Annotated in this window: 57 protein-coding genes and 1 tRNA gene (2 of these 58 cut by a window edge); 23 read left to right on the top strand and 35 right to left on the bottom strand. The window is 69.9% G+C overall.

From position 1 onward, the window contains the following. The 3 genes in view from P6281_RS02270 to P6281_RS02260 are tightly spaced (at most 33 nt apart) and all read left to right on the top strand, a layout consistent with a single transcriptional unit that may run on beyond the window. On the top strand, positions 1-30 hold the final stretch of the coding sequence (locus tag P6281_RS02270; protein ID WP_008263461.1) for an LLM class flavin-dependent oxidoreductase. The gene continues 1,158 nt to the left of window position 1, outside the view; 30 of the gene's 1,188 nt are visible here — the last part of the coding sequence; its start codon lies off the left edge, out of view; its stop codon occupies positions 28-30. After that, positions 30-1,043: a zinc-binding dehydrogenase gene (locus tag P6281_RS02265; RefSeq protein ID WP_009957412.1), complete on the top strand. Its 1,014-nt coding sequence runs from the start codon at positions 30-32 to the stop codon at positions 1,041-1,043. The genes P6281_RS02270 and P6281_RS02265 overlap by 1 nt, the downstream gene beginning before the upstream one ends. Before the next feature lie 33 nt (positions 1,044-1,076). Continuing rightward, positions 1,077-2,660, top strand: a complete 1,584-nt coding sequence (locus P6281_RS02260) for an HNH endonuclease signature motif containing protein (protein WP_014383742.1) — start codon at positions 1,077-1,079, stop codon at positions 2,658-2,660. A gap of 4 nt (positions 2,661-2,664) precedes the next feature. Here P6281_RS02260 and P6281_RS02255 read toward each other — a convergent pair whose 3' ends face one another. Together P6281_RS02255 and P6281_RS02250 are read right to left on the bottom strand one after the other, a co-directional pair. After that, positions 2,665-3,903, bottom strand: coding sequence for a PPE family protein (locus P6281_RS02255; RefSeq protein WP_014383741.1), 1,239 nt, complete (start codon positions 3,901-3,903; stop codon positions 2,665-2,667). An 11-nt stretch (positions 3,904-3,914) separates the two neighbouring features. Then, positions 3,915-4,214: a PE family protein gene (locus tag P6281_RS02250; RefSeq protein WP_014383740.1), complete on the bottom strand. Its 300-nt coding sequence runs from the start codon at positions 4,212-4,214 to the stop codon at positions 3,915-3,917. Between the two features lie 404 nt (positions 4,215-4,618). Between P6281_RS02250 and P6281_RS02245 the strand changes: the two genes are divergently transcribed. The 3 genes from P6281_RS02245 (at position 4,619) to P6281_RS02235 (ending at position 6,566) form a co-directional block, all read left to right on the top strand. After that, positions 4,619-5,422 (top strand): helix-turn-helix domain-containing protein, encoded by an 804-nt coding sequence (locus P6281_RS02245; protein WP_014383739.1) that lies wholly within the window; start codon positions 4,619-4,621, stop codon positions 5,420-5,422. Positions 5,423-5,524: 102 nt separating this feature from the next. Continuing rightward, positions 5,525-5,740 carry a hypothetical protein gene (locus P6281_RS02240; protein ID WP_014383738.1) on the top strand — a complete coding sequence of 72 codons (216 nt, stop codon included), beginning with the start codon at positions 5,525-5,527 and terminating at the stop codon, positions 5,738-5,740. Between the two features lie 82 nt (positions 5,741-5,822). Beyond that, positions 5,823-6,566, top strand: a complete 744-nt coding sequence (locus tag P6281_RS02235; protein ID WP_014383737.1) for an SIMPL domain-containing protein — start codon at positions 5,823-5,825, stop codon at positions 6,564-6,566. A gap of 60 nt (positions 6,567-6,626) precedes the next feature. Here the strand turns inward: P6281_RS02235 and hpt are convergent, their stop codons facing one another. The 4 genes from hpt to dacB are packed head-to-tail and all read right to left on the bottom strand — an operon-like array spanning position 6,627 to position 10,667. Continuing rightward, complete coding sequence (gene hpt / locus P6281_RS02230; protein WP_008263453.1) at positions 6,627-7,238, bottom strand: hypoxanthine phosphoribosyltransferase; 612 nt, start codon at positions 7,236-7,238, stop codon at positions 6,627-6,629. A gap of 50 nt (positions 7,239-7,288) precedes the next feature. Next, a complete protein-coding gene (gene tilS, locus P6281_RS02225) occupies positions 7,289-8,251 on the bottom strand; it encodes a tRNA lysidine(34) synthetase TilS (RefSeq protein ID WP_014378969.1) in 963 nt (320 codons plus the stop codon). Further along, positions 8,230-9,285, bottom strand: a complete 1,056-nt coding sequence (locus P6281_RS02220; protein ID WP_014383736.1) for a zinc-dependent metalloprotease — start codon at positions 9,283-9,285, stop codon at positions 8,230-8,232. The genes tilS and P6281_RS02220 overlap by 22 nt, the downstream gene beginning before the upstream one ends. Continuing rightward, positions 9,282-10,667 carry a D-alanyl-D-alanine carboxypeptidase/D-alanyl-D-alanine endopeptidase gene (gene dacB, locus P6281_RS02215; RefSeq protein ID WP_029384489.1) on the bottom strand — a complete coding sequence of 462 codons (1,386 nt, stop codon included), beginning with the start codon at positions 10,665-10,667 and terminating at the stop codon, positions 9,282-9,284. Before dacB ends, P6281_RS02220 begins: the two co-directional genes overlap by 4 nt. Positions 10,668-10,782: 115 nt before the next feature. Here dacB and P6281_RS02210 point away from each other — a divergent pair, with 115 nt between their 5' ends. Then, positions 10,783-11,271 carry an inorganic diphosphatase gene (locus tag P6281_RS02210; protein ID WP_008263447.1) on the top strand — a complete coding sequence of 163 codons (489 nt, stop codon included), beginning with the start codon at positions 10,783-10,785 and terminating at the stop codon, positions 11,269-11,271. 405 nt (positions 11,272-11,676) lie between these two features. On the opposite strand, the gene P6281_RS02205 is transcribed toward P6281_RS02210, so the two are convergent. Both P6281_RS02205 and P6281_RS02200 read right to left on the bottom strand, forming a co-directional pair. Further along, on the bottom strand, positions 11,677-12,759 hold the full coding sequence (locus P6281_RS02205; protein ID WP_438362663.1) for an IS110 family transposase: 1,083 nt from the start codon (positions 12,757-12,759) through the stop codon (positions 11,677-11,679). A gap of 209 nt (positions 12,760-12,968) precedes the next feature. Further along, a complete protein-coding gene (locus P6281_RS02200) occupies positions 12,969-14,039 on the bottom strand; it encodes a DUF475 domain-containing protein (RefSeq protein ID WP_009953618.1) in 1,071 nt (356 codons plus the stop codon). A gap of 124 nt (positions 14,040-14,163) precedes the next feature. On the opposite strand from P6281_RS02200, the gene P6281_RS02195 reads away from it, so the two are divergent. Genes P6281_RS02195 through P6281_RS02185 form a run of 3 tightly spaced genes read left to right on the top strand, consistent with a single transcriptional unit; the run spans position 14,164 to position 16,486 of the window. Beyond that, positions 14,164-15,414 (top strand): hypothetical protein, encoded by a 1,251-nt coding sequence (locus tag P6281_RS02195; protein WP_014378966.1) that lies wholly within the window; start codon positions 14,164-14,166, stop codon positions 15,412-15,414. 35 nt (positions 15,415-15,449) lie between these two features. Further along, complete coding sequence (locus tag P6281_RS02190) at positions 15,450-16,148, top strand: glycosyltransferase family 2 protein (protein WP_009953617.1); 699 nt, start codon at positions 15,450-15,452, stop codon at positions 16,146-16,148. Continuing rightward, positions 16,145-16,486: a DUF2304 domain-containing protein gene (locus tag P6281_RS02185; RefSeq protein WP_009953616.1), complete on the top strand. Its 342-nt coding sequence runs from the start codon at positions 16,145-16,147 to the stop codon at positions 16,484-16,486. Before P6281_RS02190 ends, P6281_RS02185 begins: the two co-directional genes overlap by 4 nt. On the opposite strand, the gene P6281_RS02180 is transcribed toward P6281_RS02185, so the two are convergent. Then, the gene (locus P6281_RS02180) at positions 16,483-17,427 is read right to left on the bottom strand and encodes an NAD-dependent epimerase/dehydratase family protein (RefSeq protein WP_009953615.1); all 945 of its coding nucleotides are present in this window, start codon (positions 17,425-17,427) and stop codon (positions 16,483-16,485) included. The genes P6281_RS02185 and P6281_RS02180 overlap by 4 nt on opposite strands. Here P6281_RS02180 and P6281_RS02175 point away from each other — a divergent pair. Then, a complete protein-coding gene (locus P6281_RS02175; RefSeq protein ID WP_324738600.1) occupies positions 17,393-19,210 on the top strand; it encodes a hypothetical protein in 1,818 nt (605 codons plus the stop codon). The two genes, P6281_RS02180 and P6281_RS02175, sit on opposite strands and share 35 nt — an antisense overlap. An 11-nt stretch (positions 19,211-19,221) precedes the next feature. Here the strand turns inward: P6281_RS02175 and P6281_RS02170 are convergent. Continuing rightward, positions 19,222-19,297, bottom strand: a tRNA-Thr gene (locus P6281_RS02170). A 56-nt stretch (positions 19,298-19,353) separates the two neighbouring features. After that, complete coding sequence (locus P6281_RS02165; protein ID WP_085981096.1) at positions 19,354-20,586, bottom strand: DNA polymerase III subunit delta'; 1,233 nt, start codon at positions 20,584-20,586, stop codon at positions 19,354-19,356. A gap of 98 nt (positions 20,587-20,684) precedes the next feature. On the opposite strand from P6281_RS02165, the gene P6281_RS02160 reads away from it, so the two are divergent. Next, positions 20,685-22,346, top strand: coding sequence for an adenylate/guanylate cyclase domain-containing protein (locus P6281_RS02160; protein ID WP_029385090.1), 1,662 nt, complete (start codon positions 20,685-20,687; stop codon positions 22,344-22,346). Here P6281_RS02160 and topA read toward each other — a convergent pair. The 3 genes from topA to cspA form a co-directional block, all read right to left on the bottom strand. After that, positions 22,343-25,168: a type I DNA topoisomerase gene (gene topA / locus P6281_RS02155; protein ID WP_324738599.1), complete on the bottom strand. Its 2,826-nt coding sequence runs from the start codon at positions 25,166-25,168 to the stop codon at positions 22,343-22,345. The two genes, P6281_RS02160 and topA, sit on opposite strands and share 4 nt — an antisense overlap. 203 nt (positions 25,169-25,371) lie before the next feature. Beyond that, positions 25,372-25,962 (bottom strand): hypothetical protein, encoded by a 591-nt coding sequence (locus P6281_RS02150; RefSeq protein ID WP_008263431.1) that lies wholly within the window; start codon positions 25,960-25,962, stop codon positions 25,372-25,374. A gap of 170 nt (positions 25,963-26,132) precedes the next feature. Beyond that, positions 26,133-26,336, bottom strand: a complete 204-nt coding sequence (gene cspA, locus P6281_RS02145; protein WP_007772268.1) for a cold shock protein CspA — start codon at positions 26,334-26,336, stop codon at positions 26,133-26,135. Between the two features lie 259 nt (positions 26,337-26,595). On the opposite strand from cspA, the gene P6281_RS02140 reads away from it, so the two are divergent. Next, complete coding sequence (locus tag P6281_RS02140) at positions 26,596-28,929, top strand: DEAD/DEAH box helicase (RefSeq protein WP_201409033.1); 2,334 nt, start codon at positions 26,596-26,598, stop codon at positions 28,927-28,929. A 71-nt stretch (positions 28,930-29,000) separates the two neighbouring features. After that, positions 29,001-30,026, top strand: coding sequence for a PAS domain-containing protein (locus P6281_RS02135; RefSeq protein ID WP_014941195.1), 1,026 nt, complete (start codon positions 29,001-29,003; stop codon positions 30,024-30,026). On the opposite strand, the gene P6281_RS02130 is transcribed toward P6281_RS02135, so the two are convergent. Genes P6281_RS02130 through ssd form a run of 7 tightly spaced genes read right to left on the bottom strand, consistent with a single transcriptional unit; the run spans position 30,023 to position 34,523 of the window. Then, complete coding sequence (locus tag P6281_RS02130) at positions 30,023-30,340, bottom strand: Rv3654c family TadE-like protein (RefSeq protein WP_324738598.1); 318 nt, start codon at positions 30,338-30,340, stop codon at positions 30,023-30,025. The two genes, P6281_RS02135 and P6281_RS02130, sit on opposite strands and share 4 nt — an antisense overlap. Positions 30,341-30,359: 19 nt before the next feature. Next, on the bottom strand, positions 30,360-30,647 hold the full coding sequence (locus P6281_RS02125; protein ID WP_026071053.1) for a TadE family type IV pilus minor pilin: 288 nt from the start codon (positions 30,645-30,647) through the stop codon (positions 30,360-30,362). Between the two features lie 35 nt (positions 30,648-30,682). Further along, positions 30,683-30,883, bottom strand: coding sequence for a DUF4244 domain-containing protein (locus P6281_RS02120; protein WP_008263417.1), 201 nt, complete (start codon positions 30,881-30,883; stop codon positions 30,683-30,685). 18 nt (positions 30,884-30,901) lie between these two features. After that, entirely contained in the window at positions 30,902-31,498 is a 597-nt protein-coding gene (locus tag P6281_RS02115) for a type II secretion system F family protein (RefSeq protein WP_179300125.1), read from the bottom strand. Positions 31,499-31,513: 15 nt separating this feature from the next. After that, a complete protein-coding gene (locus P6281_RS02110) occupies positions 31,514-32,314 on the bottom strand; it encodes a type II secretion system F family protein (protein ID WP_008263413.1) in 801 nt (266 codons plus the stop codon). Further along, positions 32,311-33,474, bottom strand: a complete 1,164-nt coding sequence (locus tag P6281_RS02105) for a TadA family conjugal transfer-associated ATPase (protein WP_014381704.1) — start codon at positions 33,472-33,474, stop codon at positions 32,311-32,313. The genes P6281_RS02110 and P6281_RS02105 overlap by 4 nt, the downstream gene beginning before the upstream one ends. Next, positions 33,471-34,523 (bottom strand): septum site-determining protein Ssd, encoded by a 1,053-nt coding sequence (gene ssd / locus P6281_RS02100; RefSeq protein WP_008263398.1) that lies wholly within the window; start codon positions 34,521-34,523, stop codon positions 33,471-33,473. The genes P6281_RS02105 and ssd overlap by 4 nt, the downstream gene beginning before the upstream one ends. 499 nt (positions 34,524-35,022) lie before the next feature. On the opposite strand from ssd, the gene P6281_RS02095 reads away from it, so the two are divergent. Continuing rightward, positions 35,023-35,880, top strand: coding sequence for an HAD-IB family hydrolase (locus tag P6281_RS02095; RefSeq protein WP_008263396.1), 858 nt, complete (start codon positions 35,023-35,025; stop codon positions 35,878-35,880). Positions 35,881-36,326: 446 nt separating this feature from the next. Here P6281_RS02095 and P6281_RS02090 read toward each other — a convergent pair whose 3' ends face one another. Genes P6281_RS02090 through P6281_RS02070 form a run of 5 tightly spaced genes read right to left on the bottom strand, consistent with a single transcriptional unit; the run spans position 36,327 to position 42,152 of the window. Further along, positions 36,327-37,085 carry a hypothetical protein gene (locus P6281_RS02090; protein ID WP_008263395.1) on the bottom strand — a complete coding sequence of 253 codons (759 nt, stop codon included), beginning with the start codon at positions 37,083-37,085 and terminating at the stop codon, positions 36,327-36,329. Positions 37,086-37,111: 26 nt separating this feature from the next. Beyond that, a complete protein-coding gene (locus tag P6281_RS02085) occupies positions 37,112-38,731 on the bottom strand; it encodes a dipeptide ABC transporter ATP-binding protein (RefSeq protein ID WP_014383708.1) in 1,620 nt (539 codons plus the stop codon). Further along, entirely contained in the window at positions 38,728-39,603 is an 876-nt protein-coding gene (locus P6281_RS02080; RefSeq protein WP_008263391.1) for an ABC transporter permease, read from the bottom strand. Before P6281_RS02080 ends, P6281_RS02085 begins: the two co-directional genes overlap by 4 nt. Continuing rightward, positions 39,596-40,522: an ABC transporter permease gene (locus tag P6281_RS02075; RefSeq protein ID WP_324738597.1), complete on the bottom strand. Its 927-nt coding sequence runs from the start codon at positions 40,520-40,522 to the stop codon at positions 39,596-39,598. The genes P6281_RS02080 and P6281_RS02075 overlap by 8 nt, the downstream gene beginning before the upstream one ends. Position 40,523: 1 nt before the next feature. Further along, on the bottom strand, positions 40,524-42,152 hold the full coding sequence (locus P6281_RS02070) for a peptide ABC transporter substrate-binding protein (RefSeq protein WP_179960112.1): 1,629 nt from the start codon (positions 42,150-42,152) through the stop codon (positions 40,524-40,526). A gap of 84 nt (positions 42,153-42,236) precedes the next feature. Here P6281_RS02070 and P6281_RS02065 point away from each other — a divergent pair, with 84 nt between their 5' ends. Further along, positions 42,237-43,058, top strand: coding sequence for an LppU/SCO3897 family protein (locus tag P6281_RS02065; RefSeq protein ID WP_324738596.1), 822 nt, complete (start codon positions 42,237-42,239; stop codon positions 43,056-43,058). A 5-nt stretch (positions 43,059-43,063) separates the two neighbouring features. Here the strand turns inward: P6281_RS02065 and P6281_RS02060 are convergent, their stop codons facing one another. Then, a complete protein-coding gene (locus P6281_RS02060) occupies positions 43,064-43,606 on the bottom strand; it encodes a DUF4232 domain-containing protein (RefSeq protein WP_170320642.1) in 543 nt (180 codons plus the stop codon). Between the two features lie 257 nt (positions 43,607-43,863). Here P6281_RS02060 and acs point away from each other — a divergent pair, with 257 nt between their 5' ends. Further along, a complete protein-coding gene (acs, locus tag P6281_RS02055; protein ID WP_008263376.1) occupies positions 43,864-45,819 on the top strand; it encodes an acetate--CoA ligase in 1,956 nt (651 codons plus the stop codon). A 10-nt stretch (positions 45,820-45,829) separates the two neighbouring features. On the opposite strand, the gene P6281_RS02050 is transcribed toward acs, so the two are convergent. After that, entirely contained in the window at positions 45,830-46,528 is a 699-nt protein-coding gene (locus P6281_RS02050; RefSeq protein ID WP_020188338.1) for a peptidase, read from the bottom strand. A 237-nt stretch (positions 46,529-46,765) separates the two neighbouring features. Between P6281_RS02050 and P6281_RS02045 the strand changes: the two genes are divergently transcribed. Together P6281_RS02045 and P6281_RS02040 are read left to right on the top strand one after the other, a co-directional pair. Further along, positions 46,766-47,284 (top strand): phage holin family protein, encoded by a 519-nt coding sequence (locus P6281_RS02045; protein WP_014381700.1) that lies wholly within the window; start codon positions 46,766-46,768, stop codon positions 47,282-47,284. After that, entirely contained in the window at positions 47,285-48,256 is a 972-nt protein-coding gene (locus tag P6281_RS02040; protein ID WP_008263370.1) for an alpha/beta fold hydrolase, read from the top strand. Here the strand turns inward: P6281_RS02040 and marP are convergent. From marP to nth, 4 genes are read right to left on the bottom strand one after another with little or no spacing between them, the layout of a single operon-like run. Next, complete coding sequence (gene marP, locus P6281_RS02035) at positions 48,249-49,442, bottom strand: acid resistance serine protease MarP (protein ID WP_008263368.1); 1,194 nt, start codon at positions 49,440-49,442, stop codon at positions 48,249-48,251. The genes P6281_RS02040 and marP overlap by 8 nt on opposite strands. Positions 49,443-49,453: 11 nt before the next feature. Then, complete coding sequence (locus P6281_RS02030; protein WP_008263366.1) at positions 49,454-50,272, bottom strand: NUDIX hydrolase; 819 nt, start codon at positions 50,270-50,272, stop codon at positions 49,454-49,456. Between the two features lie 29 nt (positions 50,273-50,301). Beyond that, positions 50,302-50,949 (bottom strand): TlpA family protein disulfide reductase, encoded by a 648-nt coding sequence (locus tag P6281_RS02025; protein WP_008263360.1) that lies wholly within the window; start codon positions 50,947-50,949, stop codon positions 50,302-50,304. Between the two features lie 19 nt (positions 50,950-50,968). Beyond that, entirely contained in the window at positions 50,969-51,649 is a 681-nt protein-coding gene (gene nth / locus P6281_RS02020) for an endonuclease III (protein ID WP_009954795.1), read from the bottom strand. Positions 51,650-51,837: 188 nt separating this feature from the next. Between nth and P6281_RS02015 the strand changes: the two genes are divergently transcribed. Then, on the top strand, positions 51,838-52,218 hold the full coding sequence (locus P6281_RS02015; RefSeq protein WP_008263355.1) for a hypothetical protein: 381 nt from the start codon (positions 51,838-51,840) through the stop codon (positions 52,216-52,218). Positions 52,219-52,321: 103 nt separating this feature from the next. Continuing rightward, entirely contained in the window at positions 52,322-52,996 is a 675-nt protein-coding gene (crp, locus tag P6281_RS02010) for a cAMP-activated global transcriptional regulator CRP (protein ID WP_007772229.1), read from the top strand. A gap of 169 nt (positions 52,997-53,165) precedes the next feature. Here crp and P6281_RS02005 read toward each other — a convergent pair whose 3' ends face one another. Genes P6281_RS02005 through P6281_RS01995 form a run of 3 tightly spaced genes read right to left on the bottom strand, consistent with a single transcriptional unit; the run spans position 53,166 to position 54,594 of the window. Then, a complete protein-coding gene (locus P6281_RS02005) occupies positions 53,166-53,957 on the bottom strand; it encodes an MBL fold metallo-hydrolase (protein WP_008263349.1) in 792 nt (263 codons plus the stop codon). A 5-nt stretch (positions 53,958-53,962) separates the two neighbouring features. Then, positions 53,963-54,430, bottom strand: coding sequence for a RidA family protein (locus tag P6281_RS02000; RefSeq protein WP_008263347.1), 468 nt, complete (start codon positions 54,428-54,430; stop codon positions 53,963-53,965). Positions 54,431-54,432: 2 nt separating this feature from the next. Then, a complete protein-coding gene (locus tag P6281_RS01995; protein ID WP_008263345.1) occupies positions 54,433-54,594 on the bottom strand; it encodes a DUF4177 domain-containing protein in 162 nt (53 codons plus the stop codon). A 63-nt stretch (positions 54,595-54,657) separates the two neighbouring features. On the opposite strand from P6281_RS01995, the gene P6281_RS01990 reads away from it, so the two are divergent. Beyond that, on the top strand, positions 54,658-55,677 hold the full coding sequence (locus tag P6281_RS01990) for an ArsA-related P-loop ATPase (protein WP_008263344.1): 1,020 nt from the start codon (positions 54,658-54,660) through the stop codon (positions 55,675-55,677). After that, on the top strand, positions 55,674-56,562 hold the 5' portion of the coding sequence (locus P6281_RS01985) for an ArsA family ATPase (RefSeq protein ID WP_008263342.1). It continues 242 nt past the right edge of the window; the window shows 889 of its 1,131 coding nt (coding positions 1-889); the start codon lies at positions 55,674-55,676; its stop codon lies off the right edge, out of view. The genes P6281_RS01990 and P6281_RS01985 overlap by 4 nt, the downstream gene beginning before the upstream one ends.

The following is a 56,562-nucleotide window of genomic DNA, read 5'->3' as shown; positions in this document are numbered from 1 at the left end:
GTCGACGAACAGAAAGACGCGGTGCACTGATGCGCGCCTCGGTGTTGCGCGACGGTCGCATGGTCTACCGCGACGACGTGCCCGACCCGATCCCCGAAGCCGGGCAGGTGCTCGTCGGCGTGCGGGCATGCGGAATCTGCGGCAGCGACCTGCATTTCGCCGCCCACGGCGCCCAGGTGCTGGAAATGACCGAACGGGCGGCCGGTGGCGGCGGTGGCATGCACGTCGACCTGGACCACGACATCTTCATGGGTCACGAATTCAGCGCCGAGATACTCGAAGCCGGCCCCGACACCGAGACCCATCCACCGGGCACCCTGGTCACCTCGCTGCCGGTGCTGTTGTCCGCCAAGGGCGTCGAGCCAATTGTGTACAGCAACAGCACAATCGGCGGCTACTCCGAACGGATGCTGTTGTCCGCGCCGCTACTGCTGCCCGTCCCCAATGGCCTGGACTTCAAACACGCAGCACTGACCGAACCCATGGCGGTGGGATTGCATGCCGTCAACAAGTCCAACGTCGCGCCCGGGGAGACGGCCCTGGTACTGGGCTGCGGCCCGATCGGGATCGCCATCGTCGCAGCCCTTCGGTCCAAGGGCGTCGAAACCATTGTGGCGGCGGACTTTTCGCCGAAGCGACGGGAACTCGCCACCGCGATGGGAGCTCACCAGACGCTGGATCCGGCGCAGGGCTCGCCCTTCGACAGTGTCAAGCCCGCGGTGGTGTTCGAGGCCGTCGGGGTGCCCGGCATCATCGACGACGTGCTGCTCCGCGCGCGGCCGGGCACCCGACTGGTGGTTGCCGGGGTGTGCATGCAACCCGACACAGTGCATCCCTTCTTCGCGATCGCCAAAGAGATCAACGTGCAGTTCGTGCTCGCCTACACCCCCGACGAGTTCGGCGACTCGTTGCGCGCGCTGGCCGACGGCGACATCGACGTCAGCCCGCTGATCACCGGCGAGGTGGGCTTGGATGCGGTCGGGGCGGCGTTCGACGACCTGGCCGACCCCGAGCGGCACTGCAAGGTTCTCGTCACGCCCTGAAACTTGTCAGGGGCCCCGCCTATAATCGAACGCATGTTCGAAGTACCGTCGGATCCCGCCGCTCTGGTGGCGGTGATCGAGTCCACGCATCGGGAGGAGTCGATGCTGGTGGCGCGGCGGTTGGCGGCGGTGGCGGCGCTGCTGCGGCATCGGGTGGCCACTGCCGACGGGGCCGATCGGGAGTACGCCGAGATCGACGGTTTCGAGCAGACCGCCGCCGAGGTCGCCGCGGTGATGAACCTGTCTGCGATGGGTGCCAGTTTTCTGGTGTCGCACGCCGAGGCGCTCGATACCCGCCTGCCGCGGGTGGCGGCGCTGTTGGCCGAGGGGCGAACGGATTGGCGCACGGTGCGTTTGGTCATCACCCGCACCGATCTGGTCACCGACCGGGAGGTGATCGCCCAGCTCGATGAGTCGTTGGCCGCCCGGATCGGGAATTGGCACGGTTGGTCGCGGCAGCGGATCGTCAACGCCGTCGATGCCGCGGTGCGGGTCGCCGATCCCGACGCCGCCCGGGAGCGTCGGGTGGCCGCCGAGGAGGACCGTTACGTCGCCATCAGCGCCGCGGACAACGGGATGGCCGAGATCCGCGGTTCGGTGGCCGCCGCCGCCGCGACGGCCTTTGATCGCCGGCTGTCCCAACTCGCCAAGCAGGTGTGCCCGGCCGATCCACGGACGATGGATCAGCGCCGCGCCGACGCACTGTCGGCGCTGGCCGAGGGCCGCCGGTTGGGCTGTGCGTGTGGGCAAGCCGACTGCCCCACCCGGGCCGGCGAGCACGCTCGCGAAGGTGAGCCGACCGGGGCGCGGGTGGTCGTCAGCGTGATGGCCGGCGAACAGACCGTCTACGCCGTCGGCGCCGGGCCCGGCTATCTGGAGGGCTATGGGGTCATCGATGCCGAGCAGGTGCGCCGGTTGGCGGCCGCCGCGTCGGTGCTGGTGGCCAACCCGGTGACCAGTCCGGTCGAGGCCTTGCGCTATCAACCGCCGGCGGGGCTGGAACGGTTCGTGCGCTGCCGTGATCTGACCTGCCGCTTTCCCGGATGCTCCCGCCCGGCGATGATCTGCGATATCGACCACACCATTCCGTTCAACCATCAAGATCCGCGGGCGGGTGGGCGCACCGTCGCGGAGAACCTGAAATGCCTGTGCCGCCAGCATCATCGGCTCAAAACCTTCGGGGGCTGGCGCGACAAACAGTTGGCCGATGGAACCGTGGTCTGGACTTCGCCGACCGGCAACATCTACCGGACCTCGCCGGCGGGTGCGGATCTGTTTCCGGCGGGGCGCGCCCCGGCCTGCGCCGCCCCCGAGCCGAGGCGACGCAGCCGATCACGGCAGCGCAGCGCGCGGATCACCCAGGCGCGCACCCACAATCGCGAGCAGCGCCCGATCAACGCGGCCCGCCGCCGGCTCGAACAGGATCGCAAAGACGAGATCGCGGCCCGCAAGTTCCGAAACCACATGCGCGACATGCTGTTCCTGTTCAAGGGAACACCGAGCACCAGCCCCTACTGCACCTGGGTCAACGACCCCCGAGAACCGGAAGAACTGCCCCCGGACTGGGAACCCGACCAACCCACCCTGCAGCCCCTACCCGACGAACCACCCTTCTGACGCGTCACCCACCCGCGGGGGGCTGCGCGATGACCGTGGGCTTGAAACCGTATCGGGGAGTGACGAAGTGGGCCGCGACGCCGCGCCCCGCCCCAGCGGCGGGCACCATCGGCACCCCGCCCACCGCGTTCGTGGCACGTTCGACGGCTCCCGCGGCGGTGGCACCATTGAGCGCCACGGCGATCGGCGGTGCCGGGGCCGCACTCGCCCAGGCGGCGGGCACCGCCAATCCGCCGATCGATGCCGCCTTGCCGACGGCCCCGCCGATCGCGCCGATCGAGCCCAGGCCCGCACCCGAAACGGCGGGAAGGGCCGCTTCCGCGGCCTTGGCGACGCCCTCGGCGGCGGACTTCGCGGCGGGCATGAAGCCCTGCGCGAGACTTTGGATGTCCTTGAACGCCGTGGTGAACAACCGCGTCGGCGAAATCAACCGGATGAATGCGTCGAAAGGCGTGCTGGCATCGAGGGTTTGCGACCCGGTCAGGCCCTCCAACAGATCCCCCAACGGGCCCCCCACGACAATGCCGTCGCCCTCGGGGTTCATGCCGATCCCGCCGAACGACAGTGTGGGATTGGCCGGCGACGGGGACGTGTTGGTCGGCCCGGCCAGCGCCGACAGGGTCTGGGGCACCGCGTCGAGCCCCTGCGCGCTGTCGCTCCCGCTCGTACCGGCGGCCCGGGCCACCGCGGCGGCCTGACCGGCGACGCCGGCCGGATCCGTGGTGGGCGCCGCCGGTTCGAACGCGGGCAAGGTCGCGGCCGCCGCCGACGCGCCGGCATATTCGTACATCGCGGCGGCGTCCTGGGCCCACATCTCGCCGTATTGCGCCTCGGTGGCCGCGATCGCCGGGGTGTTCTGCCCGAGGAAGTTCGTCGCCAGCAACTCCATCAGCAACGCCCGGTTCGCCGCGATCACCGGCGGCGGCACCGTTTCGGCGAATGCCGCCTCGTAAGCACCCGCCGCCGCCACCGCTTGGTTCGCCGCCTGTTCGGCCTGTCCGGCCGTGGCGCTCAGCCACGCCACTTGCGGCACGGCCGCGGTGAGCATGGACGTCGCGGCCGGCCCCTGCCACGGGCCGCCCTCGATGCCCGCGATCACCGACCCGTAGGACGAAGCCGCGGAATGCAGGCCGGCGGCCAGGCCGCCCCACGCCGCGCCGGCGAGCAGCAACGGCCCCGAACCCGGCCCCGAATAGATCAGCGCGGAATTGATCTCCGGCGGCAACTGCGCAAAATCCAGCATCGTGTCCTCGCCTAACCGACCGCGGCGGCGTTGGCGAGTTCCGTGGCGGCATACGAACCGGCGCTGATGCCAAGCGTCGTCGCCAACTGCTCGCGAACCGCCGCCGCCTGCGCACTGATCTCCTGGAAGAGCTGTCCATGCCGGGAGAACCGGGCGGCCGTCAGGATCGACACCGCATCGGCGGCGGCGGGCGCCACCGCCGTCGTCGCCACGGCGAGCGCCGAATTGTTTTCCTGCACTGCGGCATTGATGCCGTGCAGCTCACGCGAAGCCGCATCGAGAATTTCCGGCCTTGCCATCAGAAAAGACATGGTGAGTCCTCAAAACCCTTTCAATTAACCAGCTTTCAGCGACGATCACCGGCGCCGAGTCCGACGCTCGTCACGTTAGGCCGGTGACCTCGGGTGATGACAGCCTGCGGCCGGCTATTTCATAACCGGTTGGACAACTATTCATTTAGCTGGACGCGTCCGCTGCGACTCTTTGGGTTCGGCATGAATATCGCGGTAATCCAATATGATTGGAGTCATATATGTTCGTATATGAGCGCACCGCAGCGCCGATTTTGCTTTGCTAGGGGTACCGGTGAGCCCGCGCCGGACGACCCCCCTCCCGACAGGATCCGCCCGCTGGCTATGCTGCCCACGCAGGTATCCGCAGCTTGACGGGACGGAACACCGATGCTGGCGCGCGACGCATTCACCGGCTGACTGCCTTGGCCGCCAATGGTTCCGCTCTGGCGCAGTTCTTGCGCGCGCGCCGCAGCCTGGTCCGGCCCAGCGAGGTCGGCCTGCCTGAGGGCGAACGCCGCAGGGTCGCCGGCCTGCGCCGGGAGGAAGTCGCGGTGCTCGCCGGCATCAGCACCGACTACTACCTCCGCCTCGAGCAGGGCCGCGAAACCAACCCCTCCGATCAGGTGCTCACTTCGATCGCCCGGGCGCTGCGACTGGACGACGACGCCGTGGTGTACATGCGAAACCTCATGCGCCATGGATCGGCCGAGCGCATTGCGCCACTGCAGCAATTGAATCCGGGCCTCCGTGATCTGCTCGACGGTTTTCCACGGGCGGCCGCGATCGTCGTCGACCCCGGCATGACGGTCGTCGTCGCGAACCGGGCGGCGGCGGCGTTGTCACCGCACTTGCGGGTCGGGTCCAACGCCGTGCGGGAACTGTTTCTCGATCCGCGCTCGCCGCAGTTGTACCGCGACTGGAAGTTGCTGACCGCGTGGGCGGTCCGGCTGCTCCGCGCGACGTACGGCCAGCGTCCCGATCCGGCCCTGATCAACCTGGTCGACGAGTTGATCGAGCACAGCCCGCGGTTTCGCCAGCAGTGGGCCCGCCACGATGTCAGGCACGAAGTCGCCGGAGGGTTGGGCATCAACCACCCGGAGGTCGGCGCGCTGCGGCTCAACTACCAGCAAATGGTGCTGCCGGGGACCGGTCACGTGCTGGTGGCTTACTGGGCCGAATCCGGCTCGCCATCGGAGGCCGCCATGCTGCGCCTGGGCGCCGACTGAGCCTGGGTGTGGCACTACCAGGAACAACGCGTCCTGGATGCAAGCGCTCGGCCGCCGCAACATTTGACGCATGAGCCATACTTCCCGTCCGGCTGTCCTGACATGACGCAAGCAACACCCGAAACGCATCCCGGCGCAATGGAACTGGTCGCGGTGCTGGCCGGGTTCATGGCGGGTCCGGTGGCAACACCCGCCCTGATATGGCTCAGCCTGGCCCTGGAGCTGCCCCTGGTGGTGGTCATCGTCCTGCTCGTCGCCATGGTGCTGGTGTCAAACTGGCTCTCGCACATCATTATTCGCATCCACGAGCCGGGCTGAGCCGGGAACCGGGCCACGGCACCGACCACTTGACCGGAAATCCACAACACGGACGGCGGGGCCAGGGGCTAGGGTGCCAGGCATGCCGGTCGCAACCAACGCCTCGAACCTTGTCCGCCGATCGATCGCGGTGGCCGCGGCCGGCCTGACCGTCGCGGCGGCGTCGGCATGCGACGAGCCCAGCCCGTCGCACCCGGGCGCCAACCCGCGCCAGGTAACGGTTTTGGGAACCGGGCAGGTGCAAGGCGTCCCGGACACGCTGACCGCCGACGTCGGTATCGAATTCACCGCCCCCGACGTCACCACCGCGATGAACCAGACCAACGACCGTCAGCAGGCGGTCATCAACGCGCTGCTCGGCGCCGGCGTGGACCACAAGGACATCAGCACCACCGAGGTCACCCTGGCGCCGCAGTACAACAATCCCGGCCCCAGCGGCACGGCCGACATCAGCGGATACCGCGCCACCAACGCCGTCGCCGTCAAGATCCACCCACCCGACGCCGCGTCGCGGTTGCTGGCCCTCGTCGTCGGCACGGGGGGCGACGCCACCCGGATCAGGTCGGTCCGCTATTCAATCGCCGACGATTCGCAGCTGGTCAAGGACGCCCGCACGCGGGCGTTCAACGACGCCAAGGGCCGCGCCGAGCAGTACGCCCAGCTGTCCGGGCTCCGGCTGGGCCGGGTGCTGTCCATCTCGGAGGCCACCGGCAACCCCCCGCCGGTCGGGACGCCGACGCCGCGGGCCATGCCGTCGATGGTCCCGCTCGAGCCCGGCCAGCAGACCGTGAACTTCTCGGTCACCGCCGTGTGGGAGCTGGACTGAGCCGGCCGGATGGCGGCGACCTGCCGCGCCCGGCTTCGCCGCGCTTGCGATCGCCGCGAGCTACTGCTGGTAGACCCTGGGGTCCAGGGTGCCGATGTAGGACAGGTCGCGGTAGCGCTCGTCGTAATCGAGGCCGTAGCCGACGACGAAGTCGTTCGGGATGTCGAAGCCCACGTAGGCGATGTCGACGTGGGCTCCCTTCGCGTCCGGCTTGCGCAGCAGCGTGCACACCTTCAGCGACCGCGGATGCCGCGTTTTGAGGTTGCGCAGCAGCCACGACAGGGTCAGGCCCGAGTCCACGACGTCCTCGACGATCAGGACATCGCGGCCTTGGATGTCGCGGTCCAGGTCCTTGAGGATGCGCACCACACCCGACGAGGACGTCGATGATCCGTACGAGCTGACGGCCATGAATTCGAACTGCGTCGGCACCGGGATCGCGCGGGCCAGGTCGGTGACGAAGATCACGGCGCCCTTGAGCACGGTGATCAACAGCAGGTCCTGGCCGGTCTCGCTCGCGGCGTCGCGGTAGTGCTCCCCGATTTCGCGGCCGAGTTCGGCGATTCGCGCCTGAATCTGCTCCGCCGTCAGCAGGACAGACTTGATATCCCCGGGGTAGAGCTCCGCGGGCTGGGCGGGGGTGATCGCCGAGGAGATCTGGGCCACGCCCACAGAGTGCCACGCCGGCGGGCGGATAACCAACGGCGGCCCCGATATTGCGGTCAGCCGACCGGTTCGCGCCACAGCGTCAAAACGCCGTCGCGGCGGCCCGCGAACAACCGCTCGTCGGGCACGGACGACCCCACCGCCACGCCGCCCTGGCCGCGCCACGCGGTGATCAGGGTGTCGACCCCCCGAATCTGCTTGTCGGTCAGCCCCGTTGCGCCGCCCGCCAGCAGCCAGGCCCGGATCACGCGCCGCCGCACGGGCGCGTCCAGCGTCGCCAGCGCCGAGACCCGTAGCCCATCGCCCGCCTTGGCGCCGGGCAGCGCCCGGGCGGCGAGCGTGTCGATCAACTCGCCGTCCTCCCGCAGCGCGGTCGCGGTGCGGGCCAGCGCCTCGGCGACGCCCCCGCCGAGCACGTCTTCGAGCAGCGGCAACACCTCGGCACGCAACCGGGTCCGGGTGAAGCGGGGGTCGCTGTTGTGCGGATCGCGCCATGCGGTCAGGCCCAGCTCCCGGCACGCGTCGTGCGTCACCGCACGCCGGACCCCCAACAACGGCCGGCACCACGGCGGATCGTAGGGGCGCATCCCGGCGATCGAGCGCACGCCGGACCCCCGGCCCAGCCCGAGCAGCACCGTCTCGGCCTGGTCGTCGAGCGTGTGGCCGAGCAGCACCGGGCCGTCGTGGTAGGCGGCCAGCGCGGCGTAGCGGGCCGCGCGGGCCGCGGCTTCGGGACCACCCTCCGTGCCGACCTGCACCCGAATCACTTGCGCCGCAACACATCCCAGTGCGACGGCCTGCGCCCGGGCGGCTTCGGCGACGTCGGCCGAGCCGGGTTGCAGGCCGTGGTCCACCACCACCGCGGTGGTGGGCCGCAGCTGGGCCGCCACCGCGGTCAGCGCCAACGAATCCGGGCCACCGGACAGGGCCACGCACCATTGGTCGACGGCGGCGAGGTGCGTCTTGACGAACGCCTCGACCGCCGCGCGCAGCCGGCCTACAGCACCCTGTCGATCCATCGCTGGGGCTCTTCGATCTCGATGGGCAGCGGCAGCGTTTCGGGCCCCGCCCAGATGGCGTTGAATCGCGCCATGCCCACCTGGCCCACGACGTGGTCGACGAACGCCTTGCCGCGCGTGTATTGGCTGAGCTTGGCGTCGAGTCCCAGCAGTGCGCGCAGCAAGCGCTGCAGGGGCGGTTGCTTGCGGTGGCGGCGCTCGTCGAAGCGGCGGCGGATGGTGGCCACCGACGGCACGGCGATCGGCCCGACGGCATCCATGACGTGGTCGGCGTGGCCCTCCAGCAGCGTGCCCAGCACGAGCAGCTGATCCAGGGCGTGGCGCTGGGGCTCGGACTGCACCGCCCGCACCAGACCGAGGATGCCCGCCGAGTTGGCGTCGGAGTTCTGATTGCCGCGATTGCGGGCGTAGTCGGCGAGCCGGCTCACCACCTCCCCGAGGTCGTCACCGGCGTCGCGGGTCAGCAGGCCCAGCGCCTGCGACATGTAGTCGGGCAGCCACGGGTTGGCGGTGAACTGCACGCGATGGGTGACCTCGTGCAGGCACACCCACAGCCGGAAATCGGACGGCTCGATCCGAAGCTGCCGCTCGACGGCGATGACGTTCGGGTACACCAGCAGCAGGCAGCCGGCCCTGGCCCCGTTATCGGTGGCGAAGGGGTCGTATTGGCCGAGGATCCCCGACGAGACGTAGGCCAGGACGGCGCCGGTCTGCGCGCCGGTGACCCGGCCCGTGAGAAACCCGCGCGGCTTCTCCGCGCCGTTCATCATCACCCGCATCGACTCGGCCGCGGCGGCGACCCATTCCGGGCGGTCGACGATGCGCGCGGCGGGCACGGCACCATCCGCGACCAGGCCGGTGACGTCACGGACCAGGGGTTCGGCCTTGGCGGCCGCGTCCACCAGTTCGTCCATCACCTGGCGCCGGGTGTAGTCGCTGGACGGTGGCCCGGGCCGGGCCAGCCGCCGGCCGACCGTGGCCGCGAATTGCCAGTCGACGGCGGTGCCCAGCGTCAGTTCCGACGCCGGCGTCATGAGCACCCGCAGAACCAGAGCCGGGTCGCCAGCGCGTCCATCACGTTGCGGCCGTTGGGGCCCGCGTCGTTGGAGATGAACGCGAAGGTGAGCACCCGGCCGCTGCGGTCGGTGAGCACCCCGGCCAGCGCGTTGATGTTCGTCAGCGAGCCTGTCTTGGCCCGCAGCCAGCCGGCGGGGCCCTGGCTGGTCGAGGCGTCGAGGAACCGGTCGCCCAGCGTCCCGCTGCCGGCGGCGATCGGAAGCAGGTCCAGCAGCGCCCGCAGCGACGGCTGGTCGGGCCCGGCGGCGGCCTGCAGCACCCCGTCGAGCGTCTTCGCCGTGAGCCGGTCGTCGACCGAAAGCCCGCTGGAGTCCAGCAGCGCCGCGCCCGCGGTGTCGACGTGGGCGGTGCTCAACCGGTTGGTCACCGCGTCGGCCGCGCCGGCGAAGCTGCGCGGCCGGTTGATCGCGGCCGCCACCTCACGGGCGATGCATTCGGCCAGCACGTTGTCGGAGTGGTCCATCATCTCCGAGAGTCGCTGGACCAACGGCGCCGACTGCACGACGGCCAGCTGCCGCGCCCCGGACGGCGCCGTCGCGATCGTCACCGCGGCGGGATCGAGGTTCAGCGCCTTGGCCAGCTCGCGGCCGGCGTCCAGCGCCGGCGTCCGGGACCGCCGGGAGTTGACCGTGGTCGGCTGGATGCGCCCGGCGTCGATCATCACCGACTCGATCGGCGCGATGTCGCCGTTGTCGACGTCGGCGGGATCCCAGCCCTGCGCCATCGTCGGGCCGCTGAACGCCGAGGTGTCCACCTGCACCGCGGTCGGGGTCACCCCGCTGCGCCGGATCTGTTCGACGAGGTCGCTGATGCGGGCCGCGCCGCGGTACCAGGTGTCCTGCCCGGGCGGCGCCGCCGAGAGCACCGGATCGCCGGCGCCCACCAGCACGACGGGGCCCTGGGCGTTCTGGCTGCCCGCGACCACCCGGGTGCTGATCCGGGCCTGGCGGTCCAACGTCAGCAGGGCGGCGGCGGCCGTCAGCACCTTGTTGGTCGACGCCGGCACCAGCGGCATGTCGTCGGCCACCTGCCACAGCTCTTTTCCGGTGAGGGCGTCGGTGATCCGGCCGCCGAGCCTGCCCAGGTTGGGATCGCCCGCCACCGGTGCCAGCGCGGCGCCCACGCCGGGCCCGCTGGGTAACTCGGCGGTGTCGCTCACCGGGACCATGCCGGGCTTGACCGTGGGCGCGTGCGGAGGCGGGATCGGGGCGCGCGCGCTGCCCGCGCCGTGCCCGGTCGTGGTGAAAAACGTCGCCGCCACCACCACGGCAGCAACGAACGCCAGCACGCCCAACCCGATCAACACTGGGGTGGATTTTTGCCAGCGAGTACGGGCCATCACTCTCCTGACTGTCTGAACCCATTCTGCCGAATCGGCGCCGATGGGCTCGACTAGGGTGTAGCAGAGCAAAATTGGCCTGCCCATGCAGACACCCAGACAAGGAGCCGACGCGGTGGAATTCGACGTGACCATCGAGATCCTCAAGGGCCAGCGGAACAAATACGAAATCGACCACGAGACCGGACGGGTGCGTCTGGACCGCTACCTGTACACCGCGATGGGCTACCCGACCGACTACGGCTACATCGAGGACACCCTCGGCGAGGACGGCGACCCGCTGGACGCCATGGTGCTGTTGCCGCAATCGGTGTTTCCCGGGGTGATCGTCGAGGCCCGCCCGGTGGGCATGTTCCGGATGACCGACGAAAAGGGCGGCGACGACAAGGTTTTGTGCGTGCCGGCCGGCGACCACCGCTGGGACCACATCCAGGACATCGGCGACGTGCCCGAGTTCGAGCTGGACGTGATCAAGCACTTCTTCGTGCACTACAAGGACCTGGAGCCGGGCAAGTTCGTCAAGGCGGCGGACTGGGTCGGCCGTGCGGAGGCCGAGGCCGAGATTCAGCGCTCGGTGGACCGGTTCAAGGCCGAGGGGCACTAGCCCGATGGTGGCGACCCGCCGCGCCCGGCTTCGCCGCGCTTGCGATCGCCACTAGCCCGATGGTGGCGACCCGCCGCGCCCGGCTTCGCCGCGCTTGCGATCGCCACTGATATGTGAGTCATTTTGTCAAGGGGCAGGGTGAAGCGGCGGCCGCAACCGTCGTCGAGGCCGCCGCTTCGTTGACCAGATGAGCGTTGAGGTGTCGAGCGTGTCGTGTCGACGCGTGTCAGTCTGATATACGCGGGTTGGTTACCGCAGGACGGGACTTTCGAGTCGGAGCGGTCCGCTTGTCTAGATGTCGAGCGTGATCGGTTGTGGTGCAACGTGATTGCTCATAGCGGCGACGCGGGTCACTCCAAGACGCTTGCCGACATCTGCTTGCTCATCTGGACGTTTGTGGGCCGCTTAGTCCTCGAGGACGGCCAGCGACCAGCACCATCCGGCCAGCTCACGCGCGATCGCGGCGTTGGCCACCACGGAGCGTTTCTTGCGCTCATCGAATCGCATCCAGCGTTCATGCAGGCGCCGGTTGCCGGCCTGGCCGCGGGCGCGGGCGGCTGGGGATGCGGCATCCCAGCGGCGGCGCATCACCGCGCCGGGCCGGTAGGGGGCTCGGTGATGCCAGGCGGCTTCGATGAGCAGGCGGCGGGCATGACCATTGCCGGTCTTGGTCACCGCGCCCTGGGTTCGCGTCGCTCCTGAGGAGTACTCGCTTGGCACCAGCCCCAGATAGGCGCCGATACTGCGCCCGGTCAGCCGAGACCAGTCCCCGATCTCGACGGCCAGCCCGAACGCGGTCAGCGTGGACACCCCGCGCAGACACCCCAGCCGGGTCACCACCGGGGTGAACCGCGAATCAGCGGCCATCTCGGCGATCGCGGTATCGAGGCGCTCCCGGCGCTCGAGGGTGGCCAGCATCGCGTCGAAAGCGGTGTCGTAGGCCAGCTGCAGCGCGGCACTGTCGAACCGCTGCCGACGCAACCACCGCTGATGCTCACGGATCCAGGCTCGTCCACCGCAATAGACGATCCCCTGGCGCAACAACAGTTTCGACAGTCGATGCCGAGCAGACATCAAATCCCCACGGACATCCTCGCGGGCCCGCACCAAATCCCGCGCCGCTTCCTGCTCGATGCTGGGAACCGTCACTTCGGTGATCTGGCCCAGATGCAACAACCGCGCCAGATGCGCGGCGTCGCGGGCATCGGTTTTGACTCGGTCACCCGTCGGGCGAATCAACTTCGATGGCGCAGCCACCACACAGGCGATGCCCGCGGCATCCAACGCCCGGGCTAACCCGAACCCGGTCGGACCCGCCTCATAGGTCACCGCCACCGGGCCCGGAAGATCCCTTAGCCATGCTGCGATCTCACCACGGTCGGGGGTCAACCGCCGCTCGAATACCTCCCCGGTATCCCCATCCAACCCACACCCGACCACCGATCGGGCGTGCACATCCAACCCAACACTCGTACGCTGAATCTTCACTGGGGCCTCCATCCACATCTGTGGCTCTACTGGCCAGGACCAACTTCCTGACAGCAACCCACGTTCACATGTGGCGAGGCCCCAGCCTCCTCATACCGTCTAGCCCGATGGTGGCGACCCGCCGCGCCCGGCTTCGCCGCGCTTGCGATCGCCACTAGCCCGATGGTGGCGACCCGCCGCGCCCGGCTTCGCCGCGCTTGCGATCGCCACTAGCTCGCCCGCGCCCTGCGCCGGTTGCGCAGCAGGCTCCAGCCCAGCGCCGCCCCGATGAAGACCACACCCACCGAGGCGGTGACCGCCTCGGGCACCTGCAAACCCGGATCGATGGATCCCAGCATGATCACGGCCAGCGCGCCGATCGCCCAGTGCGCGCCGTGTTCCAGGTAGACGTACCGGTCCAGGGTTTCCTGCTTGACCAGGTAGATGGTGATGGACCGCACGAACATCGAGCCGATCAACCCGAGCCCCAGCGCGATGACGATCGGGTCCGAGGTGATCGCGAAGGCGCCGGTGACCCCGTCGAACGAGAACGCGGCGTCGAGCACCTCCAGATAGAGGAACAGGGTGAAACCCGCCCTGCCGACCGCCTCGCCGACCGTCATGCCCTCGACGTTGGCCGGCCGGAACGCGCGGCTCAACCCGTTGACCACCAGGTAGGTCACCAGGCCCAGCACCCCGGCGGTCAACACCGTGGCACGCTCGTCGGCCGAATGCGTCAGCCGCGAGCCGACGAGCACCAGCGTGGCGCCGGCCACCACCACCGACACCTGGCCGAGTCGCCCGATGCGGGCGAACGGAACCTCAATCCACTTGAGCCACTTGATATCTCGGTCGTGGAAGACGAAGTCCAGGAACAGCATCAACAGGAACATCCCACCGAAGGCCGCGATCTGCGGATGGGCGGACAGGATCATCTTCTCGTAGCTCGGCGAGCCGTCCGCGAACTCCAGCGCGCCGTTCGGCGGCGGATGCAGCGCCAGTTCCATCGCCCGCACGGGACCGATCCCCGCGGTCGCCCACACGATGACCAACGGGAACAACAAACGCATCCCGAACACGGCGATGACGATCCCGACGGTCAAGAACATCTGCCGCCAAAACGGGCTCATCCGCTTCAGGATCGCGGCGTTGATGATGGCGTTGTCGAACGACAGCGACACCTCGAGGACGGCCAACACCAGCAGCAGGAAGAGATCCTCGAGGCCACCGTGGGCGTACCCCAGCACGAGGGCCACCACGGTGAGCAACAGCGAAACACCGAAGACGCGGTAGGCGGCCATGGGTCCTTTCCGACAGCGGCTCACATTAGCGAACCCGAGCGCCGCGCCGGGCGAGCGGTGCGGACACTTACTATTTTCAAATTGTGGCGATACATCGGTGCGGTCCGCTGAAAGCGCTGCCCCGATGACCGAAATCAGCGCCTCGCAGGGGCCGGTGGCGCGCGGCAGCATGGCCCGCGTCGGCACCGCCACCGCCGTGACCGCCCTGTGCGGCTACGGCGTGATCTACCTGGCGGCCCGCGACCTCGCGCCCAGCGGCTTCTCGGTGTTCGGGGTCTTCTGGGGGGCCTTCGGGTTGGTCAGCGGCGCCGCCTTCGGGCTGCTCCAAGAGACCACCCGCGAGGTCCGCGCGTGCGCCTACCTCGACGTCGCGCCGACCAAGCGCACCCACCCGCTGCGGGTCGGCGCGCTGCTCGGGGTCGCCGCGGCCGTCGTGATCGCGGGGACCGCGCCGCTGTGGAGCGGTCGGGTTTTCGTCGAGGAGCGCTGGTTGTCGGTGGCGCTGCTGTGCGCGGGGCTGGCCGGCTTCTGCGTGCACACCACGCTGCTGGGCATGCTGGCCGGCATCAATCAGTGGACCCAGTACGGGGCGCTGATGGTGACCGACGCGGTCATCCGCGTCGCGATCGCGGCGGCCACCGTGGTGCTGGGCTGGCATCTGACCGGCTTCCTGTGGGCGACGGTCGGCGGCGCGATCGCCTGGCTGATCCTGCTGGTGGCCTCGCCGGCCACCCGCGCGGCCGCGCGGCTGCTCACCCCGGGCGGCACCGCGACCTTCCTGCGGGGCGCGGCGCATTCGATCACCGCGGCCGGCGCCAGCGCCATCCTGGTGATGGGTTTTCCCGTGCTGCTGAAGCTCACCAGCGCCGAGCTCGGCGCCGAGGGCGGGGTGATCATCCTGGCCGTCACGTTGACCCGCGCGCCGCTGCTGGTGCCACTGACGGCCATGCAGGGCAACCTGATTGCGCATTTCGTCGACGAGCGCAGCGACCGGGTGCGCGCGCTGATCGCCCCGGCCGGCATCGTCGCGGGCATCGGCGCGGTCGGGGTGCTGGCCGCGGGCGCCGTGGGCCCGTGGCTGTTGCGATTCGCCTTCGGGCCGCAGTACCACGCCAGCAGCGCCCTGCTGGCGTGGCTGACCGCGGCCGCGGTGGCGATCGCCATGCTGACGCTGACCGGCGCCGCCGCGGTGGCCGCCGCGCTGCACCGCGCCTACTCGCTGGGCTGGGTCGGCGCCACGGTCGCGTCGGGTTTGCTGCTGTTGCTGCCGCTGTCCCTGCAGACCCGAACCGTGGTCGGATTGCTGTGCGGGCCGCTGGTGGGCATCGGTGTCCATCTAGTGGCGCTGTCGCGCGCCGGACGCGCAACGGGCTGATCTGGCCTGCACCAGCGTGTACCTTGTGGGCTTAGATGGGTACGGAAACGCAATATTCGGTCGTCTGGGTCGTCATTCCCGCCTTCAACGAAGCAGCTGTCATCGCCGAGGTGATAGCCGACGTGCGCTCGGTATTCGACCACGTCGTCTGCGTGGACGACGGCAGCGCCGACGGCACCGGTGAGATCGCCCGGCGCGCGGGCGCTCACCTGGTTCGCCATCCCATCAACCTCGGGCAGGGGGCGGCCATCCAGACCGGCGTCGAGTACGCCCGCAAGCAGCCCGGGGCCGAGGTTTTCGCCACGTTCGACGCCGACGGCCAGCATCGCGTCAAGGACCTCGCCGCCATGGTCGACCGGCTGCGCGTCGGGGACGTCGACGTGGTCATCGGGACCCGGTTCGGCACCCAGCAGGTCGCGCGGCCGCCGCTGCTGAAACGGATCGTGCTGCAGACGGCAGCGCGGTTGAGCCGGCGCGGTCGCCGGCTCGGGCTGACCGACACCAACAACGGCCTCCGGGTGTTCAACAAGAAGGTCGCCGACGGGCTGGACATCACGATGAGCGGCATGAGCCACGCCAACGAGTTCATCATGCTGATCGACGAAAACCATTGGCGCGTCGCCGAAGAACCGGTCGAGGTGCTCTACACCGAATACTCGAAGTCGAAGGGGCAGCCGCTGCTCAACGGCGTCAACATCATCTTCGACGGGTTCCTGCGAGGGAGGACACCATGAACTGGATCCAGGTGCTGCTGATCGGATCGATCGTCGCGCTGTTGGTCTATCTGCTGCGGTCGCGCCGCAACGCGCGGTCCCGGGCCTGGGTCAAGGTCGGCTATGTGGTGTTCGTGCTGGCCGGCATCTACGCCGTGCTGCGGCCCGACGACACCACCGTCGTGGCGCAGTGGTTCGGGGTGCGCCGCGGCACCGACCTGATGCTGTACGCGCTGGTCATGGCCTTCTGTTTCACCACGCTCAGCACCTACATGCGGTTCAAGGACTTGGAGTTGCGCTACGCGCGGCTGGCCCGGGCGATCGCGTTGGATTCCGCGCAGGCGCCCGAGGCTAGCTAGCCGGCGTGCGTCCGCCGGAAGTAATCCACCGTGCGGCGCACACCCTCGGTCAGCTCGACCTTCGGTCGCCAACCCAAAACCTCTGCGGCCGAACCGATGTCGAGGCAGGATCGCTTGAGGTCACCGAGCCTGGGCGGCGCGAACTCCGGGTCGTCGGGCCCCCCGACGGCCGCGGCCACCGCCGTATGCAGTTGCCGGTCCGAGGTTTCGACGCCGGTGCCGATGTTGAAACGCCGCCCGCCGCCGGCGTCCCCGGACGCCTTGACGAACGCGTCCACCACGTCGTCGACGAAAACGTAGTCGCGAGTGTTGCCGCCGTCACCGAAAACCTTGGTGGGCTTACCCGATAACAGCGCCTGGGCGAAGATGGCCACCACGCCGGCCTCCCCGTGCGGGTCCTGGCGGGGGCCGTAGACATTGGCCGGCGCGATGTGTGAGCAGTCCAGGCCGTAGAGGTGGCGGAAGGTGTTCAGGTAGATCTCGCCGGCCACCTTCCCGGCGGCATACGGCGAAGCCGGATCGGTCGGCACCGTCTCGGGCGTCGGGTACCGCGGCGGGACGCCGTAGATCGAGCCGCCCGAGGAGGTGTGCACGACCTTGCGCACCCCCGCCCGGCGCGCGGCCTCGGCCAGGCGCACCGTGCCGATCACGTTGACCGAGGCGTCGAACTGCGGGTCGGCCACCGAGTGCCGCACGTCGATCTGGGCGGCGAGGTGAAACACCACCTCCGGGCGGTGCTCGTCGAGGATGGCCTCCAGATCCGCGGTCACGATGTCGGCCTCGACGAAGACGTGTGCCGGGTTGTCGGCCAGGTGCTCGAGGTTGCTCGCGCGGCCGGACGCGAAGTTGTCCAGCCCCACGACCGTGTGGCCGTCGCCCAACAGGCGGTCGACTAGCGTCGAGCCGATGAATCCGGCTGCCCCGGTAACCAGTGCACGCACCGGCCCACCATACATAGCGGCGGCGGCCGCGGCGCTCATCGCGGTGCAGCTGGCGGTCCGCGCGGCGCTGGCGTTCGGGGGCTATTTCTATTGGGACGACCTGATTCTGATCGGCAAGGCCGGCACGCATAACCTGCTCGCGCCGTCGTACCTGTTCCACGATCACGACGGCCACGTCATGCCGGCGGCATTCCTGCTCGCGGGCACCATCATCCGGCTGGCGCCGCTGGACTGGACCTGGCCGGCGGTCAGCCTGGTGGCGCTGCAGCTGCTGGCGTCGCTGGCGTTGCTGCGCGCGCTGCACGTGATCTTGGGCTGGCGACCGGTGTTGCTGATCCCGTTGACGTTCGCGTTGTTCACCCCGCTCGGCGTGCCCGGGTTCGCCTGGTGGGCGGCGGCGCTGAACTCGCTGCCGATGCTGGCGGCGCTGGCCTGGGTGTGCGCCGACGCCGTCCTGCTGGTGCGCACCGGCAACCGGCGCTACGCGGTCACCGGGGTGCTGGTCTACTTCGGCGGGCTGCTGTTCTTCGAAAAGGCCGCGGTGATCCCGTTCGTCGCGTTCGCGGTCGCCGCGCTGCTGCGCCACGTGACCGGTGACGGGGGGCTGGGATCGGCGCTGGCGGCGGTGTGGCGGGCCGGCGCGCGGTTATGGGTCGCGGCGCTGGCGCTCACCGCCGCCTGGGTGGTGCTCTACCTGGCCGTGGTCAATCAGCGGCGGTGGAGTTCCGACCTGTCGATGACGGGGCGGCTGCTGGCGCGATCGATCACGCACGGCATCGTGCCGGGGCTGGCCGGCGGCCCCTGGCACTGGGACCGATGGGCGCCGGCCTCGCCGTGGGCCACGCCCCCGCCGTCGGTGATGGCGCTCGGCTGGGTGGCGCTGGGCGGTGCGCTGGCGGTGTCGCTGGCGCGCAAGCGGCGCATCGGGCCGGTGTGGGCGACCGCCGCCGGCTACGCCGTGGCCTGCCAGGTGCCCATCTATCTGATGCGCTCGTCGAAGCAGACCGCGCTGGAGCTCGCCCAGACGCTGCGGTATTTCCCGGATCTCGTCGTCGTGCTGGCGCTGCTGGCCGCCGTCGCGCTGTGCGCCCCGAACCGCCCGGCCGGCCCGGGCTGGCTCGACGCGTCGCCGAAACGCGCCGCGGTAACCGCGGGTTTGGCGGCGTTGTTCACGGTCAGCAGCCTGTACTCGACGGCCACGTTCTTGACCAGCTGGCGCGACAACCCGGCCCAGCCCTATCTGCGCAACGCCCAGGCGTCGCTGGCCGCGGCCCATGCCGCCTCCGACGCGCCGCTGCTGGACCAGGAGGTCGATCCGCTGGTGCTGCAACGGGTGGCCGCACCGGAGAATCTGGCCAGCCACATGTTCGCCCTGCTGCGCGACAGGCCCGAATTCGCGCCCGCCACAACGCAATTGCGCATGCTGGACAGCTCCGGCCACCTGATCAAGGCGCGGGTGACCTGGGTCCGCACCATCGCGCCGGGACCGATGCCGCGATGCGGCTATTTCGCGCAGCCGGACAAACCCGCGCGCCTGGCCCTCGACGGACCGCTGTTGCCCGCCGACTGGACCGTCGAGCTGAACTACCTGGCCAACAGCGACGGGTCGATGACGCTGTCGATGACGCAGGGGCCCGAGGTCAAAGTGCCGGTGCATCCCGGACTCAACCGGGTCTTCGCGCGCCTGCCGGGCGCCGGGGACGCGATCACCGTGCGGGCCAACACCGCCGCGCTGGCGTTGTGCATCGCGTCGGGTCCGGTGGGTTTTCTGGCCCCGGCCTGACCGGGAAGAAATGGAGCCGCCTAGGAGAATCGAACTCCTGACCTATTCATTACGAGTGAATCGCTCTACCGACTGAGCTAAGGCGGCTGGTGCCCACACGCCGGGCGGCACGAGTCTACGGCAGGCGGGCGGGCACCACGAAATCAGTCGCGCGGTTCCTGGGCGCGCAGTTGCTGGCCGATCGTGGCGACCATGGCGTCGACGGCGAACTTCGGCTTGACGTTGATCGCCAGCGCCTCGCGGCACTCGAGAACCGCCTCGATGCAGCGCAGCAGCCGGTCGGGCGGGGCATGCGCGGCCAGCGCCGCGACCTTCTCGGCCATGTCCGGATGGTTGGCCCGCACCGCCCCGCCGTTCGCGGCGGCCAGGAGCGCATCCCGGAAATAGGTCGCCAGGTCGATCAGCGCCCGGTCCAGCGCGTCGCGCGAGGCCCGCGTCTGGCGCGACTTCTGCCGCCGCTCAAGGTCTTTGATCGCCCCGGCCGCGCCGCGCATCGCGCCCGCGGTGCCCTTGCCGGTCCCGCCGGCGCCGAGGGCCGTGCGCAGCTCCTCGGTCTCGGCCTCGGCGCGGTCCGCGGTCAGCACCACCGCCTCGGCCTCGGCCGCGGCCACCAACTCCTCGGCGGCGGCGTAGGCCCGCGACGGGGTCGCGGCGTCGCGTACCAGTCCCAGCGCCCGCTCCCGGCGCGCGCGGGCCTCCGGGTCGGTGGCCAGCCGGCGCGCCCGGCCCACGTGGCCGCCGCTGACCGACGCCGCCCAGTCCGCGGTTTCGGGACTCAGGCCGTCGCTGTCCACCAGCACCCGGGCGATCGCCTCGGTCGACGGCGTCACCAGCGCCACGTGCCGGCACCGCGACCGCAGCGTGATGGCGATGTCCTCGGGATCCACCGACGGCGCGCACAGCAGGAACACCGTCGACGGCGGCGGCTCCTCGACGACCTTCAGCAGCGCGTTGGCGGCGCCCTCGGTCAACCGGTCGGCGTCTTCGATCACCACGATCTGGCGATGCCCGGTGGCCGGGCGCCGCGACGCGATCTGCACGATCGCGCGCATCTCGTCGACGCCGATGGACAGGCCCTCGGGGATCACCCGGCGCACGTCGGAGTGCGTGCCGGCCATGGTCGTCGTGCACGCGTGGCAGCGCCCGCAGCCCGGGCCCCCGTCTTCGACGGTGGAGGTGCATTGCAGCGCGGCCGCGAAGCACAGCGCGGCCACCGAGCGCCCCGAGCCGGGCGGACCGGTGATCAGCCAGGCATGTGTCATAGTCCCGGCGCCCGCCTCGCTGTGGGCTGGGTCACCGCGGGAGGCTCTGGCGGCGGCGAGCAGCTCGGCCGTCACCGCGTCTTGGCCTACCAGCCGCGCAAACACCCCGGACATCATCGGTAACAGTAGACAGCCAGGCCGACAGATACCGATCGGCTACCGTACCGCGACCATTCCGTGATCTTTGCGGTCGTCGGGGCCCCCCGCGCGACCTGCCGAGATGGTTATTAAGTTTCCGGGACGTCGCCGCCGCCCGATACGGTGGGTTGGTGACTACGGCGGCGGCACTACCGGGGCGGATCAGCGCATTCGTCCGGTGGGTGGTGCGCACCCCGTGGCCGCTGTTCGCGCTGAGCATGTTGCAGGCCGACATCATCGGCGCGCTGTTCGTGCTCGGCTTCCTGCGCTACGGGTTGCCGCCGCAGGATCGCATCGAATTGCAGGACCTGCCGACGCTCAACCTGGCGATCTTCTCGAGCTCGTTGGTCGTCCTGTTCCTCGTCGGCGTGGTGGTCAACCTCAAGCTGCTGATGCCGGTCTTCCGCTGGCAGCGCCGCGACAACATGCTCGCCGAGACCGATCCGGTCGCCACCGAACTCGCCCGCAGCCGCGCGCTGCGCATGCCGTACTACCGCACCCTGAGCACGGTCGCGTACTGGTGCATCGGCGGCGTGGTGTTCATCGTGGCCAGCTGGTCGGTGGCCAAGTTCGCGGCGCCCGTCGTCTCGGTCGCCACCGCGCTGGGCGCCGCGGCCACCGCGATCATCGGCTACCTGCAATCCGAACGGGTGTTGCGGCCGGTCGCGGTCGCCGCCCTGCGCAGCGGGGTCCCGGAGAACGTCAAGGCGCCCGGCGTCATCCTGCGCCAGATCCTGACCTGGATGCTGTCCACGGCGGTGCCGCTGATGGCGATCGTGCTGGCCGTGGTGGCGGACAAGGCCTCGCTGCTGCACGCCGCACCGGAGAGCCTGTTCAACCCCATCCTGTTGCTGGCGCTGACCGCGCTGGGCGTCGGGCTGATCAGCACCCTGCTGGTGGCCATGTCGATCGCCGACCCGCTGCGCCAGCTGCGCTGGGCCTTGAGCGAGGTGCAGCGCGGAAACTACAACGCGCACATGCAGATCTACGACGCCAGCGAGCTCGGCCTGCTGCAGGCGGGCTTCAACGACATGGTGCGCGACCTGTCCGAGCGGCAGCGGCTGCGCGACCTGTTCGGCCGCTACGTCGGGGAGGACGTCGCCCGCCGGGCGCTGGAGCGTGGCACCGAGCTGGGTGGGCAGGAGCGCGACGTCGCGGTGCTGTTCGTGGACCTGGTCGGCTCCACCCAGCTGGCCTCGACCCGCCCGCCCGCCGAGGTGGTCCACCTGCTCAACGAGTTCTTCCGGGTAGTGGTGGAAACCGTTGGCCGCCACGGCGGTTTCGTCAACAAGTTCCAGGGCGACGCCGCGCTGGCCATCTTCGGCGCGCCGATCGAGCACCCCGACTCACCGGGCGGGGCGCTGGCCGCCGCCCGGGAATTGCACGACGAGCTGCTCCCGGTGATCGGTTCGGCGGAGTTCGGCATCGGGGTGTCGTCCGGGCGGGCCATCGCCGGCCACATCGGCGCGCAGGCCCGCTTCGAGTACACCGTGATCGGCGACCCGGTCAACGAGGCCGCCCGGCTGACCGAGCTGGCCAAGCTCGAGCCCGGCCACGTGCTCGCGTCGGCGATCGCCGTCAGCGGCGCGCTGGATGCCGAGGCCCTGTGCTGGGATGTCGGCGAGGTGGTCGAGCTGCGCGGCCGCAGGGCGCCCACCCAGCTGGCCCGGCCGGTGAAGCTGGCCGCCCCGGAAGAGGTTGCGCCGCAAGAGGTTTCCAGCGACGCGCGCGGCTAGCTGCGCTTGGCGGTCTTCTTGGCAGCCGACTTCTTGGCCGGTGACTTGCGGGCGGCCTTCTTGGCGGGACGCTTCGCCGGGCCGCGGGCCCGGCGGTCGGCCAGCAGGTCGGCGGCCCGCTCGTCGGTGATCGACAGCACGTCGTCGCCCTTGCGCAGGCTCGCGTTGGTCTCGCCGTCGGTGACGTACGGCCCGAACCGGCCGTCCTTGATCACCATCGGCTTGCCGGTCGCGGGGTCGGCGCCCAGCTCACGCAGCGGCGGCGCGGCGGCGCCCTGGCGGCCGCGGCGTTTGGGCTCGGCGTAGATCTTCAACGCTTCCTCGAGGGTGATGTCGAACATCTGCTCCTCGGTGGCCAGCGAGCGAGAATCGGTGCCGCGCTTCAGGTATGGGCCGTAGCGGCCGTTCTGCGCGGTGATCTCCTCGCCGGATTCGGGGTCGACACCGACCACCCGGGGCAGCGACAGCAGCCGCAGCGCGTCCTCGAGCGTGACCGTCTGCAAATCCATGGTGCGCAGCAGCGACCCGGTGCGGGGTTTGGGACCGGTGGGCTTCTTGCCCTTCTTCGCGGGTGCGGCGCCGCCGTCGTCGTCGCCGGGTGGCGGCTCCGGCAGGACCTCGGCCACGTACGGGCCGTATCTGCCGTCCTTGGCGACGATTTCGTGGCCCGTCGCCGGGTCCACGCCCAGCACCCGTCCCTCCTGCGGCGTGGCGAACAGCTGCTCGGCCAGCTCGAGGGTCAATTCGTCGGGGGTCAGCGAGTCGTTGAGGTTGGCCCGCTGCGGCTTCGGCTCGCCGCTGGGATCATCGGGGTCGCCGGTCACCATGCGCTCCAGGTACGGCCCGTTCTTGCCCACCCGGACGTAGACGGGACGGCCCTGCTCGTCGTCAAAGAGCTTGATGGAGTTGACTTCTCGGGCGTCGATGCCTTCCAGGTTAACGCCGACGAGCTTCTTCAGGCCGCCGGACCGGGCCACCGAATCGGCCACCCCGTGCTCGCCGCCGAAGTAGAAGTTGTTGAGCCAGTCGGTGCGCCGCTCCTGGCCCGAGGCGATCGCGTCGAGCTCGTCCTCCATCGCGGCGGTGAAGTCGTAGTCGACCAGCCGGCCGAAATGCTGCTCCAGCAAACCGGTTACGGCGAACGCGACCCAGGAGGGCACCAGGGCGCTGCCCTTCTTGTGCACGTAGCCACGGTCCTGGATGGTCTTGATGATGGACGAATAGGTCGACGGGCGGCCGATGCCCAGTTCCTCGAGCGCCTTGACCAACGACGCCTCGGTGTAGCGGGCCGGCGGGTTGGTGGCGTGGCCGTCGGGCGTGAGTTCGATGGCGTCCAGCCGCTGGCCCTGGGTGAGCTGCGGCAGCCGGCTCTCGGCGTCGTCGGCCTCGCCGCCGGCCAACTCGTCCACCGTCTCCACGTAGGCCTTCAGGAAGCCGGGGAACGTGATGGTGCGACCGCTGGCGGAGAACACCACTTGACGCTCGCCGGAGCGGCCCCCGATCCGCAGGCTCAGCGTGGTGCCGCGCGCGTCGGCCATCTGCGAGGCCACCGTGCGTTGCCAGATCAGCTCGTAGAGCCGGAATTCGTCGCCATCGAGTTCGCGTCGCACTGCGTCCGGGGTGGCGAAGGTCTCGCCGGCGGGCCGGATCGCCTCGTGCGCCTCCTGGGCGTTCTTCACCTTGCGGGTGTACTGCCGCGGGGACGGCGAGACGTACTCCTCGCCGTAGAGCTGACGCGCCTGGTTGCGGGCGGCGTTGATCGCCGACTGCGACAGCGTGGTCGAGTCGGTACGCATATAGGTGATGTAGCCGTTTTCGTAGAGCCGCTGGGCGATGCTCATGGTGCGCTCGGAGGAGAACCGCAGCTTGCGGCCGGCCTCCTGCTGCAGCGTCGACGTCATGAACGGCGCGTACGGCCGGCGCGTGTAGGGCTTCTCCTCGACCGAGGCGACGGACAGCTGGGCGCCGCGCAGCCCGGCGGCCAACTCGGTCGCGCTTGGTTCGTCGAGGATGGTGACCTCGTCGGCCTTGCGCAGCTGTCCCAGCGAGTCGAAGTCGCGTCCGGTGGCGACGCGCAGGCCGTCGACGTTGGTCAGCCGGGCGGAGAAGGTGGGCGGCGACGCCTGCGGGTCGGACACGCTGGCGTCGAGCTGGGCCACGATGTCCCAGTAGGACGCGCTGCGAAACGCCATGCGGTCGCGCTCGCGCTGCACGATGATCCGGGTGGCCACCGACTGGACCCGGCCCGCCGACAGCTTGGGCGCGACCTTCTTCCACAGCACCGGGCTGACCTCGTAGCCGTACAGGCGGTCCAGGATCCGGCGGGTCTCCTGCGCGTCGACGAGATCGATGTCGAGGTCGCGGGGATTTTCGGCGGCCTCCAGGATCGCCGGCTCGGTGATCTCGTGGAACACCATCCGCTTGACCGGGATGTTGGGCTTGAGGGTCTCCAGCAGGTGCCAGGCGATGGCTTCGCCCTCGCGGTCGCCATCCGTGGCGAGATAGAGCTCGTCGACGTCCTTGAGCAGGCCCTTGAGCTCGGTGACGGTGCTCTTCTTCTCCGGGCTGATGATGTAGAGCGGTTCGAAGTCGTGGTCGACGTTCACGCCCAGCCTGGCCCACGGCTCCGACTTGTACTTGGCGGGCACGTCGGCGGCGGCCCGGGGCAGGTCGCGGATGTGGCCGCGCGACGACTCGACGATGTAGCTGGAGCCCAGGTACCCGGCCAGTTTGCGCGCCTTGGTGGGCGACTCGACAATCACGAGTCGCCGTCGGCTTCCGTTGCCGCCGCCGGCGCTGTCCTTCAGTTTCGGGTCAGCCAACTGCCCTTACGCTCCATCCCTGATTGGTCCCCCCTGCGAGACCACCTGCAGGAAGAATGACAGGTCGGCTTCGAAAATTCCGGTGAAATTCAGGTACGCGACCGTTCCTTCGCCCTGCGGCACCTGACAATTTCGCACCCTCGGGCGGGCCTACGCAAACCGACGCTCGAGAACGCGGCGCGAATTCGCGCGTCGTCCGGTGGCTAGACCCGCGGCCACCGGGACAGCGCCTCGGCGCCGTCGGGCGGCTCCCCCACGTTCTCTACCAGGCGCGATAGCCTGCGGCGGCCGCTGATGCGCAGCGCCGGCCGGCCGCCGCGGGTGCCGATCAGCGTGGGCGCGATCCCGACGCGCATCAACGCCGACGCCAGCGGCGAGTGGGTGTCGGGCGCGTGGGGGTCCAGCGCCAGCAGGTAGTGCTCGCCCTCGGGGTTGCCGGCCGCCAGCGTCCACGCCCGCAGCTCGCGCGGTCCGGGCAGCCAGCGCGGCGGCACGGTCTTGACCGCGCCGCGCGTCCATTCGGCTGCCAGCGTGCTCAACGACGGGTCCACCGCCGTCCGCACCAGCGGGGTGTCTTCGTCGGTCCGGCCGATCTCGGCGGCCAGACCGGCCTCGCGGATCATGTCCGCCAGCGCGGCGGCCCGCCAGGGCGCGTCCACGACCACCGAAAGCCGAGCGCCCTGGGCCTCCGCACCGCCGACGGTGACGATCTGCCCGGACGCCGCCAGCACCCCCGAAAGATCGGCGACCGCGGGCGGCACCGACTCCGCGGTAAAGAAGGAAAGCTGGCTCACGCCATCCGACAGTAGGCCCTCTCGCCCATCCGCGTCTTGAGGCAACCGGCGCGGCGGCGCCGTGCCGATAGAAACCGATAGAACCGATAGAACCGATAGAAAAAGGAAACCCCCCGGCTGGGCCCGCTGGGCGGGGCTGCACGGGGGGTGTCCGTTAGGTCTGCTCTTCCCTACAGGGAGCGGACTCCGGTGGCCTGGGGGCCCTTCGGGCTGTGGCCGATTTCGAACTCGACCTTCTGGTTCTCTTCGAGGGTGCGGAAGCCCGAACCCTGGATCTCCGTGTAGTGGACAAACACATCCGCGGAGCCGTCTTCGGGGGCAATGAACCCGAAGCCCTTCTCCGCGTTGAACCACTTCACAGTTCCCTGTGGCATCTCTCGATCTTTCCTTTTCTTCTGGGTGCGGGGCATCGCCTTTCGATGCCCCGGGCCTGGTACGACCGCCATACCTCGCTGAGTCGCCGGAACTTCACCCGACCGATTAACCTCGCAGGAACCGCGGCCGCAACGTCGATCCTGCGAAAGTTTGACACGAACACAGAAGCTGCGACCGCAATTAGTCAACCATGTTCATCGCGTCGGCGACAGACTTGTGTGTTTGCCCGATTCGAACAGCGATTCCGAGCGGGGTGAGATGGCGAGCTTCGGCAGTGAGCTGCTTGCCGCCGCGCTCGCCGGAACCGCGACGGACGAACGGCCGTTGCGCCACGTCGCCGAATTGCCACCGCGCAGTGGCCGGCCGCACGATTGGCCGGCGTGGGCCGAGCCCGACGTGGTCAAGGCGTTCGCCGACCGCGGGATCGCCGCACCCTGGTCGCATCAGTTCGCGGCCGCGGAGTTGGCCTACGCGGGCCGCCACGTGGTGGTGAGCACCGGCACCGCCTCGGGCAAGTCGCTGGCCTATCAGCTTCCCGTCCTCAACGCGCTGGCGACCGATCCGCGGGCCCGGGTGCTCTACCTGTCGCCGACCAAGGCGCTGGGGCATGACCAGCTGCGGGCCGCGCACGCCCTGACCGCGGCGATTCCGCGGCTGCATGAACCCGGTTTTGCGGTGGCTCCCACCGCCTACGACGGCGACAGTCCCGCCGAGGTGCGCCGCTTCGCGCGGGAGCGCTCCCGCTGGTTGTTCTCCAACCCCGACATGATCCACTTGTCGATCCTGCGCAATCACGCCCGCTGGGCGGTGCTGTTGCGGGGTCTTCGCTTCGTGGTTGTCGACGAATGTCATTACTACCGTGGGGTGTTCGGCTCCAATGTGGCGATGGTGCTGCGCCGCTTGTTGCGGTTGTGCGCCCGCTATTCGAGCGCGCCGACGGTGATCTTCGCCAGCGCGACAACGGATTCCCCGGGTGCGACGGCCACCGAGCTCATCGGGCTGCCGGTGCAGGAGGTCACCAAAGACGGTTCACCCCAGGGGGCGCGGACCGTGGCCCTGTGGGAACCCGCGCTGCGGACCGACCTGGTCGGCGAGAACGGTGCACCGGTGCGCCGCTCGGCGGGCGCGGAGGCGGCGCGCGTCATGGCCGACCTGATCGCCGAGGGAGCGCAGACCCTGACCTTCGTGCGGTCGCGCCGCGCCGCGGAATTGACCGCGCTGGGCGCCCAGGCGCGGCTGGACGACATCGCCCCCGAGCTGTCCCGGACGGTGGCGTCGTATCGGGCCGGGTATCTCGCCGAGGACCGCACCGCGCTGGAGCGCGCACTGGCCGAGGGCCGGTTGCGCGGGCTGGCCACCACCAATGCGCTGGAGTTGGGCGTCGACATCGCCGGGCTGGACGCGGTGGTGCTCGCCGGTTTTCCGGGCACCGTCGCCTCGTTCTGGCAGCAGGCCGGCCGCTCCGGGCGGCGCGGCCAGGGCGCGCTGGTGGTGTTGATCGCCCGGGACGATCCGCTGGACACGTATCTGGTGCACAATCCGGCCGCGCTGCTGGACAAGCCGGTCGAGGGGGTCGTCATCGACCCGACGAACCCGTACATCCTGGGGCCGCAACTGCTCTGCGCGGCAACCGAACTGCCGCTGGACGAGCCGGAGGTGCGCGAACTCGGCGCCACCGACGTCGCTGACGGCCTGGTCGATGACGGGCTGCTGCGGCGGCGAAGCGGAAAGTACTTTCCGGCGCCCGGCCTGGAACCGCATGCCGCGGTGGACATCCGGGGCTCAACGGGCGGGCAGATCGTCATCATCGAGGCCGACACCGGGCGGCTGTTGGGCAGCACCGACGTCGGCCGGGCACCGGCTTCGGTGCACCCGGGCGCGGTGTACCTGCATCAGGGCGAGAGCTACGTGGTGGACTCGCTGGACACCGAGGAGGGCATCGCCTTCGTCCACGCCGAGGACCCCGGTTATGCGACGTTCGCGCGGGAGCTCACCGACATCGTCGTCACCGGCACCGGTGAGCGTCTGGCCTTCGGGCCGGTCACGCTCGGGCTGGTCCCGGTCCGGGTCACCCACGGGGTGGTCGGCTACCTGCGCCGCCTGCTCTCCGGGGAGGTGATCGACTTCATCGAGTTGGACATGCCGGAGCACACCTTGGCCACCACCTCCGTGATGTACACCATCACCGAGGATGCGTTGCTGCGCAAGGGTATTGACGGCACGCGGATTCCCGGGTCATTGCATGCGGCCGAGCATGCCGCCATCGGGCTGCTGCCGTTGGTCGCCAGCTGCGACCGCGGCGACATCGGCGGCTTGTCCACCGCGGTGGGACCGGGTCCCGACGGGCTGCCCAGCGTCTTCGTCTACGACGGGTATCCGGGCGGCGCGGGATTCGCCGAACGGGGCTTCCGCCGGGCCCGCACGTGGCTCGCCGCGACGGCCGCCGCCATCGAGGCGTGCGAATGCCCCCGCGGGTGCCCGTCGTGCGTGCAGTCCCCCAAGTGCGGCAACGGCAACGACCCGCTCGACAAGGCCGGCGCGGTGCAGGTGCTGCGGCTGGTACTCGCGGAGCTGCCCCGGGAGTCGCGCTGAGCACAGCGGCGAGGTCGCCCGCCGGTTCACCCGCTCCCACGGATCCGTCCCGTCGCCGTAAACTCAGCCGCATGGCCCACGACTGGTTGCTCGTGGAGACACTCGGGGGTGATCCCACCGTCGTGGCGCAGGGGCGCCAACTGAAGAATCTCGTCCCGATCACCACCTTCCTGCGCCGCAGCCCCTATCTCGCCGCGGTGCGAACGGCGATCGCCGAATCGGTCCAGACCGGACAGGCCCTGACCAGCATCACGCCCAAGCGCGATCGCATCATTCGCACCGAACCCGTGGTGATGTCCGACGGGCTCATCCACGGCGTGCACGTGTGGACCGGGCCGTCGGACATCGACCCACCCGAGCGTCCGATTCCGGGGCCGCTGAAGTGGGACCTGACCATGGGGGTGGCGACCGACACCCGCGAATCGCTGATCAATAGCGGCAAGAATCCCGAAGTCGAAGTCACCTTCGGCAGGGCTTTCGCCGAGGACCTTCCGTCCCGCGAACTCAACCCGAACGAAACCAAGGTGCTCGCCATGGCGGTCAAGGCCAAGCCCGACCAAACGCTATGCAGCACCTGGGATCTCACCGACTGGCGAGGCAAGGCCATCCGGATAGGTTTCGTCGCGCGCACGATCTTGGAGCCGGGGCCCGACGGCCGGGAGCACTTGGTGGCGCGGGCGATCAATTGGCAATCCGAACTCAAGGGCCCGGCGGTGTCGACCGATGATCTGGCCCAACGGATCCTCAGCGGCCTCGCCCAGGCCGGGGTGCACCGCGCGCTGATCGACCTCAACAACTGGACCCTGTTGAAATGGCTCGACGAGCCCTGCACGTTTTATGACTGGCGCAGCAGCGAGACCGGAAAACCGCGGGTCCATCCCGACGATCAGGACGTGATGTCCACCATGACAAGGGAATTCGGCGGGGGCGCCACCAGTCGGGTGTTGCGGTTGCCCGGCCACGACGCGGATTGGGTGCCCGTGCACGTCACCGTCAACCGGGTCGAACTGGAGCCGGACACATACGCGGGGCTGGTCTCCCTGCGATTGCCCACCGACGACGAGCTGGCGGCCGCGGGGCTGCCGCAGACGCCCTAGCCATTTCGCCCGCCGGCGGGCCCCGCCCGCGCGGTGGCACGTGCCGTACCGGCGATGACGACCGGCACCCGCGCCGTGATGACGACATCGAGACCGTCGACCACGCAGCCGATGTCGTCGACCCGCATCGCGCGGGCGACGGCCGCGGCCTGGATGCAGGCCGCGGCGGATCCCGACGTCAGCCGCGCCGCAGCGGCCAGGGCGGCCAGGTCGGCCACCGCCTGTGCGCGGTGACGCGCCACCACCGCCGAGCCCAGGTAGCCGGCGACGCCGGTCGCCCAGAGCAGCACCACGACCATCCAGGCGGCGACCACCGTGGCCGACCCCCGATCGTCATGGCCGCTCGGCCGCGGCGACCGCGTTCGCGCCAATATCCAAGGCGGGCAGGAACTTCGAATGCGCGGCGACGGTGGCGACCAGGAAGTCGCCGTCGCGGTGCAGGTCGACCCGGGCGCCGGCGGGGGCGAGCCGGACCGCGGCGGCCACCGCGGAGCGTTCGTCGCCGCGGGCGGCCAGCCGGGCGGCCTCGCGGGCGGCGTCGATGCAGCGCACCTGCATCGAGACGGCGCTGACACCGGCCAGGCACAGCACCAGCACGACGACGAGCGAGGCGATGCCCAGCGCCGCCTCAACGGTGCTCGCGCCGGCACTGCCGGCTACACCTTGGTGTTGAGCGCACGGCCGATGATGTTGGTCAGCGCCGACACGATGGAATCGCCGGTGACCACCGCGTACAGCACCGCGCCGAACGCCGCCGCCGCGATGGTGCCGATGGCGTACTCGACCGTCGACATGCCCGACTCGTCGGCCGCCAGCACGGCCACGCGCGCGGCGAATTCGCGAAACTTGTTGATCATCAAGGACTTCCTTTCGTTTCACAGTAGACCCGACTGCAGCACGTCACCGGCCAAGCCGGCCACCACCGGGACGATGCCCAGGCAGACGAATGCCGGCAAGAAACATAGGCCCAGCGGCCCGGCGATGAGCACCCCCGCCCGCTCGGCGGCGGCCGTGGCCGCGTGTGCGGCGTCGTGACGGGACTGGTCGGCCAACTCGGCGACGCCATCGGCCAGCGCCGCGCCCGAGGACGCCGAACGCCGGGCCAACCGCAGCAGCGCTTCGATGTGCGTGTCGTCCGGCCGCGCGGAGTGGTCCGACGGAATCGCCCATGCCACAGCGGGATCGGCGCCCAGCGCCAGCAGGTCGGCGGCGCGGCGCAGGACGCGGGCCAGGTGCGGCGGGGCGGATGGCGCAGCGGCGGCCGCGGCGGCCGACACCGCCATCCCGGCCCGCAGGCACACGGCCAGCACGTCGAGACAGGACGCGACCGCCAACGGATCCGGGCCATCCGTTCGCCGGGCCGTCGCGAGCGCCCGGCCGCCACGCGACGGCATGCCGGCACGCAGTCGCGTCAGCGACGGACCGGGAGCCATCCACAGCGCCGTGGCCAGCAACATTGCCGCTACACCCACTCGCGCGTCTCCACCTCACGCCACCCGATCGGCGATGCGGTCCGACCACAGCAGCCCGCCGCAGGCCAGCGTTGACCCGATCAGCAAGAGCCACCCGCCCACCTGCCCGCCCAGCAGGAAGGTCAGCGGGCGGGCCCCGACCAGTTGGCCGAGTAGCACGCCCAGCACCGGCAGGGCGGCCAGTATCGTCGCGGTCGCGCGCGCACCCGCCAGGCTCGACGCGACACGCGCCGAGAACCGTTGCCGCTCAGCGATATCGCACTGGGCCGCCCGCATCAGGGTCGCAACCCCCAACCCGTTGTCACTGGCCAGCCGCCAGCACAGCGCGAGCCGCTCCCACTGCGCGGGCAGTGCCGAGGAGCGCGACGCGGCGGCCAGCCCGGCGGCGACATCGGCTCCCAGCCGGGCCCGCGCCGCCACCGATCGCAGTGACGCCGCGACCGCGCCGGCGGTCTCGTCGGCGGCCACGCCGAACGCGCGCACCGGGTGGGAGCCGGCCCGCAGTTCACCGACGAGCACGTCGAGCGCGGTTTCCAGCGCGTGGCCCTCGCGGGTCGCGCGCCGAATGCGGCGCCGACGGAGGTAACGCACGCTCACGGTCGCGCCCACGACCGCGCCGCACAGAACGGTCGTCGGCGGCAGCAGGGCCACGCCCGCGCAGCCGAGGCCCACGGCCAGCCACGCCACCCCGCGGAGCCCGCGCGAGGGGAGCCGCCACCTCGGTTGCGCCGTCGCGCGCAGCCGTCGCCGCGGCGAGGGCCGGCCGATGACCAGCGCGAGCGCCAAGAGCAGCGCGCCGGCCTGCGGGCCGTTCACGCCGGCATCCGGCTTTGCAGGACGCGCCGCAGCCGGGGCGCGTCGTCCGTCATCCCCCGATCCGCGTGCCACACCGTGACCGCCCGGACCTGCCCCTGAACCGGTTGCAGCACGGCGATCTCGCCGAGTCGCCGCCGGCCGGTGCGATCGCGTTCGACATGCAGCAGCACCTGCACGGCCGCGGCGAGTTGGCTGTGCAGCGCCGCACGATCGAGGCCGCCGAGCGCGCCCAGCGCCTCCAGGCGGGCGGGAACCTCGCCGGGGCTGTTGGCGTGCACGGTGCCCGCGCCGCCGTCGTGCCCGGTGTTCAGCGCGGCCAGCAGGTCCACCACTTCGGCGCCCCTGACCTCGCCGACCACGATGCGGTCGGGCCGCATCCGGAGCGCTTGCCGGACCAGTTGGCGCACCGGGACTTCGCCGACGCCCTCGACGTTGGCGCACCGCGCGACGAGCTTCACCAGATGCGGGTGCCGCGGCGCCAATTCGGCGGCGTCCTCGACGCAGACGATCCGTTCGGCCGGCGGTACGGCGCCCAACATCGCGGCCAGCAATGTCGTCTTGCCCGCGCCGGTTCCGCCGCTCACCAGAAACGCCAGGCGGGCGGCGATGATGTCGGCGACCAGCGCGGCGGCCACGGGGTCGATCGCGCCCGCGGCGGTCAGGGCCGCCAAGTCCTGGCTGGCCGGCCGCAGCACCCGCAGCGACAAACAGGTGCCCGCGGCGGCCACGGGCGGCAGCACCGCGTGTAGCCGCACCGCGAATCCCCCGGCTCCGATGCCGGACAGCTCGCCGTCGACCCAGGGCTGCGCGTCGTCCAGCCGCCGGCCGGCGGCCAGCGCCAGCCGCTGCGCCAAGCGCCGCACCGCGGGCTCGTCGGGGAAGCGAATCCCGGTGCGCCGCAAACCGTTGCCGTCGTCGACCCATACCGCGTCCGGTGCCGTCACCAAGACGTCGGTCGTACCGTCCGCGCAGAGCAGCGGTTCGAGAATGCCCGCGCCGGTGAGTTCGGTCTGCAGCACGCGGAGATTGGCCAGCACCTCGGTGTCGCCGAGCATCCCGCCGGACTCGGCCCGGATCGCGGCGGCCACCACCGACGGACCCAGCGGGCCGGCTTCGCCGGCCAGCCGCTCGCGGACGCGTTCGATCAGTGAACCGCTCACGCCGCCCGCCCGTTCCGCGCCGCCCGCGCGGGCGGCAGCACCCCGAGCACCTCGCGGGCCGCCACCGCCAGCGCGGACCGACGCCGATACCGCAGGCCGCCGCGTTCGACCTGCTCGCCGAGTTGCGGCTGCGCCTTGATCGCCGCCAGCAGCGGCATTCCCGCGATCTCGGCGATCTCGACCGCGCGCAGTCCGCCCGGCGACGGGCCCCGCACCACCAGGCCGACGTTGGGATTGGTGGCGGCCAGGACCGGCGCCATCGCGGTGGTCGCCGCGCACGCACGCACGTCACAGCGGCTGACGACCACGACCAGATCGGCGGCGCTCAGGGCGGCCTGGGTCGCGTCGGTGAAGCGGCGGGGCAGGTCGCAGATCACGGTGACCGCCCCGCGACGCCCGGCCTCGACGATGGCGTGCACCGGCCCGGCGTCCACCTCGTACCCGCGCCGCGTTCCGGACAGCACGCTGATGCCGCGGTGTCGCGGCAACGCATCGCGCACCGCCGACCAGGTGAGCCGCCCAGCCTGCAGGGCCAGGTCCGGCCAGCGCAAGCCCGGCGCGTTTTCGCCGCCGAGCAACAATTCGATGCCGCCACCCCACGGGTCGAGGTCCACCAGCAGCGCGTCGGCGGCGGCCTGAGCAAGGGCGACCGCGAGCGACGAGGCGCCGGCCCCGCCGCAGCCTCCGATGACGGCCACGGCGTGGCCGCGCGACCCGTCGTCGCGCGACGACTCGGCGGCTTCGGCGAACGCGCCAACCAGGTCGGCCGCTTGCCCGGGCAGTCGCAGCACGTGCTCGGCGCCGACGCCCACGGCGGCCGCCCACGTCGTCGACTCGGGCTCGCCCACCGTCAGCACGGTCACGTGATCGCGGCGTGGCAGCGCCCAGCGCTCACACCGCGCGGCCGCCCGCGCGTCCAGCACGACGGCCGCCGCCGCCGTCCAGGTCTTGCGACTCACCGGCGCCGCGCCGCCGGCATGCACCAACCGCACCCCGGCCGCGGCCGCCACCCGCTCCACCTCGGCGCGCAGTTCGGGCTCCGCCAGCATCGCCAACACACCCGCGTGATGGGCGCCTTGTGCTCCGGAAGTGCCAGTCATCCGCCCACTGTGCAGCGCCCCAACCTGGCACACCAGTCCCAAACGCGGATTTGGGGATAGAGACGCGAGTGTGCACAAACCACGTGCGGCGGCGGTGCGCCAGCGACGACGGACGGATTCCCCGCAACGCGTCGAGGGCCGGCCCACGCGCCCGAAATCGGGGGGAAACCGCCCAAAAAGACCCGAGAAAAGGGACGACCCCCGCCAGGGGGGGAGGAGGCGAGGGTCGTCGTGCATCAGCCCCGGGGGGTCGGGCTGATACACCCTCGGCTCAGGCCGAGTAATGCTTACTATACACATGACAGTCCGCAATAACGCAATAGATCATTTACTGAAAAATGACCTTGAGCCGCGTAAACACGGCGTCACCCGACCCTCGCACGGCCCTGAGCGGCCATTTCCGGTGCGGGATCGCGGCCCGACGTCACCGCCGACCTATGCTGGGTCCGTGACCGTCTTCGACCCGGCTGCGGAGCAGTCAGCCGCGGGGCAATCAGCGGCAGGCACCACTACCCACGCCCGCACGGCGGCCTTCTTCGATCTGGACAAGACGATCATTGCGAAGTCCAGCACGCTGGCTTTCAGCAAACCGTTTTTCGCCCAGGGCCTGCTCAATCGCCGCGCCGTGCTCAAGTCCAGCTACGCCCAGTTCATCTACCTGCTCTCCGGTGCCGATCATGACCAGATGGATCGGATGCGGGCGCACATGACCAACATGTGCACCGGCTGGGACGTGGAACAGGTCAAGTCGATCGTCAACGAGACGCTGCACGACATCGTGACCCCGTTGGTGTTCGCCGAGGCCGCCGATCTGATCGCCGCCCACAAATTGTGCGGGCGCGACGTCGTGGTCGTGTCGGCCTCTGGCGAGGAGATCGTCGCGCCGATCGCCCGCGCCCTGGGCGCCACCCACGCGATGGCGACCCGCATGGTCGTCGAGGACGGCCGGTACACCGGCGAGATCGCGTTCTACTGCTACGGCGAGGGCAAGGTCCAAGCGATCCGCGAGCTGGCCGCTCGCGAGGGCTATCCGTTGGAACACTGCTACGCCTACTCCGACTCGATCACCGACCTGCCGATGCTCGAGTCGGTCGGCCACCCCAGCGTCGTCAATCCCGACCGCGGGTTGCGCAGGGAAGCCCTCGAGCGCGGTTGGCCGGTCATGTCGTTCTCCCGCCCGGTGTCCTTGCGCGACCGCATCCCGGCCCCGTCGGGCGCGGCGATCGCCACCACCGCCGCGGTGGGCATCAGCGCGCTGGCCGCCGGCGCGGTCACCTATTCGCTGCTGCGCCGCTACGCGTTCTGAGCCGGCGGCGGCAGCAAACGCGTTACACGCGCAATACAAAACGTATTCGGCGCCATTTCGCGAATTGGCTCTTGCTGTGCTAGGGGTCTAGTAGTACAAAGGAACCACGGAAGCCCGGTGAGGCCTAGGTCGATCCGGAAGAGAAGGTTCGATCTCCCGACCCGGGCGCCCAGCACGGTGCCCGGCACCCACGCGGAGTCATAGCCGCGAAAATGGCAGAAGTGTTGCGGGCCTGCGTAATTGCGAAGAGCGGAAGCGTCGACGGCCCTTTGGGTGGGGCTGCAGCCAGAAGCGTCGCGAGATCGCCGAGGCCAACCCACGCAGCCCAGAAATGCACGCTTGGTAACCGAGTCCCGTGCTAGCGGGCGGCGGACCGATCATTCGGAACGTCGCCCGCTCTACACGTTTCCGGGCCCGATTTCCCCGCGTTCGGGCTACTGCGCCAGCTACCGATTCGACATCGAGTCGGCGATCGCCAGAGCCTCTTTCGCCCCGGCTTGCATCGCCCGGCAGCACAGCACCAGCCACGCGCCCACGCCCTCGCGCGTGCCCTCGGCGAAACCCTGTGCCGCGTCGCGATACGCCGCGGGTTGGCGCATCCAGCTGACCTCGGGCACGCCCAACCCGTGCGGGTCCAGCCCGCTGGCGATGGTCACCAACCTCGACACCGCGCGCGCGACCACGCCGTCGGAACTGCCGAATGGCTTCAACGTCAACAACTCACCGTGCGCGACCGCGGCGATCACCGGGGCCGGCGCCTGGGTGCGGCCGTTCACCAGCTCCGCCAACAACTCGAGCCGCGGACCCACGCCGGAATCGCCGCGCGGGCGACCCAGATGCTCGGCGTCGACCTGGTCGGCCGCGGCCAGCATGTGCAGGCGGGCAAGCGCCTGCAGGGGTGCTCGCCGCCAGATGCCGACGACGGGGCCTTCGCCGCCCTCGAGCGCCTGCGCCACCCGAAGCGCGCCCGCGAACACCGGATCGCTGACCTTGCCGGCGTCGGCGAGGTCCTCGAGCCGGATGGGACCACCGTCGAGGACCGACGACGCGCGGGCCGCCCGCAGCGCGGCCTCGGCGGCGGTCACGGGCCAACCGCGCAAGTTGGCCCGGTGGCGATGGGCGCGCCCCAGCGCCTCGCGGGCGCGGTCGCTTGCCTCGGCGACGCCGGGCAGTTCCATCAGGGGCGCCAGAGGATCAGCCGTCACAGCTTGACAACCTATCTCCGCCGGATTCACCGCGCGTGCGGGATGGCATCCAACAGCTGCCGCGTGTACTCGTGGCCGGGGCGAGTGAACAGTTCCTCGGTGGGCGCCTGCTCCACCACGCGGCCCGCGCGCATGACCAAGACGTCGTCCGCGATCTGCCGGATCACCGCGAGGTCATGGCTGATGAACAGGTAGGCCAGGCCCAGTTCGGTCTGCAGGTCGGCCAGCAGATCAAGGATCTGCGCCTGGACCAGGACGTCGAGGGCTGAGACCGCCTCGTCGCAGACCAGCACCGCGGGACGCAACGCCAGCGCTCGAGCGATCGCCACGCGCTGGCGTTGACCGCCGGACAGTTCGCGGGGCAGGCGGTCCAACACCGACGACGGCAGCGCCACCTGGTCGACCAGCCGGCGCACCGCTTGTGCGCGCTGCCTGCGGTCGCCGACCCGATGAATCCGCAACGGCTCCTCGATGGCGCGAAACACCGAATACATGGGATCCAGGCTGCTGTAAGGGTTTTGAAACACCGGCTGCACCCGCCGGCGGAAAGCCAGCTGCGCGTCCCGGGGCATCGCGTCGTCGATCCGGGTGCCGTCGAACGCCACCGTGCCCGCCGTGGGAGCCAGGAGGCCGAGCACCATCCGCGCCAGGGTGGACTTACCCGACCCCGACTCCCCGGCGATCGCCAGTGTGCTTCCCCGGCGCAGCCGAAACGACACCGCGTCGACCGCGCGAAATTCGCTGCGCCGCCACGGAACACCGCGGGGCTCGCGGTAGATCTTGGTCAACCCGGAGGCGACGAGGATGTCGTCGGCCGCCTCGTCCGGACGCACCGCTGCGGGACGCGACCGCGCGCCACCCCGGACCGTCAGCGCCGGCGCGGCGGCGACCAGCCTCCGCGTGTATTCGTGTTGCGGGCTCCGCAAGATCGCCCGTGCCGCACCGGATTCCACGACGGTCCCCCGGTGGACGACGACGACGGACTCGGCGCGCTCGGCGGCCAGCGCCAGATCGTGCGTGATGAGCAGTAGCGCGGTGCCCAGTTCGGCGGTGAGCCGCTGCAAGTGATCGAGCACCTGCCGCTGCACCGTGACATCCAGCGCGGAGGTCGGCTCGTCGGCGATCAACAACCGCGGCCGGCCCGCCAACCCGATCGCGATCAGCGCACGCTGGCACATGCCGCCGGACAGCTGATGCGGGTAGCGCCCGGCTTGTTTCGCCGGGTCCGGCATCCCCGCCGCGGCGAGCAGCTCCACCGCGCGCTGCCGGGTGCGCGAGTCGGAGGTGTTGGCCCGCAACGCTTCCCGGATCTGAAAGCCGACCTTCCACACCGGGTTCAGGTTGGTCATCGGGTCCTGCGGAATGTAGCCGATCTGCCGGCCCCGGATCGCACGCATCGCTCGGCGGTCGGCGGCCGAGATGTCGACGCCGTCGAACACGATGCGCCCGCCGGTGATTCGCCCGCCGGGGGGAAGGAGTCCGAGGATCGCGGCGGCGGTGGTGGATTTCCCCGATCCCGATTCGCCCACGACGGCGACGGTCTGCCCCGGCAACACCGACAGGTCCAGGCCGCGCACCGCGGCCTGGCCGCCGAAACTGACGTCCAGGCCGTCCACCGACAACAGTGGCGAGGCGTCCGCGCTCATGCCCGCCACGCCCTCGACGCCGGATCCAGCGCATCGCGAAGCGCGTCGCCCATCATCATGAAGGCCAGCACGGTCATGGCCAGGGCGCCGGCGGGATAGAACAGGATGGGTGAGCCCGCCCGCAGCCGCGTCTGGGCGAGATTGATGTCGCCGCCCCACGACACCACCGACGTCGGCAATCCCACACCGAGGTACGACAACGTGGCCTCGGTGACGATGAAGAGGCCGAGGGCGATGGTGGCCACCGCGATGACCGGTCCCAAGGCGTTGGGCAGCGCGTGCCGCAGGAGGATCTGAAACCTGCTCATCCCCAACGCTTTAGCGGCGAGCACGTAGTCGCTGGCGCGCACCGCGAGCACCGCACCACGCGCGATCCTGGCCACCTGCGGCCACCCGAACAACGCGAGGATCGCGATGACCGTCCAGACGGTGCGATGGTGCAGGACCTGCATGAGGACGATGGCGGCCAGCAGCAACGGCAGCCCGAAGAACACGTCGGTGACGCGGGAGACCACCGCGTCGATCCAGCCGCCGTAGAAGCCGGCCAGCGCACCCAGCGCACCGCCCACGACGAACACGATCGCGGCGGCCCCCAGGCCCACCGTGACCGAGGCGCGCGCGCCGTACACCGTGCGGGCGTACACGTCGTGGCCCTGCAAGTCGGTTCCGAACCAGTGCGCGCGCGACGCGGGCAGCAGGCTCTGACCGGGGTCGGCGTAGGTCGGGTCGACGGTGGTGAACAGCGCCGGAAACATCGCGACGGCGACGATGAACGCGATCAGCAGGGCCGCACCGATGAACTTCGGGCGCCGGTGCAGCCGCCGCCAGGTGTCGCGCCAGAATCCGCCCCGTCCGGGGATCCGCTCAGCCATAACGGATCCGGGGATCCAGCGCGGCGTACAGCAGGTCGACCATCAGATTGGTGAGCAGGTAGATCAGCACCAGGACGGTCACGATCGAGACCACGGTGGGAGCCTCTTGCCGGGTGACGGCTTGATAGAGCACACCGCCGATCCCGTGAATGTTGAAGATGCCTTCGGTCACGATGGCCCCGCCCATCAGCGCACCCAGGTCCGCTCCCAGAAACGTCACCACCGGGATGAGCGAGTTGCGCAGGATGTGCACCGTCACGACGCGGGGTCGCGACAATCCCTTGGCGGTGGCGGTGCGCACGTAGTCGGCGTGCGCGTTGGCGGCCACCGCCGACCGGGTCAGCCGCACCACGTAGGCGAAAGACACCGAGCCCAGCACGATTCCGGGTAACAGGAGGCGGGTGAAGGTGGCTCTTTGCCCCACGGTCACCGGGGCGATGCCGAGCCGGACCCCGAACACGAACTGCGCCAGGAATCCCAGCACGAAGATGGGGATCGCGATGATGACCAGGCCGGTGATCAACACCGTGGAATCGAAGAGGCCACCCGCGCGCAGGCCCGCGATCAGCCCGAATCCGATGCCCAGCACCGCCTCGACCGCGAGCGCGATCAACGACAACCGCAGGGTGACCGGAAACGCATGTGCGAGAACGTCGCTGACAGATAGCCCGGAATAGGCGCGGCCCAGGTCGCCATGCAGAACGCCGCCGAGGTAGTGCAGATACTGCACGATGAACGGGTCGTCGAGTTGATAGCGGGCCCGCAGCTGCGCGGCGACCGCCGGCGTCAGCGGGCGATCGCCGGCGATCGCGGCCAACGGGTCGCCGGGCAGCAGGAAGACCATGCCGTAGATCAGCAACGTGGCGCCCAGGAACACGGGCACTATGACGGCGATCCGGCGCGCGATATACCAACCCATCTCAAGCCTTCACGATGTTCTCGTAGTCGGGCAGCCCGTTCCAGGTGACCGTGACGTTGCTGACCTCAGCCGACCATCCGAGGACACTGATGTAGTTCCACAGCGGAACAACGGGCATGTCGTGGAACAGGATTCGCTGGGCGTCGTTGGCCAGCCTGGTGGCCTGCGCAATGTCGGCCGCGGCTTCGGCGGTCGCCAGCGCGGCGTCGAACTCCCGGCTGGAGTAGCCGACGTCGTTGGATCCCGCGCCGGTGGCGAAAAGGGGCGCGAGGAATTCGATCATCGACGGGTAGTCCCCCTGCCATCCGGCGCGGAAGGCGGTGGCGATGCTGCGGTTGGTGATCTGGGTGCGAAAGCCCGCGAAGGTGGGCTGCGGCGCTCCGGCCGCGTCGATGCCCAGCACGTTCTTGATGCTGTTGGCCACCGCGTCCACCCAGTCCTGGTGTCCCGCATCGGCGTTGTAGGCGATCGCGTAGCGTCCGCTCCACGCCGAGATCGCATCGGCTTGCGCCCAGAGCTGCCGCGCTCGCCCGGGATTGAAGTCCAACGCGTCGTTACCGGCGATGTTCGGGTCGAAACCCGGGAGCGATCGGGCGGTGAAATCGCGTGCGGGACTGCGGGTGTCGACGAAGATCTGCCGCGAGATCTGCGCCCGGTTGATGGCGGCCGATAGCGCCAGACGGCGCAGCCGTCCTTCCTCACCGCCGAAGTGCGGTAGCCGCAACGGGGTGTCCAGGCTCAGGTTTATCGCGGCCGGACCGCTGGTGACCTTGTCGCCGAGGTCGCGCTTGTAGACCGGAAGGGCGCTGGGCGGGATGGTGTCCAGCACGTCGAGGTTGCCCGACAGCAGGTCGGCGTAGGCGGTGTCCAGGTTGGCGTAGAACTCGAACCTCAAGCCCTTGTTGTGTGGTCGGCGGTTGCCGCGATATCCGGGGTTGGGCCGCAAGTCGATTCGGACGTTGTGCTCCCACGCCGGCCCGTCGGGGCCCTCGGCGAGCTGGTACGGCCCGTTGCCGATCGGGTGCTGCCCGAACGCGCTCCTGTCCCGAAAGGCGGCCCGCGGCAGCGGATAGAAGGCGCTGTGTCCCAACCGCATCCTGAAGTCGATGGTCGGCGCCTTGAGCCGGACGGTGAACTCCAGGTCGTTGATCACCCGCAGCCCCGACATCGTGGTGGCGGTCGGCTTGCCGTCGCCGGTGAGGCCGGCGACCGCGTCGAATCCGTCGATCGGGCTGAAGAAGCTTTGCTGCAGTTGGCCATTGGTGCTCAGCGCCCCATAGTTCCAGGCGTCGACGAACGAATGGGCCGTCACCGGCGATCCGTCGGTGAACGTCCAGCCGGGTTTGAGGACGACGCGGTAGTTGACGTTGTCGGTGGTGTCGATCGACTGGGCGACCTCGGGCGACGGATGGCCGGTGGCATCGTAGGACATCAGCCCGGCGAAGAGCCGGTCGAGGATTCGCCCGCCTTGGCTGTCATTGGTGCCGGTGGGGATCAGCGGGTTGGGCGGTTCGCCGCCGTTGACCACCACCAGATCCGGGCTCAGCACACCGCCGCCGCATCCGGCAAGCGAAGCGACCACGAGCATCGCGGCGACGACCGGGGCCAGCAAGGCCGGCGGGGTCCGCATCGCACGCATGACACCCGACCCTAGGGCCTGAAGTCGTGCGGGCGGTGAAGTGCCGTGGCCGCGTCTGCGACCTAGAATCCTCGGGTGGTCGTCGCGTACCTGGCCCTCGACGAATCCCCCGCCGTGCTGGTCGGCCGGCTGATGTTCTTGCTCGGGCTTCCCGCGACGGGCTTGACGCTTCTCATCATCGGACTTGGGCGGCGCTCCCGCGCCCGTCGGCAGACCCCGCAGCTCCCGCCGCCCTATCACCCCGGCTATCCCTATCCGCCGCCCCCGCCCGGATATCCGGGCCCGTACCCGACCCCGCCGCCGTATCCGGGCTACCCGCCACGGCCGGCGGCGGGGAAGTCGGGCACCGCGCCGATCGCCGTCGGCGCCGTCCTGCTGGCGCTGAGCGGCCTGGCCATTCTGGGGAAAATCGCCCGGTTCGCGTCGCACGACGACCGGCGGGGATCGCACACCATCGGCCAGGCATCAACGTCGGGCTCGGCCGCGGTGCCCAAGATCGGCCAGTGCTTCTCGGAGTTCGAGGTGCGCATGGGTTCGTTGAAGTCACCGTCTGACTGCGCCAACCCCGTGGCGACGTTCGAGCTCGCCGCCGGCGAGGGACCGACGGCGACCTGCCCGGACGGCAAGCGCGATGGCTCCGTCTATTCACGCCTCACCAACAACGCCCACACGTTGTGTTTCATCGCCAACCTCATCGAAGGGCACTGTTACCTGCAGACGGATCCCACCACGACGGCCACCTGGACGCCGGCCGACTGTGACAACCCGCGCTTAGCCACGTTCAAGGTTTTCAAGCGCATCGACGGCAGCGTGGACGAAACCCAGTGCCCTGCAGGGACTAAGGCGAATTCCTACCCCAGCCCCGCGCGGGTCTACTGCCTGGCCAGGGCCGGCTGAGTCGCTCAGACCGCGGTGACGGGATGCACCTGCAACTCGCAGGCCTCGATGGTGGCCGACACCGTCACGACGTTGGTGGTGCCGGGCGGATTGACGAGCAGGTCCGTGTAGGTGGGGCACGGCTTTCCCTCGCCGTCGACGGCGATGCCCTCGACGATCGCCTGGCCCTGGGTCGAGATGGACAGGATGACGGCGGGCGCGACGTTGACGCCGGCCGGCAGGCCGCCCAGATATCCGCGCGGGGTGGGCCGGGCGTGCACCAATGGGCCGCCGGCGCCGGAGTCGACCCCGGCGTATCCGGCGATGGTGCAGGGCTCCGCGCCGCCGGCGAGGGTGAAGATCAGGGTCACCGCGCGGTGCCCCACCGCACCCTCCGTCGGGGAGGCGGATACGGCGATCTGGTCCGACCAGCACGGTGTCGGCGCGTCGACGGTGTCGGCCGGCATGGCCGACGCGGGCCACCCCAGCACTGTGGCGGCGGCGTAAGTCGTTGCGGCCGCGGCAAAGCTGGGGGCTAGTCGGCGGATGCTCCGCCCATGACCCGGCACACGGTGATTATCCGCCCCGAGGGCACCCTTTGACCCCGGATTCGGCCGCGCAATTCCCGCTCGCACAGCTACGCCGCAGACGGCCGGGCCGCACACCGCTAGCCCTGATTGCCCGGCTCCTCACTCGCGCCATGCGGCGCTCGCCGTCGCCCGGCTAGGCCCGATTGCCCGGCTCCTCACTCGCGCCATGCGGCGCTCGCCGTCGCCGGGCTAGGCTCGCCACCGAACGGCGCAGCCTCGACACAGGAGAGAAGCCAGTGACCGCCACCAACTCTGCGGGCCCCTCGTCGTATCCCCCGTCGGCGCGATTCGCCGAACAAGCCAATGCGGGCGAGGAGCTGTACCGCGACGCCGAGCGGGACCGGCTGGCCTTTTGGGCCGAGCAGGCCAACCGGTTGTCCTGGGCGACGCCGTTCACCGAGGTGCTGGACTGGTCTGACGCGCCGTTCGCCAAATGGTTCGGCGACGGCAAGCTCAACGTCGCATACAACTGCGTGGACCGCCACGTGGAGGCGGGCCACGGGGATCGGGTCGCAATCCATTGGGAGGGCGAGCCCGTCGGTGACCACCGCAGCCTGACCTACTCGCAGCTGCAAACCGAGGTCTGCAAGGCCGCCAACGCGCTGACCGATCTCGGCCTGGTGGCCGGTGACCGCGTCGCCATCTACCTGCCGCTGATCCCGGAGGCCGTGATCGCGATGCTGGCCTGCGCGCGCCTCGGCATCATGCACAGCGTGGTGTTCGCCGGCTTCACCGCCAAAGCGCTGCAGGCCCGCATCGCCGACGCCGATGCCAAGCTGCTGATCACCAGCGACGGGCAGTTCCGCCGCGGCAAGCCCGCGCCCCTCAAGGACGCCGCCGACGAGGCGGTCTCGGACCCGGACAGCCCCATCGAGCACGTTGTTGTGGTGCGGCGCACCGGAATTGACGTGTCCTGGAACGACGACCGCGATCTGTGGTGGCACGACGTCGTCGACGCAGCCTCCCCCGAACACACCCCGCAACCGTTCGACGCCGAACAACCGTTGTTCCTGCTGTACACCTCGGGAACCACCGGCAAGCCCAAGGGCATCGTGCACACCAGCGGCGGCTACCTGACCCACGCCGCCTACACGCACCACTACGTCTTCGACATCAAGGCCGACAGCGACGTGTTCTGGTGCACCGCCGACATCGGCTGGGTCACCGGACACACCTACGGCGTCTACGGCCCGCTGGCCAACGGCGTCACCGAGGTTCTCTACGAAGGCACACCCGACAGCCCGTCGCAGCACCGGCATTTCGAGATCATCGAAAAATACGGCGTGACAATCTATTACACCGCGCCCACGCTGATCCGCACGTTCATGAAGTGGGGCCGCGAGATTCCCGACGCCCACGACCTGACCAGCCTGCGGCTGCTGGGATCGGTCGGCGAGCCGATCAACCCCGAAGCATGGCGCTGGTACCGCAAGGTGATCGGCGCCGACAGCCTTCCGATCGTCGACACCTGGTGGCAGACCGAGACCGGCGCCACGATGATCTCCCCGTTGCCCGGAATCGCTGCGGCCAAACCGGGTTCGGCGATGCGGCCGCTGCCGGGTGTCTCGGCGAAGATCGTCGACGACCACGGCGAGGAGCTGCCCCCACCGGGCGAGGACAAGGGCGAGCACGTCACCGGCTACCTGGTGCTGGACCAGCCGTGGCCGTCGATGCTGCGCGGCATTTGGGGCGATCCGCAACGTTATGTCGAGACCTACTGGTCCCGATTCGCCGAGCAAGGCTGGTATTTCGCCGGTGACAGCGCCTATTACGACACCGAGGGCGACATCTGGGTGGTCGGCCGCATCGACGACGTGATGAACGTGTCGGGGCATCGGCTCTCCACGGCCGAGGTGGAGTCGGCGCTGGTCGGCCACGCCGCGGTGGCCGAGGCGGCGGTGGTCGGCGCGACCGACGAGACGACAGGCCAGGCCATCTGCGCGTTCGTCGTCTTGTGCGCGGATTTCGAGGTGCATGACGGGATCGTCGACGACCTGCGCGTCGAGGTGGCCCGGGAGATCTCCCCCATCGCCCGCCCGCGCGAGGTGCACGTGGTGCCCGAGCTACCCAAGACCCGCAGCGGCAAGATCATGCGCAGGCTGTTGCGGGACATCGCCGAAAACCGCGAATTGGGCGACACGTCAACGCTGCTCGATCCCGGCGTGTTCGACGCGATCAGGGCGGCGAAGTAGCCGGTGACGATCAGGCCGGCAGCGGGCTGAACCCCGCACCGGGGCGGTGCTTGGCGTTGATGTCGCCCAGGATCGCGTTGAAGGACTGGACCACCGCCGGGGTGTGCAACGGGATGTACTTGACGATGCACGTCGGCAAGTTGTCGCTGAACGCGCCGTGGATCATCCCGACCAGTTCGTTGTTGACGGTCACCGGCGCGCCGGAATCGCCGGGCTGGCCGCAGACCTGCATCACGATGGTGCCCGGCGTCTGGCCCGCCCCCCAGGTGACGCCGCACGAATTGCCGGTGGTGCGGCCCTGTTTGCAGGCGATCTCACCGAAGGCCGGGTCCGGACCGATGCCGCTGATCAAAAAGCCGTTGAAGTTCGCCACCGGGGTCACCTTGGCCGGATCGAACTTGATCACCGCGTAGTCGAGGTTGTCGTTGCCGGCGACCATGGTGCCCAAGACGCCCGCGTTTTCCGCGCCCTCGGCGGCGACCTGAGCGCCCGGACCCCCGCAGTGCGCGGAGGTGAAACCGATGAGCTCACCCGCGGCGTCCCCGCCGATGGTGGTCAGCGTGCACATGGTGTCGCCGTTGACAACGATGCCCGCGCCGCCCCCCAGCGGGATCCTGACATCAGCGGCGGCGGCGTGGGCATGTGAACCGAGCACGGCCACCAGCAGGGAAACCATCGCCACCAAGAAGCACCGGTGCGCCCTCCGCACAGCCTCACTCCCATCGGTCGGCCGGACATCGCGACCGGCGTGGACGAGTGTAATCGGCCGGGCAGCCAGGTTCGCTCCTGCCGCGCGTCTGTGCGGACCGCGTTCTGGCCGAACCCAACTGGCCACCGGGCGGTCACGGGGTTCGGCCGGCCTCGTCTGCCTTCTCCTGTCCAGGCGCCACATGGCAACATAAACCGCGACGACAGCGAGCCTGGCGACGACGAAAGAGGACGGTCTGTGAGCAAAGCCGATGGCAAGAACGGCGTGCCCAGCACGCTGACCACGATCCCGTTGACCGACCCGCACGCCAAGCCCGCCGAGTCGTCGATCGGCGACCTGATCAAGGACGCGACGACCCAGGTCTCCACGCTGGTGCGCGCCGAAGTCGAACTGGCCCGCGCCGAAATTACCCGCGACGTCAAAAAGGGCCTCACCGGTAGCGTCTTCTTCATCGCCGCGCTGGTGGTGCTGTTTTACTCCACCTTCTTTTTCTTCTTCTTCGTCGCCGAACTGCTCGACACCTGGCTGTGGCGCTGGGTGGCGTATCTGATCGTCTTCGGGATCATGGTGGTGGTCGGCGCCGTGCTGGCCCTGCTGGGCTTCCTCAAGGTCCGCCGGATTCGGGGGCCGCGCGAGACGATCGAATCGGTCAAGGAGACCCGCACCGCGCTCACCCCGGGCCATGACAAGCAACTCACCGGGAGCCACGGCAGGCACGCGAAGCGCGACGCCGCCGGCGATCCCTCGGGTGGGTAGATGCCGCCGCCCGATCCGTCGGTAACCCGCATCGACGGGCCGTGGCGCCACCTGGATGTGCACGCCAACGGCATCCGCTTTCACGTCGTCGAGGCTGTCAGCGCCCGCGACGCCGGTGGACTGCCGCCGACGGCGCGGCCGTTGGTGATGCTCTTGCACGGATTCGGCTCGTTCTGGTGGTCCTGGCGTCATCAGCTGCGCGGCCTGACCGGCGCCCGCGTGGTGGCCGTCGACCTGCGCGGCTACGGCGGCAGCGACAAGCCGCCCCGTGGCTACGACGGGTGGACGCTGGCCGGGGACACGGCCGGGCTCATCCGGGCGCTGGGGCACTCCTCGGCGACGTTGGTGGGCCACGCCGACGGCGGATTGGCCTGCTGGGCCACCGCGCTGCTGCATTCGCGGCTGGTGTCGGCCATCGCGCTGATCAGCTCGCCGCACCCGGCGGCATTGCGGCGCTCCACGTTGACGCGCCGCGACCAGGGTTATGCGCTGTTGCAGACCCTGCTCCCCTACCAGGTGCCGTTGTGGCCCGAGCGCCTGCTGACCCGCGACGACGCGGCCGAGATCGAACGCCTGGTCCGAAGCCGCAGCTGCGCGAAATGGCTTGCATCCGAGGACTTTTCCGAGACCATCGGCCACCTGCGGACGGTGATACAGATCCCGGGCGCCGCGCACTGCGCGCTGGAATACCAGCGCTGGGCGGCGCGCAGCCAGCTGCGCGACGAAGGCAGGCGGTTCATGAAATCGATGTGCCAGCGGCTCAGTGTGCCGCTGTTGCACCTACGCGGTGAGGCGGATCCCTATGTGCTGGCCGACCCGGTCGATCGGACGCGACGTTACGCGCCGCAGGGGCGCTATGTATCCATCGCGGGCGCAGGGCATTTCAGCCACGAAGAGGCCCCCGAGGAAGTCAACAGGCACCTGATGAGGTTCCTCGAACAGGTGCACGGCTCCCGGGCCGGCATCAACTGACGCAGGACCCGGTGCCCACCGTCTGCGTGTCACCGATTTTGGCGAGCTGACCGGCCACCTCATCGGCGGTCAGCACAAAGCCGGTGTCGGGGTCGTCGACGGCCGCGCCGAACACCACCCCGAGCACGTGGCCGTCGAGGTCGATCAACGGTCCGCCCGAATTGCCTTGCTCCACACCGGCTCTGATCGTGTAGACGTCGCGGGTGACCGGCGCCGGGTCCCGGTAGATGTCGGGCCCGCTCAACTTGATCAGCTCCCGGATCCTGGCCGGGGTCGCGGTGAAGTTGCCCCCGCCCGGATAACCCAGCACGACGACGCTGGCACCCGTCTTCGCCTCGGTCTGCGCGAACGGCAACGGTGGCGGCGGCAGGTTGGGAACCGCCAGGATCGCGACGTCGACCGACGGATCGTAGGACACCACGGTGGCGTCGAGGGGATTGCCGCTGGCGTAGATCTGAACGCTGTTGGAGCCGGCCACCACGTGCGCATTGGTCATCACCCGGTCGGGCGCGATCACGAATCCGCTGCCCTCCAACACCTTCTGGCAGCTGGGGGCCAGGCTGCGCACCTTGACCACGCTCGGAGCGGTGGCCTGCACCACCGGGTTGCGGGCCAGCTCGGGGTCGGGCGAGGCGACCGGGATGACCGGAGTGCGGCTGAACGGCTCCAACACCGCGGGCAACCCGGAGGTGTTCAGCAGCGCGGACAGCCGCTTGGGCACCGTCTTGAGCCACGGCGGCGCTACCTCGTTGACCTGAGCCAACACTCGCGAACCCCGGACCGCTGCGGCCAGCTCGGGCTGGTCCTTCGACTGGGTCAGCGGCGTCGCCAACAGCCACGCGGCCGTCAGCACCACGACGAGCTGCACCCCAACGCCGATCACCGAGTCGAGGGTTCGGATCGAGCGGCTGCGGATCGCGCCCCGGACGGCGCGTCCCAACACCACGCCGGCGACCTCGCCGATGACGACCAGCGCGAGGATCAAGAACAGTGCCGCAAACAATTTCGCGCGCGGCGCGGCGATGTGGCTGACGAGGTGGGGCGCCAGCAACACCCCCGCGATGGCACCGAGCAACACCCCCACGAACGACAGCAGCGACCCCAACGCCCCGGACCGCCAGCCCGAGACCGCCGCGATGAAGGCGACCGCCAGCACGGCGATATCCAACCACTGCGACGGGGTCATCGAATTCATGTTCATCGGCGGGGCTCACCCCGGTCACCGACCAGCGCCATCGCCGCGTCCAACTCCCGCTCGTCGGCGGTGTCCCATGGCTGCGCCCAGCCGGCGACGTCGAGCAGTGCGGAGATCACCTGGCCAGTGAATCCCCAGACCAGCATCTCGTTCAGCAGAAACGCCGGGCCGGCCCATCGGCGGCCGAGGTCGCCGCGGTACACCATCAACCGGTTTTCCGGATTGATGAAGGCGCGCACCGGAACTCGCGCGACGATCGCCGTCTCGGCCTCGTTGACGACGGCCACCGAACCGGGGTCCGGCGAGTACGCCAACACCGGCACGACGTGAAACTGCGAGGGCGCGATGAACATCCGCTCCATGGTGGCCAGGGGATGAAGCCTGCTGACGTCAATTCCGGTTTCCTCATGGGCCTCGCGCAGGGCGGTGGCCACGGGGCCGTCGTCGGTGGGATCGGCGGCGCCGCCGGGGAATGCCGCCTGGCCGGCGTGGTGGCGCAAGGTCGACGCCCGCACGGTGAGCAACAGGTCGGCGTCGTCGGGCGGGCCGCCACCGGGCGGGCCGGATTGCGGGCCGGAGAACAACACCAGGACCGCGGCGTCGCGGGCGGCTCCGCGCAGGGTGGTGACCGCCGACGCGGCCTTGGTGGTGATCATCGCCAGCACGTCGGCCGGCAGGCGGCGCCGGGCCGCGTCGGGGACGTCGTCGACGTGGTCGACCAGCGGACGCAGCCAGGACGGGCAGGCGTCAGGTGTCAGCGGAACGGTCCCGCGCGCGGGGGCGGGGTCCCCATTCCGCAGGGGCGAACCCCCAGCACTCACGGCCCCTCCAGTCGGTTCAATTTTTCCGCTTATCCCCTGTCGGTTCCGATCGCCGCGGCGATCTCGTCGGCAGTGGTGAAAGCGCGCGGCAGCGTCTGCGCAACGCTACCGTCCGGCCGCAGGACCACCGTCGCGGGCATCACATTTACCACCCGCAGCGCGGCCGCGACCCGGCGCCGGCCGTCCTGCAGGGTCGGCAGCCGAACGCCGAGCTCGGCCAGCCGCAGCAACGCGGCGGTCTCGTTCTCGTCTTGATGCACCGTCACCACCGTCACGTCCGAACCGACCCGTCGTTGATACTCGGCCATCGCGGGCAGTTCGGCGGCGCACGGCGCGCACCAATATGCCCACAAGTTGAGGACCACCCGGCGCCCGGCGACCGCGCGCGCGACGTCGACAACCGAACCGTCGGCGGCGCATTCGGCGGTCACGCCGCGCAGCGCCTCGGGACCGGGACCGCTTGCGGCGGCAGGACAGGGCGCCAGGCCGGCGCGTTGCCGCGGACCCGCCAGCGCGGCGGGGGTGTCGGCGTCGCGGTGTTCCCGGTTCGCCGCCGCACGATCGGTCGCCGGCGTCCCCGGCGTGGCGGAGTTGTCGCGCAGCTGGGCCACCAGCGCCGCGATCAGCGCCACCACCACCGCCAGAATCGCGATGGTCCAGCGGGTCGTCCGGCTCAACGTCTCCTGCCCCGGGTGCTTAGAGCCCGGCCAGCGCCAGCAGGTGCTCGGTTTCCGGGCCCTTCACCAGCGGCGCGGCCAGCGGCGCCTCGGTGGGACCCAGCCCGAAGGAGGGGCAATCCTTGGCGATCAGGCAGACGCCGCATGCGGGTTTGCGCGCGTGGCACACCCGGCGGCCGTGGAAGATCACCCGGTGGCTCAGCATCGTCCACTCGCTGCGCTCGATGAGCTCGCCGACCGAGTGCTCGATTTTGACCGGGTCCTTGTCCGTGGTCCAGCGCCACCGGTGCACGAGCCGCGCGAAGTGGGTGTCGACGGTGATGCCGGGGATCCCGAAGGCGTTGCCCAGGATGACGTTGGCGGTCTTGCGGCCCACGCCGGGCAGGGTGACCAGTTCGGCCATCGTCGGCGGCACCTCGCCGTCGAACCGTTCGACCAGGGCCTGCCCCAGCCCGATCAGCGAGGACGCCTTATTGCGGAAGAACCCGGTCGGGCGGATCAGGTTTTCCAGTTCGGCGCGGTCGGCTTGGGCGTAATCCAGCGCCGACGGATACCGCTTGAACAGCGCCGGCGTCGTCAGATTGACCCGCTTGTCGGTGCTCTGCGCGGACAGGATGGTGGCGACGGTCAGTTCCAGCGGCGTGGTGAAGTCAAGCTCGCAGTGCGCATCGGGAAACGCTTGTGCCAGCGCACGATTCATCCGCCGCGCCCGCCGCACCAGGGCCACTCGGGATTCCTGCGACCAGCGCCCCGCGTCGACGCCATCGGGCTGGGCCGGCGTCGACTTCGAACGCCCGGACGACTTTGCCACTGTCACCTACGACAGAGTACTGATTTCGTGATCTCGCCGAGACCTCGTGTTGATGCAAGGCCATGTTTACTCTTCGTGTGTCATGGTTGCTGGTGGCCGGGGTTCCGGTGCTGCTGATGCTCGCGGCGCTGGGTCTGGGGCGGCTCGAATCCGAGCTCACCCGTGCCCCCCTGGCGGTGGCCGATGTCGACGAGTTTCTCGAGCGCGCGGGCGGTGTCGACATGCGGACGCTGGCCTCCGAGGGCATGCCCGAGGCGCTCGAATACCTGCATCGACGCGAGGCAAGGCAGCTGCCCGGCCCCGCGTTGACGGCGCGCAACGACGGGCCGCGCCACGCCGCGCCGTCATTCGCCGTCGGCTTCGTCGACCGCGACGAGATGACTCTGCCGACGCGAATCCACGGCCATTCGCACGTCAATCCGCAATTTAGGGCACCTCGACACGCCAATCGTGTGTAGCGTTGGCACGTTAGACACAATGGCGTTCCTCTAGACTCGTCACGCGAGCAAGGGATCAGCCTGCCCGTATACATTAATTTTCTGGGAAAGTTGAAGAGGCAACGTGGACGAGATCCTGGCAAGGGCAGGAATCTTCCAAGGGGTTGAGCCCGGCGCGGTCACGGCGCTGACCAAGCAGCTGCAACCCGTCGACTTCCCCCGCGGACACACAGTCTTCGCTGAGGGGGAACCGGGGGATCGGCTCTACATCATCGTCGCGGGGAAGGTGAAGATCGGTCGCCGCTCGCCCGATGGACGCGAGAACCTGCTGACGATCATGGGCCCGTCGGACATGTTCGGCGAATTGTCGATCTTCGACCCGGGTCCGCGGACTTCCAGCGCCACCACCATCACCGAGGTGCGTGCGGTGTCGATGGACCGCGACGCGCTGCGGGCGTGGATCGCCGATCGCCCCGAGATCGCCGAGCAGTTGTTGCGGGTGCTGGCCCGACGGCTGCGCCGCACCAACAACAACCTGGCCGACCTCATCTTCACCGACGTGCCCGGCCGGGTGGCCAAGCAGCTGCTGCAGCTCGCCCAGCGTTTCGGCACCCAGGAAGGTGGCGCCATGCGGGTCACCCACGACCTGACGCAGGAGGAGATCGCCCAGCTGGTGGGGGCTTCCCGCGAGACGGTGAACAAGGCGCTGGCCGACTTCGCCCACCGCGGCTGGATCCGCCTCGAGGGCAAGAGCGTGCTGATCTCCGACTCCGAGAGGCTCGCGCGCCGAGCGAGGTAAGCGCGCGCGAAGCGCGGGCGCAACCGAGCGAGAATCCCACCCCGAGCGAGGTAAGCGCGCGCGAAGCGCGCGCGCAATCCTGGTCTGCGAGCGCTTCGTGGCTGCAATTTGCGGCGCTCAATTTCGCAATGGCGTTACGCTCGCGAACGCTCGCCGGGGCGACTCCGCGCTAGCCGCGCAGGTGGTTCAGCTGCACCTGCACCGACCATTCGGCGGCATCCCACAGCTTCTCGTCGACGTCGACGTAGACGTGCTCGACGATCTGGCGGGCCCCCGCGTCCTCGCCGAGCTCGCGCAGCGCGGATCGCACCTGCTCCAGCCGCTCATGCCGGTGCGCAATGTATCCGCGCGCGACGGCCTCCAGGTCGGACAGCTCCGGCCCGTGCCCGGGCAGCACGGCGCGGCGGCCCAGCCCCCGCAACCGGTGCAGCGATTCCAAATAGTCGGTGAGACTGCCGTCTTCGGAGTCCATCACCGTGGTGCCGCGGCCCAGGATCGTATCGGCGGTCAGCACGGCATCGTCGAGGACGAAGGACAGCGAATCGGCGGTGTGGCCGGGGGTGGCCATGACCTTGATCCTGAGTCCGGCCGCATCGATGACCTCGCCGTCGACCAGCTCGCCGCCCAGCCCACGCAGAAAGCCACTGCCCGCCGACCGGACCGTCGCGCCGGTGCGCTCGACGAGCTTGTCGATGCCGTCGGTGTGGTCGCCGTGCCGGTGGCTGATCAGCACCAAACCGATGCGCCCCAGCGCGGCGACCCGCGCGATGTGCTCGTCGTCGTCGGGGCCGGGATCCACGATGACCAGCTCGTCGCTCCGCGGCCCGCGCAGCACCCAGGTGTTGGTGCCCTCCAGCGTCATCAGGCCCGGGTTGTCGGCCAACAGGACCGAGACCGTGTCGGTGACCGCCCGCAACCTGCCGTATGCGGGGTGAGTCGGCGGCTCGGCAACCTCGGTCACGACCGTCAGCCGACCTCGACGATCAGCTCCACTTCCACCGGCGCGTCCAGTGGCAGCTCGGAGACGCCGACCGCCGAGCGCGCGTGCGCGCCCCGGTCGCCGAAGACCTCGCCGAGCAGGTCGGAGGCGCCGTTGATGACGCTGGGCTGGCCGTTGAACCCGGGAGCCGATGCGACGAAGCCGACCACCTTCACCACTCGGGTCACCGAGTCGATGCCCACCAGGGAATCGACCGCCGCCAACGCGTTGAGCGCGCAGATCCGCGCCAGCGCCTTGCCCTCGTCCGGGGTGACCTCCGCGCCGAGCTTGCCGGTGCCCGCCAGCTTCCCGGCCCGCATCGGCAGCTGGCCGGCGGTGTAGACCAGGTCGCCCGTGCGCACCGCCGGCACATAAGAGGCCAGGGGCGCGACCACCTCCGGCAGCGCGAGATCGAGCTCGGCCAGTCGGGCCTTCCAGGAAGGCTGGGCGCTCATCTCTACTTGGGGCGCTTGAGGTAGGCGACGTGCTGTTCGCCGGTCGGGCCGTTCAGCACGGACACCAGCTCCCAGCCGTCGGCGCCCCACTGGTCGAGGATCTGTTTGGTGGCGTGCGTCAGCAACGGGACGGTGACGTACTCCCAGGCGGTCGGTTGGCTCATGCGGCGAGCTTATCGGTCGGAGGTGAACCGCTCCGGCCAGCCCGGCCGGGCTAGCATGCGAAGGTGGCAACCACTTCGAGCGGCGGCAGCGCCGTCGGCTGGCCGGCGCGCCTGACCAAGGCCCGCTTGCATTTTGTGACCGGCAAAGGCGGTACCGGCAAGTCGACGATCGCGGCGGCGCTGGCGCTCACGCTGGCGGCCGGCGGCCGCAAAGTCCTCCTCGTGGAAGTCGAGGGCCGCCAAGGGATTGCGCAACTCTTCGACGTCCCACCCCTGCCCTATCAGGAGGTGAAGATCGCGACCGCCGAACGCGGCGGCCAGGTCAACGCCCTGGCGATCGACATCGAGGCCGCATTCCTGGAATACCTCGACATGTTCTACAACTTGGGCATCGCCGGCCGCGCGATGCGCCGCATCGGTGCGATCGAGTTCGCGACGACCATCGCGCCCGGCCTGCGCGACGTGCTGCTCACCGGGAAGATCAAAGAGACGGTGATCCGCGTCGACAAGAACCGGCTCCCGGTGTATGACGCGATCGTCGTCGACGCGCCCCCGACGGGACGGATCGCGCGGTTTCTCGATGTCACCAAGGCCGTCTCCGATCTGGCCAAGGGCGGCCCCGTGCACTCGCAGGCCGACGGCGTCGTGAAGCTGCTGCACTCCGAGCAGACCGCCATTCACCTGGTCACCCTGCTGGAGGCGCTGCCCGTCCAGGAAACGCTCGAGGCCATCGAGGAGCTCGCCGACATGCAGCTGCCGATCGGCAGCGTGATCGTCAACCGCAACATCCCCTCCTACCTGCAACCGGCCGATCTGGCGAAGGCCGCCGAGGGGGACGTCGACGCCGACTCGGTGCGGGCCGGGCTGGAAAAGTCCGGAATCACGTTGAACGACAACGACTTCGCCGGCCTGTTGACCGAGACCATCGAGCACGCGACCGTGATCGCCACCCGCTCCGAGATCGCGCAACAGCTCGACGCGCTGAAAGTCCCGCGGCTACAACTTCCGGCGATCTCCGACGGGGTCGATTTGGGCAGCCTTTACGAACTGTCGGAATCGCTTGCACAGCAAGGAGTTCGATGAGCACCACGCCGAAACCGCTTGATATGGCCGCTATCCTGGCCGACACGTCGAACCGGGTGGTGGTGTGCTGCGGCGCGGGCGGCGTGGGCAAGACGACCACCGCGGCCGCGATCGCCCTGCGCGCCGCCGAATACGGCCGCAACGTCTGCGTCTTGACGATCGATCCGGCCAAGCGGCTGGCCCAGGCGCTGGGGGTCAACGACCTCGGCAACACGCCGCAGCGCGTCCCGCTGGCGGCGGAGGTTGAAGGCGAGCTGCACGCGATGATGCTCGACATGCGTCGCACCTTCGACGAAATGGTGGTCCAATACTCCGGACCCGGTCGCGCACAAGCGATTCTGGACAACCAGTTCTATCAGACCGTCGCCAGTTCGCTTGCGGGCACGCAGGAATACATGGCGATGGAGAAGCTGGGCCAGCTGCTGGCCGAGGATCGCTGGGACCTGGTGGTCGTCGACACCCCGCCGTCGCGCAACGCGCTGGACTTCCTGGACGCGCCGAAGCGGCTGGGCAGCTTCATGGACAGCCGGTTGTGGCGGCTGCTGCTGGCGCCGGGCCGCGGCATCGGCCGGTTGGTCACCGGCGCAATGGGTTTGGCCATGAAGGCAATGTCGACCATCCTGGGCTCACAGATGCTCGGCGACGCCGCCGCGTTCGTGCAATCGCTGGACGCCACCTTCGGCGGCTTCCGGGAAAAGGCGGACCGCACGTACGCGCTGCTGAAAAGGCGTGGCACGCAATTCGTCGTGGTGTCGGCGGCCGAGCCCGACGCGTTGCGCGAGGCGTCCTTCTTCGTCGACCGGCTGTCGCAGGAAGGCATGCCGCTCGCCGGGCTGGTCTTGAACCGCACGCATCCGACGTTGTGCTCGCTACCGGCCGAGCGGG

Source organism: Mycobacterium sp. 5-140-3-2 (assembly GCF_035666375.1).
Lineage (GTDB): Bacteria > Actinomycetota > Actinomycetes > Mycobacteriales > Mycobacteriaceae > Mycobacterium > Mycobacterium intracellulare.
This window is presented reverse-complemented; position numbering and strand designations above follow the sequence as displayed.

What these genes read in the sequence shown, in the direction of transcription:
- P6281_RS02265 (WP_009957412.1), top strand. Translation starts at nt 30, where the DNA reads ATGCGCGCCTCGGTGTTGCGCGACGGTCGCATGGTCTACCGCGACGAC.
- dacB (WP_029384489.1), bottom strand. Translation starts at nt 10,667, where the DNA reads ATGGCCCGTACTCGCTGGCAAAAATCCACCCCAGTGTTGATCGGGTTG.
- P6281_RS02075 (WP_324738597.1), bottom strand. Translation starts at nt 40,522, where the DNA reads ATGGGTTGGTATATCGCGCGCCGGATCGCCGTCATAGTGCCCGTGTTC.
- P6281_RS02190 (WP_009953617.1), top strand. Translation starts at nt 15,450, where the DNA reads ATGGGTACGGAAACGCAATATTCGGTCGTCTGGGTCGTCATTCCCGCC.
- P6281_RS02260 (WP_014383742.1), top strand. Translation starts at nt 1,077, where the DNA reads ATGTTCGAAGTACCGTCGGATCCCGCCGCTCTGGTGGCGGTGATCGAG.
- P6281_RS02240 (WP_014383738.1), top strand. Translation starts at nt 5,525, where the DNA reads ATGACGCAAGCAACACCCGAAACGCATCCCGGCGCAATGGAACTGGTC.
- P6281_RS02165 (WP_085981096.1), bottom strand. Translation starts at nt 20,586, where the DNA reads ATGTCCGGGGTGTTTGCGCGGCTGGTAGGCCAAGACGCGGTGACGGCC.
- cspA (WP_007772268.1), bottom strand. Translation starts at nt 26,336, where the DNA reads ATGCCACAGGGAACTGTGAAGTGGTTCAACGCGGAGAAGGGCTTCGGG.
- P6281_RS02235 (WP_014383737.1), top strand. Translation starts at nt 5,823, where the DNA reads ATGCCGGTCGCAACCAACGCCTCGAACCTTGTCCGCCGATCGATCGCG.
- P6281_RS02185 (WP_009953616.1), top strand. Translation starts at nt 16,145, where the DNA reads ATGAACTGGATCCAGGTGCTGCTGATCGGATCGATCGTCGCGCTGTTG.
- P6281_RS02195 (WP_014378966.1), top strand. Translation starts at nt 14,164, where the DNA reads ATGACCGAAATCAGCGCCTCGCAGGGGCCGGTGGCGCGCGGCAGCATG.
- P6281_RS02220 (WP_014383736.1), bottom strand. Translation starts at nt 9,285, where the DNA reads ATGACGCCGGCGTCGGAACTGACGCTGGGCACCGCCGTCGACTGGCAA.
- marP (WP_008263368.1), bottom strand. Translation starts at nt 49,442, where the DNA reads ATGACCCCGTCGCAGTGGTTGGATATCGCCGTGCTGGCGGTCGCCTTC.
- tilS (WP_014378969.1), bottom strand. Translation starts at nt 8,251, where the DNA reads ATGGATCGACAGGGTGCTGTAGGCCGGCTGCGCGCGGCGGTCGAGGCG.
- P6281_RS02120 (WP_008263417.1), bottom strand. Translation starts at nt 30,883, where the DNA reads ATGATCAACAAGTTTCGCGAATTCGCCGCGCGCGTGGCCGTGCTGGCG.
- P6281_RS02040 (WP_008263370.1), top strand. Translation starts at nt 47,285, where the DNA reads ATGCCGCCGCCCGATCCGTCGGTAACCCGCATCGACGGGCCGTGGCGC.
- ssd (WP_008263398.1), bottom strand. Translation starts at nt 34,523, where the DNA reads ATGCTGGCGGAGCCCGAACTGCGCGCCGAGGTGGAGCGGGTGGCGGCC.
- P6281_RS02140 (WP_201409033.1), top strand. Translation starts at nt 26,596, where the DNA reads ATGGCGAGCTTCGGCAGTGAGCTGCTTGCCGCCGCGCTCGCCGGAACC.
- P6281_RS02000 (WP_008263347.1), bottom strand. Translation starts at nt 54,430, where the DNA reads ATGAGCGCCCAGCCTTCCTGGAAGGCCCGACTGGCCGAGCTCGATCTC.
- nth (WP_009954795.1), bottom strand. Translation starts at nt 51,649, where the DNA reads ATGAATCGTGCGCTGGCACAAGCGTTTCCCGATGCGCACTGCGAGCTT.
- P6281_RS02200 (WP_009953618.1), bottom strand. Translation starts at nt 14,039, where the DNA reads ATGGCCGCCTACCGCGTCTTCGGTGTTTCGCTGTTGCTCACCGTGGTG.
- P6281_RS02135 (WP_014941195.1), top strand. Translation starts at nt 29,001, where the DNA reads ATGGCCCACGACTGGTTGCTCGTGGAGACACTCGGGGGTGATCCCACC.
- P6281_RS02080 (WP_008263391.1), bottom strand. Translation starts at nt 39,603, where the DNA reads ATGGCTGAGCGGATCCCCGGACGGGGCGGATTCTGGCGCGACACCTGG.
- P6281_RS02070 (WP_179960112.1), bottom strand. Translation starts at nt 42,152, where the DNA reads ATGCGGACCCCGCCGGCCTTGCTGGCCCCGGTCGTCGCCGCGATGCTC.
- P6281_RS02085 (WP_014383708.1), bottom strand. Translation starts at nt 38,731, where the DNA reads ATGAGCGCGGACGCCTCGCCACTGTTGTCGGTGGACGGCCTGGACGTC.
- P6281_RS02175 (WP_324738600.1), top strand. Translation starts at nt 17,393, where the DNA reads ATGAATCCGGCTGCCCCGGTAACCAGTGCACGCACCGGCCCACCATAC.
- P6281_RS01995 (WP_008263345.1), bottom strand. Translation starts at nt 54,594, where the DNA reads ATGAGCCAACCGACCGCCTGGGAGTACGTCACCGTCCCGTTGCTGACG.
- P6281_RS02255 (WP_014383741.1), bottom strand. Translation starts at nt 3,903, where the DNA reads ATGCTGGATTTTGCGCAGTTGCCGCCGGAGATCAATTCCGCGCTGATC.
- P6281_RS02250 (WP_014383740.1), bottom strand. Translation starts at nt 4,214, where the DNA reads ATGTCTTTTCTGATGGCAAGGCCGGAAATTCTCGATGCGGCTTCGCGT.